Below are 57,015 nucleotides of genomic sequence, written 5' to 3'. Positions count from 1 at the left end.
GTGCTCCTGGAGGTTGTGGCCCTCACCGGGGATGTATGCCGTGACCTCGGTGCCGTTCGAGAGCTTGACACGAGCGACCTTGCGCAGTGCCGAGTTCGGCTTCTTCGGGGTGGTGGTGTAGACGCGGGTGCACACACCACGCTGCTGGGGGTTCGCCTTCAGGGCGGGCGCCTTGGTCTTGGTGACCTTCGGCGTACGACCCTTGCGAACCAGCTGCTGAATAGTAGGCAACTGTTCTCCTGGTTCTTCGCTCGTGTTCTCCGGCCGGCGCGGTCCGCCGACTTCCTCGTCCCACGCTGATCACCGCCTGACGGCGGATGACGAGTGGGGGACGGAGTGTTCCGGCCGACCGTTGGTCGGACCGGACTTTTCGGGCACGCCCGAAGGCGCACACCCGGAAGAGATTACCCGCGTAACCCGGCGAAATCAATCCGGGCGCGTCGCCCTGGAGGCGCGTGACGAGTGCCCTGGGCGAACAGGCGCCGCGTGGGTGGTCGCGCGGGGCGCGGGGCGCTCCGCCCGGCCGGGCGCGGTGGACCGGACCCACGGCCGCTGGACGGACGTGGCGAGCCGGCACCGCGCCTCCTGGACGCACCGGGGCGCCGTCGTGCGCGGCGTCAGGAGCCCGTGTCGGACGAGCCGTTGCCCACCGCCGAGCGGAACGTCGCCCCCGCGTCCGTGAACTCCGTGACGTACCCGCTGGCGTTGACGTTCATCGGTCCGGCGGACGCCGTGCCCACCCCGCCCGGGCCGGAGATGTCCGCCGTGAACGTGGCACGCCCGAAGGACGTCGTCGTGACGAGCCACCCGTTCGACACCCACCCGCCGATCGACACGGTGGGGCGGGTGTCCAGCGTCCACTTCTGGTTCGTGTACGTGTAGGCGGCGTCCTGCCCGTAGGCGTAGAAGCTGCACCCGGCCGGTGCCGCCTCGGTCGAGGCGATGCAGCCGTCGACCCATGCGTCCACCGCCGCCTGGGCGGACCGCTTGCCCGCTGCGGTGAGCTCCGTCGTCATCGAGACGGGGCTCGAGGCGGTGCCCCCGAAGCCGGTGACCGTCGCCGTCGCGGCCTTGGCGGAGTACCACTCGCCACCGTCCACCGCGACGTCGTACGTGCCGGGGAGGGCCGTGAGCGTCGCCGTGCCGTCCTTCGACGTGACCACGGACTGCCCGGCCACCGACACCTTCGTGCCCGTGGGGCCGCGCAGGCTGACGTCCACCGCACCGAGCCGCGGTGCCTCGAGCTGCCAGACCGGGAACACGCCCCAGTCGGTGCCCGTCCTGTCGAGGGTGAAGGTGGACGAGACGTCGCGCCCCGCCTGCCGCAGGTACGCCGTGACCGTGGCGGTGTCGCCGTCCGCACGCGTGGCGGCGATCCGGTAGCCCGTGACGCGGTCCTTCGCCTTCGCGTAGGCGGCCTTGGTGAGGAGCAGGTCGCGTTCGTCGTGCTCGATGCCCGCCACGTCGAGCGCGGCGCCCACCCGACCCGCCGTGAGGTCGTCGAGGAAGGCACGGACCGGACGGTCTGCGGCGTGCGTCGACGTGCCGACCGAGTAGCCGACCACGCCCGCGACCAGGAGCAGCACGACGGCCGCGCCACCCGCGACGATGCTGACGAGCCGACCGCGACCGAGTCGACGACGGGGCCGGGGCTGCGCTCCGGACGCCCCCGCCGGTGGTGCGTCCCGCGTGCCGCGGATCGAGTCCACGGCCGGGACGGATCCCCATCCGTCGGCCTGGTGCTGGTCGGTCATCGGTCCCCCGTCGTCCTCTGGTGCTGCAGGAAGACTACCGGCGGGCACCGTCATCGCCGGGCTCCGGGCGCACCCCCGACGCGCGCGACGGGTGCCGTGCCGCGGCGATCCCGCCGACGACGCACAGGAGTGCGACGACCACCGAACCGACGACGAACGGGCCGAGTGCGTAGCCGGCCGGGAACACGAGCAGCTCGGTGAGGTCGCTGCGGACCAGGCTGTAGCCGACCGCCCCGACGCCGAGCATCACCAGGTAGCAGGTCGCCGCGGCGACGAGGCCGGTGACGCCGGGGTTGCCCTCGCGGGAGCCGACCGCGGTCGCGAGGAACACCACCACGGCACCGCCGAGCACCATCGCGGGGCCGAGGTACGGGGTGGCGTCGGGCTGGGAGATGACCTCGACGTCGGCGAGGAGGGCCTCGAAGCCGGTCACCGCGATGACGAGCGCGATGAACAGGATCGACGTCATCGTCGCGATCAACCACCGGGACATGCGGTGATCGTATCGCTGGCGGGGCTCAGGCGGGGGTGGCGTCTGCGCGCTGCGGCTCGTTCGCGTGCGTCTACTGGTCGGCGTGGGTCGGGTCGGCGTGGGTCGGGTCGGCGTGGGGCGCCTGGTCAGCGTGCTCCTGCGCTGCGAGCTCCTGCTGGTCGGCGTGCTCCTGCGCTGCGGCGACGAGCGCGAGGGCGATCGTGGCCGTGATGACCGGGATGGACTCGGTCATCGGCGCGGCTGCGGTCGGGGCGTCGGTCGTGCTGGTCGCGTCGGGCGTGCTTGTCGCGTGCGTCGCGTCGGTCGCGTGCGTCGCGTCGGGCGTGGTGGTCGCGTCGCCGTCCGCGTCCGGGCCCTGGAGGCGCGGCGCGGGTGCCACGGCGAGCGTCGCCTCCGCCCCGTGGTCGCGCAGCGCCGGTCCGACGATCGGCAGGACCGCCGTGGTCGCCGGGGGCTCGGCGTGGAGCACCGGCGTCTCGGTCGACGGGGCACCCCGCTTCGCCGCACGACGGGCCTTCGCCATCTTGACGAGCACGACGACCGCGACGATCGCCCAGATGCCGTTCACGATCGTCGACGGGACGGCGTGGTGCGCCGCGACGTTGATCGCCACGGCGAGCCCGCCCACGAGGTTGAACAGCTGGTACACCGGGCCGTTCGGGAGCTTGCCCATCGAGAAGAGCAGGTAACCAGCGAGGACGGTTACCGCTCCGAACCAACCGAGGAACTCCACGATTCCAGCCAACACGCGCGACTCCGGGCACGACGAGGAACGGCCGTTTCGAGCGACCGTTCGAGAGAGGGACGAGCAGCCGCGAGCGCGGGCTCAGGAGCATCGTAAGCACAGCGGGAGGCCGTGCGGAAGAGGGTGCGGCGTGGCGCGTCGGACCCCAGTTGGTGGGGGTCGGATCAGCCGTTCGTGGCGGGGTCCGCGAGCACGTAGACGTACCCGGAGAGCGACCACGACTGGTCAGCCATCGGGTCGCCGCCCGAGTCGGAACTCGTCGCCGCGACCCCGTTCACGAGGAACAGCCGCTGACCGTTCTGCACGTTCTTCGTGAAGGCGAGTGCCTGGTCGTACGACCCCTTGACGGCCGCCGTCACGGGCACGACCACGAAGTTCGCGCTCGTGATCTGGGCGTCGCTGTGCGGGGCCGGCGCCTCGGGCGTCGCTGCGGCTGTCGGCGCTGCCGACGCGGACGCCGTCGACGACGGTGACGCACTCGCGGACGGGGCCTGTTCCGCCGCGGCCACTGGGGCGTACGCCTTGGGGTCACCGATGGTGATCGACGTGACCGTGACGCCGCTGGCAGCGCCGGCGCCGTTCAGCTGGTTCAGCAGCGAGGCGGTGTCGGTCGAGGACGGGACCGAGGCCCGCAGGGCAGCCAGCTCGGCCTTCGTCGCGTCGAGCGACGTGTACGCCTCCTCGAGTCGGTGGAGTTCGGCGCGGTTCCGGGCGTTCGTCGCGTCGATGTCAGCCTGCTGGGCGCTGTTGTCGGACGCCTGTGCGAGCTGCGGCTGTGCGCCGAGGAACCACCCGCCCGCGAGGACGGCCAGCGTCGCGGCCAACGCGATGATGAGGGAGAGACGGTTCTTGTTCACTTCGATCCGTCCTTCGTGTACTTGCCGTCGAACGCCTTCGCGCCGAGGTGCGCCTGGATGGTCGCCGAGTACTGCCCCGTGTCCTCCTCGAGCGCGACCGACGTGATCGTCGAGTCGACGTAGCCACGGAGCTGCGAGAGGCGTGCGGTCCAGTCCGGGACCGAGGGGATGCTCGGGCTCTGGATCGTCAGCTGCATCGTCGCTGCGCGTGACCCCTGCAACGGGACGGTCGACTGCGCGAAGGACTCCGTGGAGTCCGCCGAGTCGATCGTCATCGCGGTGATGGAGACGCCGGCGGGGAGCACCGACTTCAGCTGCGCGAGTGTCGAACTCCAGTCGATCTCGGTGGAGCCACCGACGGACTGGGCGGCTTCGAGCAGGGCCGTGTCGTTCTCGGCCGAGCGGACCTCCGAGTAGCGCTGCTGCTGCTGCAGGAGCGAGGTGGTCTCGTTCTGCGCGGACAGGTACGACTGCGCCGTGTCGAGCTGGTGCACGTACGCGCCGCCGGAGCCCAGGGCCGCGACCGCGGCGGCGACGATCACGCCGAGCCAGGCGCGCCGCGCGATGGCCCGTTCGCGGCGCTCCGTGTGGACCTCGGGCGGGAGGAGGTCGACCCGCGGCTCACGCCCCGCGATCGAGGTGGACGCCGTCGTGCGCGGGGCGCGACCCCGTCCGGGTCCGGTGGTGTCCTCGGGCGCTGCGGCCCGGATGTCGGTGGCGGTCATGCTGCTCGACTCCCCACTGCCAGCCCGTAGGCGACGGCGATCGCGTCCTCGTGGTCCGTCACGTCCTGAACCGGGATCGACCGCGCGAGGTCGACCCCCGCGAAGGCCGAGCCGCGCTGCACCGGGAGGTGGGTGTGCGCGGCGAGCGCCTCCGGCAGGCCGACGAGGCGAGCGCCACCGCCCACGAGGACGATGCGCTCGACGTGGTCGCCCGGGCGCGTGTTGACGAAGTAGCTGATCGTGTTCCGGAGGCTCGCGATGAGCTCCGTGACGGCGTCGGCGATGACCGACACGGCGCGCGCGTCGTCCGGCGTGCGAGCGCCCGTACCGATGCCGAGGTGCCGCTTCACGACCTCGGCCTGTCCGAACTCGATGTCGAGCGCTGCCGCGAGCGTCTTGGTGACGTCGTTCCCGCCCGTCGGGATGATGCGGACGAACTGGGGGACGCCGTCGCTCACGAGGACGACGGTCGTCGTGTCGGCGCCGAGCTGGACCAGCGCCGTGGTGCCGTGCAGCCCCGGCCGGCCCACGAGGACGCGGGTCAGGGCGAACGGGATGAGGTCGACGCCGACCGGGTTGAGGCCAGCGAGCTGCGCGGCCTTGACGTTCGCGAGCACCGCGTCCTTGATCGCCGCGACGAGCAGGCCGTGCACGACGGGACCGTTGTCGCTCATCGCCTCGGCGGTCGGGTAGAAGTCGAGGATCGCGTCGCCGACGGGAACGGGGAGCATGTCCTGCACCTGGAACGGCAGGCTCTCGCGGATCTGCGCCAACGGTGCGGCCGGGACGGTCAGGTCGCGGGAGAGCACGCGTTGGTTGCCCATGCCGAGCACGACGTCCTTCGAGCGGAACCGGCCGATGGACCACAGGGAACGCAGTGCCGACGCGACCGTGTTGGGCTCGAGCACCTCGCCACGGCTGACGGCGTCCGGCGGGGTCGGGACCTCGGCGAACCGCAGGACGGTCGGGCGTGCGCGGTCGGCGTTCGCGACCTCGACCGCGCGGATCGAGGATCCCGCGATGTCGATGCCCACGATGCTCTTGCCCATGTTGCTGCTTTCGTCGAGGAGTGGTCGGTGGAGGAGGCGTCAGGCGAGTCCGAGGACCCCGAGGTAGGCGGTCCAGAGAGCGTGTCCGTAGACGATGCCGATCCACGCGCCGATCAGCATCGACGGCCCGAACGGCACGCCACCGCGCCATCGCGCACGTCGTGTGGTGACCAGCGCGATCGCGACGGTACCTCCGACCACGAAGGCGCCGAAAGCACCCACTGCGAGGGGTCCCCATCCGAGGTACGCGAGGACGAGCCCGAGGACGACGGCGAGTTTCACGTCGCCGAGCCCCATCCCGCCCGGGACCGCGACGGCCAGCGCGAGGTAGGCGCCGCCCAGGACCACCGCCCCGATACCCGCCCGGCCGAGGGCCGCGAGGTCTCCGCTCAGCACCGAGACGACGACCAGGAGGACGACGAGGACCACGGCGGACGGGTAGACGATCGCGTTCGGCAGGGTGTGCGTCTCGAGGTCGATCAGCGCGAGGGCGACGGAGACCGCCATGAGGTAGAGCAGAGCCGCGAGGAGGATCGCCTGGGCCGCAGGGACACGAACGGGTCCGATCACCACGGGTCCGGAGACCGCGACGGCCGCGACCGCGACGAACAGCAGTGCGGTGGACAGCTCGACGATCGGGTACCGAGGCGAGATCGGCTCCGCGCAGTCCCGGCACCGTCCGCGCAGGAGCACCCAGGAGAGCACTGGCACGTTGTCCCGACGCCGGATGGCGTGTCCGCACCCGGGGCAGGAGCTCGGCGGCGACACCACCGAGAGGCCGGCGGGGACGCGGTGCACGACGACGTTCAGGAAGGAGCCGACGAGCAGGCCGAGCACGCCGGCGAGGACGACGACGATCGGCAGGACCTCGCCCACGCCGATCACCTGCACGCCCCCGTGCTGGTCGTCGCGCACGAGCCGTCCGCCTTGAAGGCCGCCTGCACCTCCACCTGCGTGGTCACGCCGTAGGAGGTCGACACGGGTTGGAGGAACTTCGGCGGCGCGGTGGTCAGCAGGCGCTGGTCGTAGACGTAGTTCTTCGAGAACCCCGTGCTGCCCGTGGTCGCGACGGGTCCACGCCAGTTCTGCGCGATGGAGCCGATGACCTTGAGCACACCCAGCTTCGACCCGATGTCGTAGTTCTGGTTCCAGAACGTCCCCGCGTTGCTCGCGATCGCCGCGCTGATCGTCAGGGACTCGCCGCCGGTCCGGTTGAGGAGTCGGACGCCGCTCTGGTTGCAGCGTGTGGTGTCGGTGACGTTGCCGACGCCCCACTGGTAGACGGTCGGGTAGGAGGTGCAGCGTGCGGGGTTGTAGACCTCGACGGCGTTCTGCCCGACCAGTCCGAGGATGTCGTTCGTCGCGCTGACGTAGGTGATGTCGTCCGTCACCCAGATCGTGCCGGACGACGCGATGGTCATGGCACCGGCGAACGCGCCGCTGACGAACACGTCCCCCGCCGAGCAGCTGTACGTGTCCGACGCCGACCCGGTCTGTGCGTACGAACCCGACGTGCCGCCGTTGATCCACTCGCCGGCGGCCGGGAAGCCCTGCCCGTTGCTGAAGGGCTGGTTCGTCGTGGTCGTCGTGGTCCCGTTCGATCGCACGGTGACCGTCGTCGTGCAGTACGTGTTCGTGTACTTCGAGGGGAACGTGTTCGCCGCCCAGGAGTTGGCGTTGTTCGAGGCGGTCGGCACATCCTGGACGTACATGAGGTTCGCCGGGAGGGTCGTGATGGTGGCACCGGCAGCGCTCTGCAGGTCCGAGATGGTCCCGCACAGTGCGGCGGACTTCGCGAGGTCGGCTCCCGCCTTGACCTCACCGGTCGACGCGACCACCTGGATCTGCGTCGCCTTGGACCACGGTGACCAGACGGTCATCTTGCCGTTGCCGAGGAACGACACCCGCGTCGGCCCGGTGTAGAGGCAGCCGGGACGAGGGACCGTGGTCGGGGTGTCCGTGCGGGTCTCCTGCGACATGTTCGAGTTCAGCGCGGGGAGCCCGAGGTAGGGCACCGCGGTCGCGGCGCCGCCGTTGAACACGCCGCTGCACGTCCCGCTGGACGGGCGGACGCTCGTGTCGTGCTGCTCGACGGTGCCGTTGAACACCGTCGAGCAGGCCGCGGTGAACACGTCGTTCGTCCGGATGGGACCGTTCAGGACGTCGGTCCCGGCGAACTGCACCGCCTGGCACTTCGTCCCGCTCTGCCACTGGTACATGGTGGTGCAGGAGCTGCCGGAGATCGCCGGGTTCGACGATTCGTAGTTCGTGAAGTAGAGGTAGTTGATGAAGCCGTCGCCCTTGAGGTTGGCGACCAGGGACCGCACGCTGCCGCCCGACTTGCCGGTCACGCGGACCTTCAGGACGCCCTTCGAGGAGTAGTTCGAGTTGTCGACCTCGTACCGGTACCACTGGTCCGTCGACCCGACGACCCCGGCCCACTTCGAGAAGGCGTCGTTGCCGTTCTGTCCGCTGAAGGTCGATCCGCTGTCCTTGCTGAACTGCGCGGCTGCGTTGCCGTAGAGGGCGTACCCGTTGTCGTTCGAGAGCTTCGACTGGTAGTCGGCGAGCCCCGCGTACGCGGCGGCGATCGCGTTCTGGAAGTTGCGGTCGGTCGCCGACTTCACGGCGCCGGACGTCGACACGGCGATCATGGTCGCGACGAGCAGCATCATGACGGTGCCGAAGATGAGCACGTTGGCGAGGATCATGCCCCGCTCGTCGCGCTGGGCCCGGTCCAGGAGTGCGTGGATCCGCCTCACGGGGTCCCTCCGGTGTTCGTCCCGTAGACCACGTTGAAGAGGTACAGGGTGTTCTGGATGTGGGTGTTCCCGGACAGGCCGGCCGTCGACGAGCCGAGCTCGAGGTTCACGCGCACGGCACGGACGTTCCCGAGCTGCGTCGCGGCGAGCGTGCCGTCCGACTGCGTCGGGACGGTGGTGCCGTTGGCCCCGAGGTACTCGAACAGCGGGTCGCCGTCGACCGTGGGGGACGCGACGGGTCCACCCACGACGACGCTGCGCGTCGGGGTCTGCGTGGTCGCGGGGAACGTCCAGAAGCCGTTGTTGGCGGTGCCGTCCCACTGGTCCAGGACGATCCGCTTCGCAGCGTTGACCGAGTACCGGATCTGGACGGGCTTGTCGGTGCTGTTGCCGTCCAGGTTGATGTAGGCGTAGAAGGTCGTCCGCGTCGGCGCGGCTTCCGTCAGCGCCGCGGCGTAGCTGCCGTCCGCCTTCGGCAACAGGCTCGCCGCGTGGACGTACCGGGTCAGCGAGTTCATCACGATCGACGCCGACCGTGCGTTCTGGTCGGACGTCGTGTTCGTCGAACCGGCCCGGAGCGTGGCGGTGAAGAAGCCGCCGACGGCGACGAGGATGACCATCGCCACGCTCACCGCGACCAGCAGCTCGGAGAGCGTGACGCCCGACTGGTCGGCGTGCAGCCGACGGAGGGCCCCGGTCACGACGTCTGCCCTCGTGGGTCGAGCGTGAGCGTGTTGTCGTAGCTGATGACCACGAGCGCGCTCTTCTGGTTCACGCGGCCGCTCGTGACCGCGTTCACGTTCGAGGCGTTCGAGGCGATCTCGTTCTTGGTCGTCGCGCCGAAGGACGTCCCCGAGTAGAGGGTCCAGGTCCCGAAGGGCAGGGCGATCGTCGCCGTGTCCGCTGACGAGAGCGGGAACTTCATCGTCATGCCGGCGGAGCACCCCGGGTCACCGGCAGCGGGGTTCGAGGACGACACCGCGGTCACGTAGCGGCTCTTGACCCCCTTCACCGTCGCGACGCCCATCATCACGGACGCCGAGGACGGCACCCCCGGTGACGTCTCGATCGTCCCCGGTGCCGAGCCGACTGCCCCAGAGGGATTCGGTGTCGACCATGCCGACGGGTTCGGGCTGAGACAGCTCGAGGACGACGCCGAACTGTTCGAGTACGGACCCGCGTAGACGGTGTAGCCCGAGGTGAACGGGAACACCGGCAGGCTCGGCGTCGAGGCGGACGTGACGGCGAGCGACGTGCTGGTGACGTCCCACGGCTTGACCGTGTCGAGGCCGCCGACCGTCGAGGAGAGCACCGTCACCATGTTCGTGGGGAGCGTCGCGTTGTAGCCCTTCGCGTACTGCAGCGTCAGCTGGCTCGCGCGGTCGTACACGAACGGTACCGGTGAGCTCGCACCGGCGGAGACGGTGATCGGCGACTGGGAGGACGGCTGCGCCTGGTTCGTGTCGATGCCACCGGTGGTGTTCGCGGTGACCGTGTAGTCGCCGGGCGCCACGTTGACCGCGTAGGAGCAGCCCTGTGCGTCGGTCGGCTGGACCGCTGTGGTGAGCGCGGAGCCACCGCCGCCGGAGACCGGCGTGACCGTGATGCCGACGCCCGCGTACGGGGCGCCGGCCGCCGTCGCGACCGAGATGATCAGCGTGCCGTACCCGGGGTCGGTCACGGCGTCGCTCGGCGCGATGGCGGAGGTCACCGAGGTGGAACTCGTCCCGCCGCTGCGCGGGCTGGGCCAGCTCACGGTTTCGACGATGCTCTTGTATGCGAGCTTGCCGGTCGACGACCCGCACGCGCCGGTCGCACCGTCGCTCTGCACCCAAGAGACTGCTCGGTCGATCTTGTACTCGACGTTGCCGACCGTCTTCGTGTTGTCGGCCCCCGCCTTGCTGATCACCTTGAAGATCCCGGCGGTCGACGCCGCGGCGGTCTGCCGGAGCGTGTCGATGTCCTGCGAGGCCAGCGCCACCGCGGTCTCACGGCCGCGGGTCGTCTGGGTGAGCTGCAGGGTGTTCGCGATGCCGTAGGCGATGCCCACCGACATCACCGCGAACACCATCATCGCGACCATGACCTCGATGATCGAGAAGCCGGCCTCGGCGTCGCGCTCGTCGCGCGGGCTGAGGGCGTTCCGCAGTCGTTGGATCATGGTCACCTCCTGGTCGGTGTTCGGGTGAGCGAAAGGGCGGTCCGTCCGACGACGGACCGCCCTTCACGCGATCAACTGGATCAGCAGGACCCGGTGGCTGCAGACGTCTTGTCCGTGATGTTGAACGGGTTCTTCGTCGCGCCGGTGCCGTTGATGCAGAAGCCGGCGGTCGTTCCCGAGCCGGTGGTCTTGTAGACCATGGTGTTGTCCGTGCTCTGCGTCCAGCCGTACTGGCCGAGCGTCGACGAGTTGAAGTCGGTCGCGGCCGGCAGCGCGCCGTTCTTGTCGGTCTGGTACGCGATCACCGCGGTCTTCGCGTTGGCGAGGTCCGACTTCACGGAGGCGTCCTTCGCGTTGTTCTGCACGTTGAGGTACACCGGGATGGCGATCGCGGCGAGGATGCCGATGATGATCACGACGACGAGGAGCTCGATGAGCGTGAAGCCCTTCTCGTCCTCTTCGAGGAGTCCCTTGCGGCGAGCCTCGAGCTTGCCCATGAGAGCGAAGTACATGGTGTTTCCATTCTTTCGGGAATGCGATGGGAAGATTGTTCGGGGCGTGCTCGCCGCCGCTGACAAGAGTATTCAGGGCCAATTCCGGGCGGAATCCCGAGAACGGGGGGCAAGTGGGGAACGAAATACCCCCACTCCCGGGGGCAGTGGGGGTACTTCCTCCCCCGCACGAGGGGTAGCGAAAAGCCGCTCCTACTTGACGAGCGACGTGATCTGGAAGATCGGCAGGTAGAGCGCCACGATCATCCCGCCGACCACCACACCCAGGAACGCGATGAGCAACGGCTCGATGAGGGCGGTCAGGGATTCTGTGGTCGCCTCGACCTCGGCATCGTAGAAGATCGCGATCTTCTCGAGCATGACCTCGAGCGAACCCGCGTCCTCACCGACCGCCATCATCTGCGAGACCATGCTCGGGAATACTTTCTCGTTTGCGAGCGGTGCGGAAATCGATTCACCTTTCCGAACGCTTTCCGCAACCCGTTCGAGTGCTTTCTGCACGACGAAGTTGTTCGAGACTTCACCGACGATCTGCAATGCCTGCAGAATGGGGACGCCGGCCCCGATCATGTTCGAGAAATTGCGTGCGAACCGCGCGATGACGATCTTCTTCGTCAGCGGGCCGAACACCGGCAGACGCATCATCAGTGGGTCACGGACGGCGCGGAAGCGATCGGTGTTCTTGTTGGCGCGGAACCAGAGCCACCCGACGACGACCGCGACGGCCAGCACGGGTCCGAGCCACCGCATCGCGTGGGACATCGTCACGAGGATCTGTGTCGGCACCGGCAGCTGCCCGCCGAGGCTCGAGAACATGTCCTGGAAGATCGGCACGATGAAGATGAGCATGATGACGACCGCGAGCAGCGACATCACCAGCACGACCACCGGGTAGGTCATCGCCGACTTGATCGTCGAGCGGAGCTTGTGCTCCTTCTCGAAGTTCGTCGCGATGGAGTCCATCGCCTGGTCGAGGAAGCCGCCGGTCTCACCCGCCCGGATCATGTTGATCATGATCGGCGGGAAGTCGACCGGGTACTTCGCCACGGCGTCGGAGAAGGAGACACCGCGCTCGACGTCGTCCCGGACCTTGCCGAGGATCACCTTGAGCTTCTTGTTCTCCGTCTGGTCGGCGAGGATCGACAGCGCGCGGAGCAGGGAGAGCCCCGACGTCAGCATGGTCGACGCCTGACGCGACATGATCGCCAGGTCCTTGAGCCCCACACCCTTCTCGAACCCCGGGATCTTGATCTCGGTCTGCAGTCCGGTGCCGGGCTTCGCCTCGGTGATGGCGATCGGTGAGACGCCCATGCCCCGCAGACGCTGGACGACCGCTCCTTCGGAGGACGCGTCGAGCCGTCCCTTGACGAGCTTCCCGGCGCCGTCGCGCCCCCGGTAGTCGTAGGCGAGCGACATCAGTGGCCTCCTGAGTACTTGTCGCCGAAGTCGATCTCGGACGCGGCGATCGCGGCGGCCGAGGAGTCGGACGGGGACTCGACGCGCTGCACGAGGCGGTCGAAGCCCTCGTGGTCGTGCACCTTCTCCATCGCGGCAGCCCGCGTGACGGTGCCGACGTTGACGAGCTCGGCAAGGTCCTGGTCCATCGTGTGCATCCCCATGTCACGTCCGGCCTGCATGGCGGAGGTGATCTGGTACGTCTTGCCCTCGCGCACGAGGTTCCCGATGGCCGGGGTGGTCCTCATGATCTCGGTGGCGACGACCCGGCCGGCACCGTTGGCCTTCGGTACGAGCGTCTGGCAGACGACACCCTCGAGCGTCGAGGCGAGCTGCGTCCGGATCTGCCCCTGCTGGTGCGGCGGGAAGACGTCGATGACGCGGTCGATCGTGCCGGGAGCGCTCTGGGTGTGCAGGGTGGCGAACACGAGGTGGCCGGTCTCGGCCGCGGTGAGGGCGACGGAGATCGTCTCGAGGTCGCGGAGCTCGCCGATCAGGATGACGTCCGGATCCTGGCGCAGCACGTGCTTCAGGGCGGCGGCGAACGAGTGCGTGTCGGCCCCGACCTCGCGCTGGTTGATGATCGCCTTCTTGTGGTCGTGCATGAACTCGATCGGGTCCTCGACCGTCACGATGTGGTCGGCCCGGGTCTCGTTGACGAGGTCGATGAGCGCGGCGAGCGTGGTCGACTTGCCGGAACCGGTCGGCCCGGTCACGAGCACGAGTCCGCGCGGCAGCTTGGCGAACTCCCCCACGTGCTCGGGGATGCCGAGCTGCTTGAGGGTCTTGATCTTGGTCGGGATGATGCGGAAGGCCGCGCCCCAGTTCCCGCGCTGCTGGTAGTAGTTCACGCGGAAGCGGTACTCGGGCGACAGCGAGTACGCGAAGTCGAGTTCCTGCTCGTGGTCGAACTGCCCCGCCTGCTCCACCGAGAGCAGGGTCTTGAGGGCGGCGATCACCTTGTTCCGCGCCCACGGCCCACCGGGGACCGCCGGTCGCAGGGATCCGTCGACGCGCACGGTCGGCGCCGCGTCCGCGGTGAGGTGGAGGTCCGACGCACCCTGGTAGACGACCTGGGCGAGCGCGGTGATGAGGTCGGGGTCGGCGACCTCACGCGCGTGGCGGGTGAAGTTGATCTCGTCGTGGCCGGCGGGCGCGGGCACGTGGGTGGCCGCGACGTGGGCGACGGTCGGGAGGATCGTGGTCGGTTCCACAGGCACGACCGGCAGGTGCTGGGTCACCGCGTCGGCGTAGCCGTAGGACGCGGTCGACGGCGGGACGGCTGCGGACGGCGTCGCGGGGCGGGCGTGCGGCTGCGCGACCGGCACGGCGACGGGGTCGCCGGACGGCGCCGGCCAGGACCCGCTCGGGACGGACGCGGAGGGCGCGGCGGCACCGGCGACGGGCGCAGCCGGAGCCGGCCAGGCGGTGTCACCCGACAGGTCGTAGACCGGCGCGGCCGAGGCGGGGGCGATCTGCGCCTCCACGGCCGGCGACGTCGGCTGCTGCGCCGCTGCGGCCGCGAGCCGGGCGGCGCGGCGACCACCGACCTCGTGGCCGGGACGGCCCGGGTGCCACCCCGCGACCGGCTCGTCGCCGGGCACGGAGATGTCGTAGACGGAATCGGTCATCGTTCCACTCCCACGCCTACGCGACCACGCGCAGGATCTCGTCGATGCTCGTCATGCCGAGCTTGACCTTCTCCCACCCGTCCTGGCGGAGGGTGAGCATGCCCTGCTGCTGGGCGACGCGGCCGATCTCGGCGCTCGAGGCACGCGAGACGGCGAGGCGCTCGATCTCCTCGGTCACGGTCATGACCTCGTGCAGGGCGATGCGGCCGCGGTACCCGGTGTTCGAGCAGACGGCGCAGCCGACCGGGCCGAAGAACTCCGGCACGGCGGCGTCCTCGGTGCCCACGAAGCCGAGCGCCACGAGCTGCGCCGGCGTGTACTGCGCCGGGGCCTTGCAGCGGTCGCAGAGCCGTCGTGCCAGACGCTGGGCGACCACGGAGTCGAGTGCGGACCCGACGAGGAACGGCTCGATGTCCATCTCCGTCAGTCGCGTGACGGCCGACGGGGCGTCGTTCGTGTGCAGCGTGGACAGCACGAGGTGGCCGGTGAGCGAGGCCTCGATCGCGATCTGCGCGGTCTCGTGGTCGCGGATCTCGCCGAGGAGCACGACGTCGGGGTCGGACCGGAGGATCGACCGCAGGGCCGACGCGAACGTGAGTCCGGCCTTCGGGTTGACCTGCACCTGGTTGATGCCGGCCATCCGGTACTCGACCGGGTCCTCGACGGTGATGACGTTGATCTCGGGACGAGCGACCGCGTTGAGGGTCGTGTAGAGCGTCGTCGACTTGCCGGACCCGGTGGGACCGGTGACGAGGATCATGCCGTACGGCTTCGAGTAGGAGCGCTGGTACGCCTGGAAGTTCTGCTCGAGCAGGTTGAGGTCCTTGAGGGACATCGACGTGTTCGTGTTGTCGAGGATCCGCATGACGACCTTCTCGCCCCACACGGTGGGGAGCGTCGCGACGCGGAGGTCGATCTGCCGGCCACCGTGGCGCACCGACATGCGGCCGTCCTGCGGCTTCCGACGCTCGGCGATGTCGATGTCGCTCATGATCTTGAGCCGGCTGATGACGCCGTTCTGGATGTTCTTCGGCGCCGGGGCCATCTCGTGGAGCACGCCGTCGATGCGGTAGCGCACCCGGACCTCGTGCTCGCCGGGCTCGATGTGGATGTCCGACGCGTGGTCCTGGATGGCCTGGGACACGAGCAGGTTGACGAACCGGACGATCGGGACGTCGTCGAGCGCGCCGTCGGTGAGGTCGACCTGCTGCTGGGTCTGCGCCGATGCCTCTTCCTCGAGCGAGGAGGTCAGGTCGTTCAGCTCGTCGTCGGCACGCAGGTAGCGGTCGAGTGCTGCGGCGAGGTCGCGCTCGTCGACCTGCAGCGGCTTCACGGGGCGTCCGGAAGCGGTCCGGGCGTCGTCGATCGCCAGCACGTTCGTCGGGTTCACCATCGCGAGGACGAGGACGTCGCCCTCGAACCCGACGCCGAGCACGCCGTGCCGACGGCAGAGGGCCGCCGGCAGCATCGACACCGCGGTGCCGTCGACCGGGTAGTCCGTCAGCGGGACGGTCTTGGAGTTGTTCGACGCAGCGCGCGCGGTGATGTACTGCGCCTCGCTGACGAGGCCCTGGTCGACGAGCGAGCGGATCGAACGGTCGTCGATCTCCTCGTCGCCGGTCATCGAGTCGAGGTGCTCGATCGGCAGGGCTCCGTTGAGGATGAGGATCTCGGACAGCGTGGCCATGAGCTGCGGAGCCTCCTTCGGGTCGCGCGCGGTTCGTGGGGACGAGCGCCGCAGGGGTTCGACGCCCGACCACGCTACGTCCGCACGGAACGGCCACCGCAGTCCCACAACGAGGGGGCGAGGGGGTGTTCGGTGGCCCCAGTGCAGGGGTACCCGCGGGTATCGACACCGCCGACGGCGTGCGCGCCGAGGGCCGCGACGACCCCCGTCAGAGGGTCGTCGACGCGGTGACGTGCACCGGCCCCGGGACGAACCCGAGCCGCTCGTAGATGCGTCCGGCGCCGGTCGGGTTCTCGGCGTCGACGTGCAGGACCGCGGCGGACAGCCCCTCGGCACGCATCCCCTGCAGCGCGGCGTCGAGGACGATCGGCGCGAGTCCCGTCCCTCGTGCCGCCCGCACGACACCGACCCAGTGCACGTACCCGAACGACCGGCCGCGAGCGGCGAAGCCGTCCGGATCCACCTCGACGAGTGCGAACGCCACGATCCGGCCCGAGGGGTCGACGACGACCCGGCCGAGGTCGAGCCGGGCCGTCGCCGCGGTGAGGAACCCGCGCCAGTCGGACTCGACCATCGGTTGCGATCCCCAGTGGTCGCGGAAGGCGTCGTTCTTCGCGATCCGCAGCGGCTCGATGTCGTCGGACCTCGTCGCACGCACGACGTACCCGTCCGGCACCGGCGGGACCACGATCTCGGCGCGGTCGCCGAGCACGACCTGCATGTCGACCCAGTGGCGGACCGGCTCAAACTCGAAGTGGGCCGCCAGACGGAGCGCACCGGTCCCCTGCGCGGCGCCGACCTCGATCGTCGCCGGCAGGTCGAGGTCGAGCGCGGCGAGTCGCTGCCGCGCGCGCCCGATGAGCCACGCGAGCACACGACGGCCGATCCCCCGGCCGCGCAGCGCGGGATGGACCGCCCCCTCGAGCACCACGCGAGCAGCGGTGACGCGAGAGGGGACGTCGATGACGATGCCGTACGCCTGCACATGCCCATCAGCATCGACGCCGACGAGGGTGTCCCGAGCGAGGTCGAGCCCTTCGGTGGAGAACGTCCGCTCCAGGCTCGCTGTGGAGGGACGAGCGTGTGGGTCGTCCACCGCGGCAGCCGCCACGGCGAGGGCGTGCACGGCCGCCAGGTCGTCCCGGGTCGCAGACCGGAAGGTCAGCCCGGCGATCGGGACCGGGAGCTCGAGGTGGGCCGGGGCGGTGATCCGTTCGCGCAGCGTTGCCATCCGCCCAGCCTGCCAGCGGTCACGGGCGCGACGGCGGAAAGTGCTCGACGTGCAGCCCTGCTCCGGGACATGATGAGTCATGGACATCACGAGCGTGACCGTGGGGCTGCCCGTCACCGACATCGAGGCGTCCTGCCTCTGGTACGGCGCCGTGTTCGAACGTGCCGAACCGGACCTCGAGCCCGACGAGGGCATCGCCGAGTACGAGGTCGGCGGCATCTGGATCCAGCTCTACGAGGACGCCGACGCCGAGGAGAACCGCGTGAGCGTCCGCTTCGGCGTCGACGACGTCGCCGCCCAGCACGCACGCATCGGCGCACTCGGGATCGACATCGGCCCGGTCGAGTGCGTCGACGGAGCCGTCGACTGGTTCGACGTCCGCGATCCCGACGGCAACGTCCTGAGCCTGTTCTCCCTCGTCGACGAGACCGGCCGGGGCTCCGGACGCGACAACGGGGCGGACCGCGCGGTCTGAGCCGTCACGCCACCAACGGGAACGGCCCCCGCATCCGAGGATGCGGGGGCCGTTCCGGTGGAGCTCAGGCTCAGTTGTAGGTGCCCGGCGTGAAGTCGTCCGACGAGAAGCTGTCGAAGTCGACGAAGCTCAGGTCGGCGTCCGAGAACGACGAGTCGTCCGCGAAGATGCGGTTCGGGTACCGCTCCGCCTTCGCTTCTTCCGTCGCGTTCACGTCCACGTCGCGGTACCGGCTGAGGCCCGTCCCGGCGGGGATGAGCTTACCGATGATGACGTTCTCCTTGAGGCCGACGAGGTGGTCCTGCTTGCCCTCCATGGCCGCCTGCGTGAGCACGCGGGTGGTCTCCTGGAAGGACGCGGCGGACAGCCACGACTCGGTCGCGAGGGACGCCTTCGTGATGCCCATGACCTCCTGGCGAGCGGAAGCGGTCTTGCGACCCTCCTGCAGCGCCGCACGGTTGAGCTCGTTGTACCGCGAACGGTCCACGAGCTCGCCCGGGAGCAGGTCGGTGTCGCCGTGGTCGACGACGGTGACCTTGCGGAGCATCTGGCGCACGATGACCTCGATGTGCTTGTCGTGGATCGGCACGCCCTGCGAGCCGTACACGTCCTGCACACCGTTGACGAGGTGCTTCTGGACCTCACGGACACCCTTGACGCGGAGGACTTCCTTCGGGTCGACGGTGCCGGCGATGAACTGCTCGCCGAGCTCGACGTGCTGGCCGTCCTCGATGAGGAGCGTCGCACGCTTCAGCACCGGGTAGATGAACGGCTCGTCACCGTTGTCCGGCGTGAGGATGATGCGACGACCCTTGTCGGTGTCCTCGATCGTGGCGCGGCCGGGGGCCTCGGCGATCGGGGACGCGCCCTTCGGGGTACGCGCCTCGAAGAGCTCCGTGACACGCGGCAGACCCTGGGTGATGTCGTCGGCCGAGGCCGAACCACCCGTGTGGAAGGTACGCATCGTCAGCTGGGTACCGGGCTCACCGATGGACTGGGCGGCGATGATGCCGACCGCCTCGCCGATGTCGACGAGGTTGCCCGTGGCGAGCGAACGGCCGTAGCACTTCGCGCAGACACCGACGCTCGACTCGCAGGTCAGGACCGAGCGCACCTTGATGCTCTCGACACCGGCCGCGAGCAGCTTGTCGATGAGGACGTCACCGACGTCCTCGCCGGCCTCGGCGACGACCGTGCCCTTCGCGTCCACGGCCGGGGTGGCCAGGGTGCGGGAGTACACGGTGTTCTCGACGCGCGGGTCGCGCACGAGCTTGCCGTCGGCGCCCACGGTCGCGATCGGGAGCTCGAGGCCCCGAGTCGTGCCGCAGTCGTCCTCGCGGATGATGACGTCCTGCGAGACGTCCACGAGACGACGGGTGAGGTACCCGGAGTCCGCGGTACGGAGCGCGGTGTCGGCAAGACCCTTGCGAGCACCGTGCGTGGCGATGAAGTACTCCGCCACGGTCAGGCCCTCGCGGTACGAGTTGATGATCGGGCGGGCGATGATCTCGCCCTTCGGGTTGTTCACCAGACCGCGCATACCGGCGATGTTGCGGACCTGGAGCCAGTTACCACGAGCACCGGACGACACCATGCGGTTGATGGTGTTGTCGACCGGGAAGTTGTCGCGCATCTCCTGCGCGATCTCGTTCGTGGCCTCGGTCCAGATCTTGATCAGGTCGGCGCGACGCTCGGCGTCGGTGATCAGACCCTTGTCGAACTCGCCCTGCACCTTGGCGGCCTGGACCTCGTAGCCCGCGATGATCTCCTTCTTGCGAGGAGGCGTCACGACGTCGGAGAGCGCCACGGTCACACCGGAGCGCGTGCCCCAGTAGAAGCCCGCGTCCTTGATCCGGTCGAGCGCGGCGGCCGTCTCGGTCTTGGAGTAGCGCTCGGCGAGGTCGTTGACGATCGCGGAGAGCACGCCCTTGTCGGTGACCTTCTGGACGAACGGGTAGTTCGCCGGGAGGGTCTCGTTGAAGAGCGCACGGCCCAGGGTCGTCTCGAGCAGCACGGTGTCGCCCTGCTCGTAGCCCTCGGGAGCTTCACCCTCGGCGAAGTGGACGTCCGCCATGCGGATCTTCACGAGCGCGTTGAGGTGCAGCGTGCCCTGGTCCTTCGCGAGGATGGCCTCGGCGACGGAGGAGAACGCACGGCCTTCACCCACGGCGCCCTCGCGGACGGTCGTGAGGTGGTGCAGACCGATGATCATGTCCTGTGCGGGCAGGGTCACCGGACGGCCGTCGGACGGCTTCAGGATGTTGTTCGAGGCGAGCATCAGGATGCGGGCCTCGGCCTGGGCCTCGACCGACAGCGGCAGGTGCACTGCCATCTGGTCACCGTCGAAGTCCGCGTTGAACGCAGCACACACGAGCGGGTGGAGCTGGATGGCCTTGCCCTCGACGAGCTGCGGCTCGAACGCCTGGATGCCCAGACGGTGCAGCGTCGGCGCACGGTTCAGCAGCACGGGGCGCTCGCGGATGATCTCCTCGAGCACGTCCCACACCTGCGGACGCGAACGCTCGACCATGCGCTTGGCCGACTTGATGTTCTGCGCGTGCGACAGGTCGATCAGGCGCTTGATCACGAACGGCTTGAAGAGCTCGAGCGCCATCTGCTTGGGCAGACCGCACTGGTGGAGCTTCAGCTGCGGGCCGACGATGATGACCGAACGGCCCGAGTAGTCGACGCGCTTGCCGAGCAGGTTCTGGCGGAAACGACCCTGCTTGCCCTTGAGCATGTCGCTCAGGGACTTGAGGGCGCGGTTGCCGGTACCCGTGACCGGACGACCACGACGACCGTTGTCGAACAGCGCGTCGACCGCTTCCTGCAGCATGCGCTTCTCGTTGTTCACGATGATCTCGGGGGCACCGAGGTCGAGCAGGCGGCGGAGACGGTTGTTGCGGTTGATCACACGACGGTAGAGGTCGTTGAGGTCACTCGTGGCGAAGCGGCCACCGTCGAGCTGCACCATCGGGCGCAGCTCCGGCGGGATGACCGGCACGACGTCGAGCACCATCGCGGCCGGCGAGTTGCCGGTGGCGAGGAAGGAGCTGACGACGCGCAGACGCTTGATCGCGCGGATCTTCTTCTGGCCCTTGCCCTCGGCGATCTGCAGGCGCAGCGCCTCGGCCTCGGCGGCCAGGTCGAACGCCTCGAGCCGCAGCTTGATCGCCTCGGCGCCCATGTAGGCGTCGAAGTAGATCCCGAAGCGGTCCTGGAGCTCGTGGAAGACGGCGTCCTCGGGCTTGAGGTCGCCCACCTTGAGGTTGCGGAAGTCCTCCCACACGCGCTCGAGGCGGGTGATGTCCTCGTCGAACGACTTGCGGACCTGGGACATCTCCTTCTCGGCGGTGTCCTTGGTGCGGCGCTTGACGTCGGCCTTGGCGCCCTCTTCCTCGAGCGCTGCGAGGTCGTCCTCGAGCTTCTTGAGGCGGTCGGCGATGATCGAGTCGCGCTGCCCCTCGAGGTTCTTGATCTCGAGGCGCATCTCGTTCTCGAGACCCGGCATGTCGGCGTGACGGCCCTCTTCATCGATGTCGATGATCATGTACGCCGCGAAGTAGATGACCTTCTCGAGGTCCTTCGGCGCCATGTCGAGGAGGTAACCGAGGCGCGACGGGACGCCCTTGAAGTACCAGATGTGCGTGACGGGCGCGGCGAGCTCGATGTGGCCCATGCGCTCACGGCGGACCGAGGACTTGGTGACCTCGACGCCGCAGCGCTCGCAGACGATGCCCTTGAACCGGACACGCTTGTACTTGCCGCAGGCGCACTCCCAGTCGCGGGACGGACCGAAGATCTGCTCGCCGAACAGACCGTCCTTCTCGGGCTTGAGGGTGCGGTAGTTGATGGTCTCCGGCTTCTTGACCTCGCCGTACGACCACTGGCGGATGTCCTCGGCCGTGGCGAGACCGATCCGCAGTGCGTCAAATGAAGTTGCTTCGAGCAATGTTCTTCTCTCTAGCTGGATTCGTTACGAGTACGGGCGGGATCAGATGTCGTCGACGGACGACGACTCGAACCGCGAGGAGATGTTGATGCCGAGCTCTTCAGCGGCACGGAAGACCTCGTCGTCCGTGTCGCGGAGGCTGACCGCCTGGCCGTCGGCCGAGAGGACCTCGACGTTCAGGCAGAGCGACTGCATCTCCTTCATGAGGACCTTGAACGACTCCGGGATACCCGGCTCCTGGATGTTCTCGCCCTTGACGATCGCCTCGTAGACCTTCACGCGGCCGAGGATGTCGTCGGACTTGATCGTCAGGAGCTCCTGGAGGGCGTAGGCGGCGCCGTACGCCTCGAGCGCCCACACCTCCATCTCGCCGAAGCGCTGTCCACCGAACTGCGCCTTACCACCCAGCGGCTGCTGCGTGATCATCGAGTACGGACCGGTCGAACGGGCGTGGATCTTGTCGTCGACCAGGTGGTGCAGCTTGAGGATGTACATGTAGCCGACCGACACGGGCTCCGGGAACGGCTCGCCGGAGCGGCCGTCGAAGAGCTGCGCCTTGCCGGACGAACCGATCAGGCGCTCGCCGTCGCGGTTCGGGAGGGTCGAGTCGAGGAGCCCCTCGATCTCGCGCTCGTAGGCACCGTCGAACACCGGGGTGGCGACCTTCGTGCCGGGCTCCGCGCTGCGGGCTGCCTCGGGGAGGGCAGAAGCCCACTCCTGGATGCCCTCGACGTTCCAGCCCTGCTTCGCGAGCCACCCGAGGTGGATCTCGAGGACCTGGCCGAAGTTCATGCGGCCGGGGACGCCGAGCGGGTTGAGCACGATGTCGACGGGGGTGCCGTCGGCGAGGAACGGCATGTCCTCGACCGGGAGGATGGTCGAGATGACGCCCTTGTTGCCGTGACGACCGGCGAGCTTGTCACCCGCGGTGATCTTGCGCTTCTGGGCGATGTACACGACCACGCGCTGGTTGACGCCCGAGCCGAGCTCGTCGTCACCGTCCTGCGAGTCGAACACCTTGACGCCGATGATCGTGCCCTCTTCACCGTGGGGCACCTTGAGCGAGGTGTCGCGGACTTCGCGCGACTTCTCGTTGAAGATGGCGCGGAGGAGGCGCTCTTCGGCGCTGAGCTCGGTCTCGCCCTTCGGCGTGACCTTGCCGACCAGGATGTCGCCGGGGCGGACCTCGGCACCGATGCGGATGATGCCGCGCTCGTCGAGGTCGGCCAGGAGGTCCGGGCTGACGTTCGGGAGGTCGCGGGTGATCTCTTCCTTGCCGAGCTTCGTGTCGCGGGCGTCGACCTCGTACTCCTCGATGTGGATCGAGGAGAGCGTGTCGTCCTTCACGAGGTTCTGCGACAGGATCATCGCGTCCTCGTAGTTGTAGCCCTCCCACGGCATGAACGCGACGAGGAGGTTCTTGCCGAGCGCGAGCTCGCCGTTCTCCGTCGCGGGACCGTCGGCGATGACCTCGCCCTGCTCCACACGCTCACCGGCCGAGACGACCACGCGGTGGTTGTAGCTCGTGCCCTGGTTCGAGCGGTCGAACTTGCGCAGGTAGTAGGTCTGCGTGCCGCCCTCGTCGAGCTGCAGGGTCACGGCGTCGGCCGAGACCTCGGAGACGACACCGGCCTTGTCGGCGGTGACGACGTCGCCGGCGTCGATGGCGGTGTAGCCCTCCATGCCGGTGCCGACGAGCGGCGACTCGGAGCGGAGCAGCGGGACTGCCTGACGCTGCATGTTCGCACCCATGAGGGCGCGGTTCGCGTCGTCGTGCTCGAGGAACGGGATGAGCGACGTCGCGACCGACACCATCTGGCGCGGGGAGACGTCCATGTAGTCGACCTCGTCCTTGCCGACGAGCTCGACCTCGCCGCCCTTCTTCCGGACGAGCACCTTGTCGTCCTGGAAGTGGAAGGAGTCGGTGAGCGGGGCGTTCGCCTGCGCGACGACGAAGTCGTCCTCTTCCGAGGCCGTGAGGTAGTCGATGGTCGTGGTGACCTGACCGTTCACGACGCGGCGGTACGGCGTCTCGATGAAGCCGAAGGAGTTGATCCGACCGAACGACGCGAGCGAGCCGATCAGGCCGATGTTCGGGCCTTCCGGGGTCTCGATCGGGCACATGCGGCCGTAGTGCGACGGGTGGACGTCACGGACCTCGACGCCGGCACGCTCACGGGACAGACCACCCGGGCCGAGGGCCGAGAGGCGACGCTTGTGCGTCAGGCCCGCGAGCGGGTTGTTCTGGTCCATGAACTGCGACAGCTGGGACGTCCCGAAGAACTCCTTGATCGCGGCGACGACGGGGCGCACGTTGATCAGGGTCTGCGGCGTGATCGCTTCGATGTCCTGCGTGGTCATGCGCTCGCGGACGACGCGCTCCATGCGGGACAGACCGGTGCGGACCTGGTTCTGGATGAGCTCGCCGACGGCGCGGATGCGACGGTTGCCGAAGTGGTCGATGTCGTCCACGTCGAGGCGCAGCTGCACCGGCTCGCCGTCACGGACACCGTCGAGCGTGGTCTTCTCGGCGTGCAGCGAGACCAGGTACTTGATCGTGCGGACGATGTCCTGCACGGTCAGGACCGAGTCGCTGAGCGGCGCGTCGATGCCGAGCTTGCGGTTGACCTTGTAGCGGCCGACCTTCGCGAGGTCGTAGCGCTTCGGGTTGAAGTAGAAGTTGTCGAGGAGCGCACGCGCGGCCTCGGCGGCGACCTGCTCGCCCGGACGCAGCTTGCGGTAGATGTCCTTGAGCGCCTCTTCCTTGGTGAGGATGGCGTCCTTCTCGAGGGTCGACTCGATCGAGGCGAAGCCCTGGAACTCGTCCATGATCTCTTCGCTCGTCATGCCGAGCGCCTTGAGGAACACGGTGACCGACTGCTTGCGCTTGCGGTCGATGCGCACGCCCACCTGGTCGCGCTTGTCGATCTCGAACTCAAGCCAGGCACCACGCGACGGGATCACGCGGGCGGAGTAGATGTCCTTGTCGGAGGTCTTCTCCTGCTGACGCTCGAAGTACACGCCCGGCGAGCGGACGAGCTGCGAGACCACGACACGCTCGGTGCCGTTGATGATGAACGTGCCGCGCTCGGTCATGAGCGGGAAGTCGCCCATGAAGACGGTCTGCGTCTTGATCTCACCGGTCATGTGGTTCATGAACTCGGCGTTGACGTAGAGCGGGGCAGCGTAGGTCTTGCCACGCTCCTTGCACTCGTCGATCGAGTACTTCGGGTCCTCGAGCTCGGGCGACGTGAAGCCGAGCTGCATGGTCTCGCCGAGGTCCTCGATCGGAGAGATCTCCTCGAAGATCTCCTCGAGCCCGGAGTGCAGTGCGAGGTCGGTGCGACCCTGCTCCTGGCCTTCGGCGAGGCGGGCCTTCCAGACGTCGTTGCCGACGAGCCAGTCGAAGCTCTCCGTCTGGAGTGCGAGCAGATCAGGAACCGTGAGGGTGTCCGTGATCTTGGCGAACGAGAGTCGCGAGTGGTTGCGACCGTTCTTGGGGTTGGTGGATGCGTTGGGCGCAGCAGCCAAGGGTTTGACCTCCGGTAGGCCCCGTCGGGCCGGTACTGACGAGCAGCACGTAGGTGAGTGGATTGACGCTTCAGCGCACCCCTCGAAGACACGCGATCACGCGACGGCCGGTGAGCTGTGCACGTGTGCGATGATCTGGGTGGACGGGACCCGCCGACATATACGGGACCGGCACCACCAGGGCACGTTCTGGAAGAACGCTGCGTCGACCGCAATATGACGACACGGATGCCAGGGAGCGCGAACTGCCATCATAGGTCGGGCTCGTCGCGGATGTCCAGTCCTGGCTTGACCGAATTCGGCAGTGCCGTGTATAAGCCGGTGGACAGCGTGGGTATTCCCTGCTCCGCAGCCCGGCCACGCCCGCCAGCGCAGGACGCGCAACGCCCGTCAGCGCAGGGCGCGGAACGCCGCCTCGGGCTGCCGCGTCCGCACGAACGTGACACGCCCGCGGTCGTCGGTGAACTCGATCCCGAGCCCCGGCGTGAGGATGAGCGCGCGGACACCGCGTCCGATCCGGAGCCCGATGCCGCCGTACGTCGACGCGTCCGCCTCGACGAGTCGCACGTCGGTGATCCGGTCGCGGGCGATCCGTCGCGCGGGCAGCGGCCGGAAGTGCAGGACGACGTGGGTGTCCGTCACCGTCCACCCCGAGCGGGCGACGAGGAGCAGGAACCCGACCGCGACGCCGACGAGCGCCGGCACCAGCAGCGCCGTCTCCGGAGCGTCGCCCGGCCATCCGAGCACCGCCGCGGTCAGCCCGAGCCCGCCCACCAGCAGGACCGCACCCACCGCACGCATCCAGGTCGGCGCGTGCTCGCGCTCGGTGTGGGTGGACGGACGGGAGGCGCGGGTGGCGACCGCGGGACGGCTCGCGGTGGCGCGGCGGTACGTGGGCACGCTCATGGTGTCGGTCATGCGGGTCGACTCCTCGTGGGATCGGGTCCGTTCGTGCTCATATTTTACATAGCGCACGCAATGTGTTCAATGGTCACGGCGGGCGGACCACGGGCGGCGCGCAGGAGAGCGGGGAGCCCGGCGCACGCCGACGGCGCGCACACGAGGGGCAGTGGGGGTGCCGGACGGTCGCGCCGCGGTCACGAGCGGGGTGCGGAAGCGCGCGAGGTGTGGGGCACTGCGCGGATCGACGCACCGAGGTGACGACCCAGTGAACGGTAGGTGACGACCCTTGGCGTCCGCTGGTGGTGCATGTGCACGCATTCACCTGCGCCGGGTGGACCGGCCGGTCGGGACCGCGGACCGGGGTCAGCGCAGGACGAGGGCGACGGCCTCCGCGCGGGTGCGGACGCCGAGCTTCGTGAACACCTGGTTCACGTAGGACTTCACGGTGGGCACGGTGAGGAAGAGCTCGGCGGCGATCTGCGGGTTCGACCGACCCTCGGCGATGCGCCCGAGCACGTCCGCCTCGCGCGGGGTGAGCGTCGGGAAGCGCGCACGGAGCGACTCGATCGGGTCCGGCGTCGCGACGGACGCGGGCACGGTGCCGCCGGCCAGCTGGGCGACGAGCCGGGCGCCCACGGTGGCGTCGAACGTCGACTGCCCGGACGCCACCGCACGGATCGCCGTCGCGATCTCGCCGCGACCGGCGTCCTTGGTGAGGTACCCGCGCGCGCCGGCCCGCAGCGCGGTCAGGATCGACTCGTCGTCGGCGAACGTGGTGAGGACGAGCACGGCGACCCCGGGGTGCCCCTCGGTGATGCGTGCCGTCGCCGTCGGGCCGTCGACGCCGGGCATCCGGAGGTCCATGAGCACGACGTCCGGGGACTCCCGCTCGACCGCGGCGACCGCCTCGGCGCCGTCCGACGCCTCACCGACGACCTCGAGGTCGTCCACGAGGGAGAGCACCGTCACCAGCCCGTCGCGCACGATGGCCTGGTCGTCGACGACGAGGACGCGGATGGTCACGGACGGTCCCCCTCGGCGGCCAGCTCGTCGACCGGCAGGTGCATCGCCACGACGAACTCGTCGTCCGACCGGTCCGCCTCGACCGCGGCGCCGCTGCCGAGTTCCGCGAAGCGTTCGCGCATCCCGAGCAGACCGTGGCCGCCGCCGGACAGCGGGTTCGCGACCACGACGTCCACGGCGTCGCCGTCCCGGATGACGGACAGGGACACGGGACGGCCGGGGGCGTGCCTGCGGGCGTTGCTGAGCGCCTCCCGGACCACCTGGACCACGGCGGCGCGGTGGGCCGCATCGAGGTCGGTGAGCGCCGTGTCGCCCTGCGTCACGATCTCGCCGCCGAACGACCGGTGCGCGTCGACGAGGGCCGCCAGGCCCGTCGCGCGGTCGGTGGTCGGACGGGAGGCACGGTGCGGGACCGCGGACCGGCCCGCGTCCGCCTCGGCGTCGGTCTCGGTCTCGGCGTCGTCCCGCAGGGCGTGCACCGCACGTCGCGCCTCGGCCAGGCCGTCCGCGGCGAGCGCGCGGGCCTCGGCGGCGCGCTTCGTGGCGTCGTCGACCCGGCCGGCCTCGAGCAGGGCCTCGACCGCGTCGAGCTGGAGCACCAGGCCGCCGAGGGAGTGCGCGAGCACGTCGTGGATGTCCCGGGCGGCGCGGGACCGGTCCGCGAGGAGTTCTGCGCGCTGCTGGTCCCGCTCGGCCTCGCGCGCCCGTTCCGCCGCGATGCGGAACTGCCGCCGGCTGAAGCCGATGAGGACGCCCAGGAGCATGCCGCCGCTCGTCCCGAGGACGAACTGGACCGAGGCGTGCTCGATCGAGGCGGACACCGCGACGACCACGATCGCGGCGAGTGCGGCGACGGATGCCGCCCAGACCGGGACGCGGAGGTTCGCGCCGAGCAGGACGATCCCGACGATCACGGGGACGATCATGAGCGAGTCCGTCGGCACCACCGTCAGGGTGCCCGCGGCGATCATCAGGACCCCGGCGACGACGAGGAGCCGGGGTGTGCGACCGAACTCGCGGAGCGCCCACGCGGCGAGCGCCACCGCGCCGAGCACCCACACCCACGCGGGGTGCTGCAGGGCGATGCCGTTCTTCACGAACCAGAACGCGACGATCGCGATGCCGAGGGCGTTGAGCCCCCAGGCGGCGCCCGAACGGGACCGGCCTCCGGGGAGGTCGGTCTCGTCCTGGCCGGTCAGCAGGGTCACCGGACCATCATGCCGCGCGGCTGGCGGTCGCCGCGGGGGATGCGGCCGTCGATGACGACGGCGCGTGCGGCGCGGTTCAGTGCGAGGACGAGCAGGATCGTGCCGGTCGACGTGAGCAGGTGCGCGCCGAGGTGGCCGCCGAGCACGTCGAGGCCGACGCGGACGGCGATGAGGACGATCCACAGCACCGCGCCGAGCGCACCCGTGCGGGACTGAATCGTGCGGCCCTTGGCGTCCGGGGTGCCGACCGTGCGGAAGCGGGTGATGCTGCCCATGGTCAGGCCGACCCCGATCGTGATGAGCGCCTCGATCCCGAGGAACACGACGTCGGTGGTCGTGATCGTCGCCTTCGTCTGGGCGAGGACGACCACGCCGACGATCGCCATGATGAGCGGCGTGCGCCAGATGCGCGCCGGGTCGAGGTACTGCCAGGTCGCCTGGCGGTACCCGAGGAACGCGACCAGGGCGATGCCGACGAGGATGTTCACGAGGAGCTGGACCGACATGGTGTCCGCCTTCCGAGGAGGTCCGGCGGGCGTCTCCCGGCCGGTGGTACCAGCCTCGTTCGACGGCGTCGGCGGGCACACCAACCAGGGGTGGGGACGCGGGTGGTGATCGTGGTGGTGTTCGATTGGTGCCATGGCTGATGCGTTCGACGGGTTCCGGATCGGTGCGGGGTACGCGGTGGTCGAGCCGGACCGGCACCGCCCGGGGTCGTTCACGCTCGTGGTGGACGGCACGCCGCAGTCGCACGTCGACCTCGAGGACCCGACGCACCTGGCGTTCGAGTACATCCGGCGGATCGGGCACGCCATCGACCTGCTCCCGGACGGCCCGGTCACGGCGCTGCACCTCGGCGCCGGGGCCCTGACGCTCCCCCGGTACGTCGCGGTCACGCGGCCGGGCTCCCGGCAGCAGGTCATCGAACTGGAGCGGGACCTCGTCGACCACGTGCGGGACGCGCTGCCCTTCCCCCGCGGGGCCTCGATCCGGGTGCGGTACGGCGACGCCCGCGAGGTCCTCGGCAAGCTCCCCGCCGGACTGCGCGGCACGGTGGACCTGGCCGTGGTGGACGTCTTCGGCGGCTCGCAGATCCCCGCGCACGTGACGAGCATCGAGTTCTACCGCGAGGTCGCGGAGTTCCTGTCGCCCACCGGCATCGTGGCCGTGAACGTGGCGGACGGGGCCGGGCTCGCGTTCGCCCGGGGGCAGGCGTCGACGCTGCAGGCGGTGCTGCCGTCGGTGGCGGCCGTCGCGGACACCGGGATGCTCAAGGGCCGGCGGTTCGGGAACATCGTGCTGCTCGGGTCGCCGACGGACCTGCCCGTGGCGGAGATGCCTCGTCGGTACTCCTCCGACCCGATGCCGGCGAAGGTCGTGCACGGGGCGGAGCTGCGGGCGTTCATCGCCGGGGCGCCGATCGTCACGGACCAGACCGCGGTGGCGTCGCCGGAGCCGAACCGGAGCGTCTTCGGCGGCTGACGCGCGACCGCGGGCCGGGCCGACGGTCGCCGTGCGATCGGGCGGATGCCGCGCACGCGGAGGGTCCGCCTGCCAGGATGGGTCTGAACGACCGCGCAGGTGCGCGACCGAGCAAGGGGATCCCTGATGACGAACGACGACCGGAGCAACGAGGACCGGACGGGCGACGGCCAGGCGCCGAGCTGGGGCGGAGCGCCGCAGCAGCCCGCTCCCTCGGCCGACGAGCCGCGCTACGGCGAGCGGGTCGACCCCGCTCCCGCCTCCACGCCGCAGTACGGTGAGCCGGCCCCGCAGGCCGACGCGCCGCGCTGGGGCGAACAGGCCCAGCAGCACCAGGCTCCGCAGGGCGAGACCCCGCAGTACGGGTCGACGCAGTACGCCGAGCAGCAGGGCCAGTACGGGCAGCCGCAGCACGGGCAGCCCCAGTACGGCCAGCAGCCCTACGCAGCGGCTCCGGCGAGCGCCGGTGCCCCCTCGTGGCAGGGCTACGAGGAGCCGAAGGCCAAGAAGAAGACCGTCGGCGTCATCGCGTTCGTCGTGGCCGTCGCCGCGCTCGTGGTCGGCATCATCGGCGGCGCGCTGTTCGGCGGCGTCTTCGGCGGCTCCGAGGCGTTCCGCGAGTCCGTGCAGAACGGCGGGGCGACCCCGAGCGACTCCGACATCATGGCGCTCACGACGTCGTCGAGCGCCGTCACCGGGTCGCTGCTGTTCTACCTCGGCTCGGCGCTCGGCCTGTGGGCGATCGTGCAGGGCATCGTCGCCGCGGTCACGAAGCGCGGACGCGGCTGGGGTGTCTTCGCGATCATCCTCGCGGTCGTCGCAGCGATCGCGTTCGTGGTGGCCATCCTCATCTCGGCCGTGTCGGCCAGCGGGATGTCCTGACCCGACCAGATCGTCCCGGACGGCCCGTCGTGCACCCGCACGGCGGGCCGTCCTCGTCCCCGCGGGCGACACGAGCGTGACCCCCGTGCGCGTGGCACCGCTCGCTCTCGGGGCGGCGCGGTTACCCTCGAACCGATGTCCCTCCCGCCCGACGACCGCCAGCAGCCCGACCGCACCGACCGCGCCCGGGAACCGCGTCATGCGGCGCCCGTGACGGCCGGCGTGAGCCCCGGCAGCACCTTCGCTCCGATCAGCCTGCGCCCCGCGGTCGACGCCGACGCCGTCCAGCAGCGGCTGCGCGACCTCGGGCAGAGCCGCAGCACCGACGCGCTCGCGGAGCGTGCCGAGCTCCTCCGCCTGCTCGGTCGGCTCGACGAGTCGCTCGTCATCGCCGAGGAGGTCTTCCGCCTGACGATGTTCACGGGGGAGCGCTCGGACAAGGTCTCCGCACGGATCCGTCGCGCGCACGTCCTGCACGACCTCGGGCGGTACGAGCGTGCCGCGACCGAGTCGGCCCTGGCACGGGACACCGCCCGGACCGAGGAGTGGCCGGAGCTCGAGGGCGCAGCGGCCGAGCTCGAGGGCTGGTCGCTGTTCGAGCTCTCCCGCTTCGACGAGGCCCGTGCCGCGCTGTCCCGGGCGTACCAGGCGTTCCGCCAGGCCGGTGCACCGTCGGAGCGCACCGAGGCGCTCCGCACGGCGGTCGAGGCAGCGCTCCGGGCCTCGGTCGCGCAGCCCCCGGCCGAGGACAAGCCGCGCACCGCCCGCGACGTCGCCGCACGCCGCGCGGACGAGGACGAACCGGCTGCACCCCGCGCTCCGGAGCCCGTGCAGCAGACCCCGACGGTGCGCCGCCGGGTCCTCGGTGCGCCGGACGCCGCCCGGACCGAGGCGGACGAACTCTGGGGCCGCATCGCCGCACGTGCCGCGCAGAAGGGCCAGGCCGGACGCGACGAACCCGGCGACGACGAACGGTGACGACGCTCGAGGCCGTCCGGGCCCGCGCCGAACACCTGATGACGGCACACCTCGGGGCGGGCAGCTGGTCGTTCGGGTTCGACCACGCGAAGACCCGGGCGGGCCAGTGCGACTTCGCCCGCAAGCGCATCACGGTGAGCCGCCACCTCGCCGTGCGGTTCTCCGAGGACGACGTCGACCAGGTGCTCCTGCACGAGATCGCGCATGCGGTGGCCGGGGCCCGCGCCGGCCACGGACCCACGTGGCGCCGGACGGCGAAGGCACTCGGCTACACGGGCTCGCGCCTGTACGACGGCCCCGTGGCGAGCGAACTCGCACCGTGGATCGGCACGTGTCCGGCCGGGCACGAGCACTTCCGCTACCGCACCCCGACCCGACCGCTGGCGTGCGCGAAGTGCTCCCGCCGGTTCGACGCCCGGAACGTCATCGCGTGGGAGCGCCGAGCGGCGGAGGCCAGCCGAGCTACCGCATGATGCCGATCGCATGCGGAGGCGCGCCGGTAACCCGTTAGCCTGGGCGGATGCACACGGGGCAGCACATCCGCACGGACACCGGTTCCACGTGGTTCTTCGACGCCGGACGGATCGCCCTCGACTTCGCGCACACCGGCGGGTTCGCCGACGACCCGGACGGTCGACGTCCGCGGGCGCAGCTCGGCGAACTGCTCGCGACACCGGCCGACCTCGACGAGTGGCTGAGCGACCACACCGAGCCGATCGACGTCGGCGCGACCGCTCGCGAGCTGCAGGACGCCCGTGCCCTCCGCGCAGCGATCGCCCGGCTGGCCGTCGCCGCGGCTCCGGGCCCGGCCTCGACCGCGGCGGAACGAACCGCGGTGGCTGCCGGCCTCCGCGCCGGGACGGGTCGCACGCGTCCGGCACCGGACGACATCGACACGGTCAACCTGTTCGCCGCGCTGCCGGACGTGCCGCCGAGCCTCCCCGGTGGCCGTCGTCGTGCGGGCGCGAACCGGGTGCGGCTCGCCCAGGCGCTGTCGAGCGTCGCACGGGACGCCGTGGCCCTGTTCACCGAGGTCGGCTTCGACGACGTCGCCGCGGACGGACAGCCGACGCGGTTGAGCCGCTGTTCGGCAGACGACTGCGGCCTCGTCTTCTACGACTCGTCGCGCGGGGGCACACGCCGGTGGTGCTCGATGCAGCGGTGCGGCAACCGGGCGAAGGTGCGGGCGCACCGGGCCCGACGCGCTGCGGTCTGAGCCGACCCGCGCCTCCTGGCCTGCTCGTGGCTCCGGCCCGGGCCGATTCGCGTGCGTCACGAAAACAAGGATTCGGCGCGCCGAATCCTCTGGCATGCTGTCTGCATGATCGACACCGCTGCCCGTCCCGCCGAGACGACCACGCCCCGGAAGCGCGCGGCCGGCCTGACCCTGCTCGGCCCCGCGTTCGTGGCGGCCATCGCCTACGTCGACCCCGGCAACGTCGCCGCGAACCTCACCGCGGGCGCGAAGTACGGCTACCTGCTGCTCTGGGTCCTCGTCGCCGCGAACGCCAGCGCGGTCGTCGTGCAGTACCTCTCCGCCAAGCTCGGCGTCGTCACCGGCAAGTCCCTGCCGGAGCACCTCGGCCTGCGGATGAAGCGCACGCCCCGGCTGCTGTTCTGGGCGCAGGCCGAGGTCGTGGCCGCCGCGACCGACATCGCCGAGGTCATCGGCGGCGCACTCGCGCTGCACCTGCTGTTCGGGCTGCCGCTGGTCGCCGGCGGGGTGATCACCGGCGTGGTCTCGATGGCGATCCTCACCCTGCAGAGCCACCGCGGCACCCGGACGTTCGAGGCCGTGGTGACGGCGATGCTCGCGATCCTCACGGTGGGGTTCTGCGCCGGGCTGCTGTTCGCGCAGGTGTCACCGGGCGAGCTCGTCTCCGGGCTCGTCCCGCGGTTCGAGGGGTCCGAGTCGGTGATGCTCGCCGCCTCGATGCTCGGCGCGACGGTGATGCCGCACGCGGTCTACCTGCACTCCGCCCTGGCGCGTGACCGGCACGGCGACGTCCCGGCAGGCCCGGAGCGTCGTCGGGTGCTCGTCGCGACGCGCTGGGACGTCGGACTGGCGCTCCTGGTGGCCGGCGGGGTGAACATCTGCATGCTCGTCCTCGCGGCGGCGACGCTGCCCGGGGTCGCCGACACGGACTCGATCCCCGGAGCGCAGCGGGCGATCGCCGAGCACGTCGGCCCGGTCGTGGGCGTGCTGTTCGCGGTGGGGCTGCTGGCGTCGGGGCTCGCCTCGACCTCGGTGGGCTGCATGGCCGGTGCCGAGATCATGAAGGGACTGCTGCACGTGCGGATCCCGCTGCTGGCCCGACGGCTGGTCACGCTCGTGCCGGCCATCGTCCTGCTCGCCGTGAACGCCGACGCGACGATGCTGCTCGTGGTGAGCCAAGTCGTGCTGAGCTTCGGGATCGCCTTCGCGATCGTGCCGCTGGTCGTCTACACGTCCCGTCGAAGCGTGATGGGTGCAGACGTCAACGCGATGACCACCCGCGTCGTCGCGGGGGTCATCGCGTTGGTGATCGTCGCGCTCAACGTGGCGCTCATCGTGCTGACGCTGGCCGGTTGAGCGGGTCGGCGCCGGTTAGTCGACGACGCGGACGCCCTTCCAGAACGCCACGTATCCCGAGTAGTCCTTGCCGACACGGTCGAACGACGACGGGATGGGCGTCGGGTACGACCAGGCGTTGTCCTGCAGCGCCTGCCCGTCGACGTTCACCGTGTAGTACTGCGTGTCGCCCTTCCACGGGCAGTGGTACTGGGTGGGGCTCTCGGTGAACAGCTCGCTCTTCACGCTCGACGGCGGGAAGTACCAGTTGCCCTCGATCTGGATGAGGTCCTCCTGCGGGGCCTCGGCGATCACGGTGTCTCCGACGACTGCCTTCACGGCACGCTCCTTCGCTCTGCGGTCCGGCGGGGTACCGGATGTGGAGGTCGAACGCTACGCGCGCGAACTCGATTCCCGCAGGGTCTCCAGCTGGCCGTCCACCGCGAGCGCCGCGTGCACTTCGGCGGGCTCGAGCGCCGCGGCCGCCTCGGACGCGCTGACCAGGTGCTTCACCGCCCGCCGTAGTCCCGTGTACGCCGCACAGGCGGCCGCCGCCTCGGGCGAGGTGTGGTCGATCCCGACCTCGGCGAGCGCGTCGACCACGGCGCCGGCCGCGAGCAGGTCCTCGACCGCGAAGTCCGGTGCGTCCGGCACGTCCGCGGCCTCGCCCGCCGCTTCCGCGGCGTCGTCACCGGGTGCGTGGTGGCGTCCGGCGGCGACGATCGCGACGACGCAGCGGTCACCGCGTTCGGCCTGGAGGCGCGTCACGCGTTCCGCGACCGCCGTCGCGTTGCCGAGGTGGCCGAGCACGACCTCCGGACCGTCCGGCACCTGCGCGGCGACCGCGCGGAGCGCCCGTCGTCGGGCGGGTCCGTCGTGCGCCGCGGACGCCGGGAGGACGTCGACCCAGACGACCAGGTGCGTCCCCGGGGCGATCCGCGCGGCGCCGCCGGTCCCCCATGCGAAGCGGACCTGGTACTTCTCCTGCGTGCGTGCTGCCACCTGCGACACGATAGCCGTCGGCGGGTCCCTGATCCTTTCCACAGGTGCTCCGCCGTCCGGGGTTCGTCAGGGTCGGCGACCGTAGGATCTGTTGCCATGGAGATCGCCCCCGCACCCACCCTGACCGGCGACCGCGTGACGCTCGAGCCCCTCGGCTCCGAGCATGCGGACGACCTGCGGGCGGCGGTCGCGGACGGCGATCTGTGGCGCACCTGGTACACCTCGATCCCCGCTCCGGCACAGGTCGACGACGAGATCGACCGGCGGCTCGCCGAGCAGGCAGCGGGACGGATGGTGCCGTTCGCGGTGCGCGACCGCCCGACCGGCCGGGTCGTGGGGTCGACGACGTTCCTCAACCCCGACACGGGCAACCGCCGGGTCGAGATCGGTGCGACGTTCCTGTCGCGGTCGACGCAGCGCACGGGCATCAACACCGAGGCGAAGCTGCTCATGCTCTCGCACGCGTTCGACGTCTGGCAGTGCATCGCGGTCGAGTTCCGGACCCACTGGCACAACCTCCAGTCCCGCACGGCCATCGCGGCACTCGGTGCGAAGCAGGACGGCGTGCTCCGGAACCACTCGATCGGCCGTGACGGCACGCTGCGGGACACCGTGGTGTTCTCCGTGATCGCGTCGGAGTGGCCGACCGTGCGGTTGTCCCTCGCCGAACGGCTCCGTCGGCACGACCGCGCCGAGGGTGCTCGACGCCGATCCGCTCGACACGCCTGACCCGGTTCCGTCCGGCACGCCTGCCGCCGGGCCCGCCGGTCGTCCACCGCGCACGAGTAGCGTTCGCGGCATGCACGTGGGCATCCGGATCACCCTCGACGCACCGGTCGAGGCCGTGCGTGACGCCCTGCTGTCCCCGGCGGTGATGGTCGCCGTGACGAAGCCGTTCCTGGTCTACCGGTCGCGCGACCCGCAGGGGTTCCCGGTGCGCTGGGTCCCCGGCGAGCCGCACCCGATCACCGCGAGCGCCTTCGGCGTGGTCCCGAGCGGCGACACGCACGTCGACCTCGACCTGTACGAGGTGCGCGGTGTGCCCGTGCAACGCGACAACGGCGGTGGCACGAGCGGGCTGTTCGGACGGATGTCGATGCAGCACCGGATGGCGACCGTCGACCTCGGGGACGGTCGGACGCTCCTCGTCGACCGGCTCTCGTACCGGATGCGGCCCGCGGTGCTCGGAGTCCTGCTCTGGCCGGGGATGTGGCTGATCTGGCAGTGGCGCGCGCTGCGGATGCGCGCCCTCGCGCCCGGTTGGCGGCGCGCCCGACGAGCCGCGGCCTGACCGCCGGACCCGCGCCGTTCCTCCAGGCAGGGCGTACGCTCGTACCGTGAGCCAGACGCATGAGCCGGCAACCGACGACCGCGTGCACAGCACGCTCGCCACCGTGGACTGGCGGCGGATGACCTTCGACCTGTACCGACGGGTGCGGGCGACGAACGACCCGGAGACCGCCCACGCGCTGTGGCGCGAGACCCGTGACGCGATGTTCGGCGAGCACCCGGCCAGCCCGCTCCTCGACGAGGACGCCCGCGACTTCGAGTCCCTGCCCGTCCCGGACTACGACCCGTCGTGGCGCTTCCGTGCCCGGATCGAGCCGGCGGAGCCCCTGGCGATGGACGTCGAGACGGGCACCGACGGCATCGTGCACTTCGACCGGCTCGGTGTCGTGACCCTGGCCGGCATCGGTTCGCTCGACGTGTGGTCGCACGGCGGCTACGCGGGCGGCGTGTTCATCCCGGTCAAGGACTCGAGCGCCGGCAAGGCCCGCGGGACCTACGGCGGCGGACGCTACCTCGTCGACACGATCAAGGGCGCGGACCTCGGGGGCGACGACGGCGAGCTCGTCCTCGACTTCAACTTCGCCTACAACCCGTCGTGCGCGTACGACCCGGCGTGGGCGTGCCCGCTCGCGCCTCCGGGCAACACCGTCGCGGTCCCGATCCCCGTCGGCGAGCAGTACGACTTCTAGGGTGGAGCACATGTCGGGTCTCGTCGCGATCGACGCCGGAGGGCGCATCCCGCCGTTCGAGCAGGTCCGGTCCCAGATCGCCGCGCAGATCAGCGCCGGGTACCTCGTGGACGGTGAACGGCTGCCGAGCGTCCGCGGACTCGCGGACGAGCTCGGGCTCGCCGCCGGGACGGTGGCGCGGGCGTACCAGTTGCTGGAAGAAGCCGGGCTCGTGCAGACCGCACGCGGCGCCGGAACCCGGGTGATCCGACCGGCCGAGGTGCCGTCGACGGTGACCGATGCCGCCCGTGCCCTCGCTGCCGCCGCACGGGCCGCGGGGCTGTCCGCCGACCAGGCCGCTGCCGCCCTGCGGGACGCCTGGCCCGCCTGACGCGGGCGCGGGCTGCGCCGGGGCGCGCCGCGCCGCAGTGTGCGAGGTTCCGCGCGGCGTGCGATGCCGCGCGCGTCCCACAGCGCGCGGAACCTCGCACAGTGCCGCGGCCTTCCGCGTCCGGCGCGCTGCGTCAGCAGCGCTCGAACACGTAGTCGTCGCTCGACGGCGTCACGAGGTCCCGGTCGCGCAGGATCGTCATCGCCGGCCGCTTCGCCGAGGCACACACCGATGGCCACGGCTGCTCGCTGTTGTCCGAGTACTCGACGTCGATGACCCGCTTGCCGTACGCCTTCGTGTACTCGCCGCACTCCTGGTAGACGAAGCACTCCTCGGCGACCACGAAGTCGAAGCCGGTCTGCTTCCGCCCGGACGCCCCGAGCTGCGGCGTGTTCTTCTGCCCGACCGCGAGCCCCTCGCCGTGCCCGAGACGGACGAGCGCGGCGGCGAGGGCGAGGTTCCCGGACCGCGTCAGCTTCCCCTTCGAGCGCGTCCACGAGTCGAGGTTGTCGAACTCGACGGCGGCGAACCCGCGATCGGCGCACCGGGCGACGGACTTCGTCAGGACCCGCACGATCGTCGCGCGCTTCGCAGCGGTCGTCGTGTCGAGCAACATCTCGTCCGGCCAGCCCGGGTCGGACACCGGCTTGCCCGATCGGTCGCGGAGGATCGCCGTCGGGTGGTCCCGCTTCCACATCGCGGCGTCCTCCGGCTGGGTCTGGAAGCCGTTGACGTAGCAGATCGAGTACTTCCCCGCCGCCGGGCGTGCGGTGCTGTCGCGCTCGACGATCGTGACACCTGCCGGCGGCGCGTACGAGCCGCCCAGCTGGTAGTCGGGCACACCCGAGGTGGGCAGGTTCCGGTACGACGCGGCGGGCACCGCGGCGGCGCAGGACGCCGTCCCCAGGACGGCGACGAGGGCCGTCGCGACGGTCAGCAGGACGGTTCTGGTGCGCACCGGTGCATCCTCGCACGAGCCGACGGACACCTCGGCCTGGGGGATCCGACCCGGGCACGCTATGCTGGACGTACTCGAGGCGCCGATCGCCTCGTGCGTCGTACGGACGCCCCCGAACTCCCGGTCCACGGACCGATGATCGAGCACCTCCCGAAGGTGCCAGGCTTCTCTGCTGCGGCGACTGCGCCAGCCACACCCGTTGGCGCGCATCCCGCCCGCGCGCTGCCTCGCAAGCGCGACCACAGCCGGAGCACTCCGGTTGGAAAGGTCACCATGACCAACGAAGACATCCGTTTCTCCGACCTCGGCGTCCCCGCGCCGATGGTCGCCGTCCTCGCCGACCAGGGCAAGGAGACCGCGTTCCCCATCCAGGAGGACACGCTCCCCGACTCCCTGCAGGGCAAGGACGTGCTCGGCCGTGGCCGCACCGGCTCCGGCAAGACGATCGCGTTCGCGATCCCGCTCGTCGCCCGCCTCGCCGCCAGTGGCCGCAAGCGTCGCGCCGGCCGGCCCCGTGCCCTGGTGCTCGCCCCAACCCGTGAGCTCGCGACCCAGATCGACGTCGCCCTCGCCCCGCTCGCCAAGGCCATGGGCCTGAACACCACGACCGTCTTCGGCGGCGTCGGGCAGGGTCGTCAGGTCGACGCCCTGCGCGGCGGCGTGGACGTCGTCGTGGCGTGCCCCGGCCGTCTCGCCGACCTCATGCAGCAGGGCCACGTCAACCTCGGCGACATCGAGGTGACCGTCCTCGACGAGGCCGACCACATGGCCGACATGGGCTTCCTCCCCGGTGTGACCAAGATCATGCAGGCCACGCCCGAGCAGGGGCAGCGTCTGCTGTTCTCCGCCACGCTCGACAACGGCGTGGACAAGCTCGTCAAGAAGTTCCTGCACAACCCGGTCATGCACTCGGTCGACGAGGCGAACAGCCCCGTCGAGGCGATGACCCACCACCTGTTCGAGGTCGCCGACGCCGACGCGAAGAAGGACCTCGTCCGGACGCTCGCGAGCGGCACCGGTCGTCGCATCCTCTTCATGCGCACGAAGCACCACGCCAAGCGCCTCGCCAAGCAGCTCAGCAGCCAGGGCATCCCGGCCGTCGACCTGCAGGGCAACCTGTCGCAGGGTGCCCGTGAGCGGAACCTCGCGAAGTTCTCCTCCGGCGAGGCCCTCGTGCTCGTCGCCACCGACGTCGCCGCCCGCGGTGTGCACGTCGACCACGTCGAGCTCGTCGTCCACGTCGACCCGCCGACCGAGCACAAGGCGTACCTGCACCGCTCGGGCCGCACCGCCCGCGCCGGTTCGTCCGGCGACGTCGTCACCGTGACGATGCCCGCCGAGCGTCGCGACGTCGCGCAGATGATGCGTGCGGCCGCGATCAAGGTCACGCCGCAGCAGGTCACGGCGAACTCCCCCGCCGTCACGGAGCTCGTCGGCGAGGTCGCTCCGGTCCGCCACGTCGCCCCGGAGCAGCCGGCACAGCAGCAGCGCCAGCCCAAGCAGCGCACCACCGAGTCCGACAACGCGGGCGGCGGCCGTCGCCGTGGTCGCGGCGGTCGTCCCGGAGGCGCGGCGCAGCCCGCGCGCACCGGCTCGGCTTCCGGGTCGTCCGGTGCAGGGCGTCGCGGCGGTCGTCCCGCCGAGGCCGGCGCCGGCGCGTCGACCGGCTCCGCCGGTGGGCAGCGCTCGGGTGCCGCGTCCGGCGGTCGCCGCAGTGGTGGCAGCCGTCGTGCGTCGAGCGACACCGTCCGTGGCGGGTCCGCTCCGGTCTGGTCCTCGGAGGGCGGCTACGCCGCCGGTCGTGGATCCGGCACCGAGTCGGGCGGCAACCGTCGTGGTGGCTCGCGCCGCGCCTCCCGTCCGGCGGGTTCCGCGCGCTGATCCTGTCGGCGTGGGGAACCTCCACGCCGCCTGAGCACGGACGCACTCCACGGGCGTAGGTTCTCCTTCACCGGATGCCGCGCGAGCGGCTGACGGGGAACTGTCCGCTGTCGGAAGGAGAGCCTATGGCTGGGATCGAAGACGTCAAGAACGCCGCTGCGAAGGCAGCTGGCAAGGCCAAGGAAGCCGTCGGGAACGTGACGGACAACGACCGCCTCAAGGCTGAAGGCAAGACCGATCAGGTCAAGGCCGACACCAAGCAGGCAGGTACGAACGTCAAGGACGCCGCTTCAGGCGTGGCCGACAGCCTCAAGAACGACAACAAGTAAGCCGGTCCAGTACCGCGCTGCGAAGCCCCCGGGTCCGATTCGGATCCGGGGGCTTCGTCGTGTGCGGGTGGTGTCGGCTGCTACATGAGGGCGCCGACCGATGCGAGTCCGGCGCGGAGGAGCGCTCCGCGACCGCCCTCCATCTCGTCGGCAACGGCGTCGGAAGCTGCCTCCATCGGGCTCATCCAGGTCAGCTCGAGGGCGTCCTGCCGGGGCTCGCACGTGCCGGTCACGGGGACGACGTACGCGAGGGAGATCGCGTGCTGCCGTTCGTCCGTGTAGACGGACGCGCCGGGCAGCGGGAAGTACTCGGCCACGGTGAACGGGGTGGGGCTCGACGGCAGCTGCGGGAACGCCATCGGCCCGAGGTCCTTCTCGAGGTGCCGGAACAGCGCGGTCCGGATCGACTCGCCGAACATCACGCGCCCGGACACGAGGGTGCGGGCGATGGAACCGCTCGGGGCGACGCGCAGCAGCACGCCCACCTCGGTGACGACGCCGAGGCCGTCGGTGCGGACGGGCACCGCCTCGACGTAGCAGATCGGCAGTCGACGGCGGACGTTCGCGAGCTCCTCGTCGGACAGCCAGCCGGAGTCGGGGTCGGGGGTGCGCAGCGAGGCCATGCACCGTGTCTACCAGTCACCGCGGCGAGTTCGGCGGAAGGCGCGGGGGTTGGGGATGGTTGATGCGTCAACTACTGTCGTCCACATGATCGATCGCGATGCCGTGCAGTGGACCCGGAGCCCCTCCGAGCGTGCGGGGACCCCGCTGCTCGTGACGATGCACGGGGTGGGGTCGAACGAGCGCGACCTGCTCGGACTCGCCCCGGCGCTGCCGTCGTCGTGGACCATGGCGTCGCTGCGTGCGCCGATGCCGTTCGGGCAGGGGTACAGCTGGTACCCGCTCGGGACGCCGGGCTCCCCGGCACTCGGGCCCGTCGACGAGTCCGTCGCCGGTGTCCTCGAGTGGATCGACTCGGTCGCGGCCGATCACCCGCGGATCGGGCTGCTCGGATTCTCGCAGGGCGGGTCGATGGCGCTGCAACTGCTCCGGGCACGGCCCGCTGCGTTCGTGTTCGCGGTGTCGCTGTCCGGGTTCGTCGTGCCGGGCGTGACGGACTCCCGTGACGAGGCCGTCGCCGCCGTCCGGCCCCGGGTGTTCCTCGGGCACGGCGACCTCGACCCGGTGATCCCCGGCGAGGCCACCGCCCGGACGCAGGCGTGGGCGGCGACGAACACCACCGTGACGGATCGCACGTACGAGGGCCTGCCCCACGCGGTGTCCGCAGCGGAGCTGGCGGACGTGGCCGCGTTCATCGGCGCGTAGGCGCGCTCGGCGGGCGGCGGGCTCGGCGGGCTCGCCCCGCTTGGTGAGCAGAAATGGTCGGGTCCGACGTGCGGACTCGACCATTGCTGCTCACGATGCGGACGGGAGGCGCGGTGCCAGCTGGCACCGCGCCTCCCGTCACGGGTTCCGACGTCAGTCGGCGAGGATCTGCAGGAGGTCCTTGCGGAGCTGGTCGATCTTGGCGGTCGCCGCCTTCGCCTGCTCCTCCGTCGCGCTGGTGCGGTACATGTGCAGGACGCCCATGGTCTTCCGGAGCGCCTCGATGAACTCGCGGGACGAGTCCGGGAGGCCCGGCGCGTCGAAGGCCGCGGCGATCTCGTCCGCCTTCGCCTCTGCCTCGGCCTTGCCGGCGTCGGTGAGCTCGAAGAGCGTCTTCCGGCCGTCACCCGTGGAGACGACGAGGTCCTCGTCCACGAGCTGCTGGAGCGTCGGGTAGACCGAACCGGGGCTCGGCTTCCAGGCGCCGCCGGTGCGTTCGGCGATGGTCTTGATGACGGCGTAGCCGTTCTGCGGGCCCTCGGCCAGCAGGCCGAGGATCGCGAGGCGGACGTCGCCGCGGCGACGGCGTTCGCGGCCGAAGCCGGGACCGCCGAACCCCGGACCGCCGAAGCCGGGTCCGAAACCGCGACCGAAGCCGGGGCCGAAACCGCCGCGTCCGCCGTGGTCGTGGTCACCGCGGTCGCGGCCGGGGAAGCCGGCGCCGTGGTGCTGCCGCGCGCCGCCGAAACGGGGGCCGCGCGGGTGCTGGGTGGTGTCGAAGTCGTTGTGCATGGGTCGCATGATGCGTCCTTCCGTTGTGCTGAGTCGGCTCGCGAACGGTCTGACCGGAATCGTCTTCGTCGTATCGCGATGTGTTAACGATAGATCGGTAACTATCGCTCTGTCAAGGGGTACGCCCGCACGGGCTGCTGTCGGTGGTGGCGGGCAGGATGGGACGGACCATGACGGACGTCCTCGAGCGCTTCTCCCCCGCCACCGCGGAGTGGTTCCGCGGCGCCTTCGCCGCACCGACCCCGGCGCAGGCCGGTGCGTGGGACGCCGTCTCCACCGGGCAGCACGCGCTCGTGATCGCCCCGACGGGGTCCGGCAAGACGCTGGCATCGTTCCTGTGGTCGATCGACCGACTCATCAGCTCGACCGACCGTCCGCCCGCGAAGCAGCGCACCCGGGTGCTCTACGTGTCCCCGCTGAAGGCCCTCGGCGTCGACGTCGAACGGAACCTGCGCAGCCCGCTCGTCGGCATCACCCAGACCGCACGGCGCCTCGGGCTCGAACCACCCGACGTCACGGTCGGGGTCCGCAGCGGTGACACCCCGTCGTCCGATCGGCAGAAGCTGCTGCGGCAGCCGCCGGACATCCTCATCACGACGCCGGAGTCGCTGTACCTCATGCTCACCTCGCAGGCGCGCGAGACCCTGGTGAACGTCGACACCGTCATCGTGGACGAGGTGCACGCCGTCGCGTCCACCAAGCGCGGCGCCCACCTGGCGGTCTCGCTCGAACGGCTCGACGACCTGCTCGAGAAGCCCGTGCAGCGGATCGGGCTGTCGGCGACGGTGCGCCCCCCGGAAGAGGTGGCGCGGTTCCTCGGCGGACGCGCACCGGTGTCGATCATCGCCCCGCCGGCGCAGAAGACGTTCGACCTGCGGGTCGTCGTGCCGGTCGACGACATGGCCGAGCTCGGTGCACCGCCCGTCGGTGCGGACGCGACCGAGTCACCGACGAACGGGTCGATCTGGCCCCACGTCGAGGAACGCGTGGTCGACCTGGTCGAGGAACACCGGTCGACCATCGTGTTCGCGAACTCCCGCCGCCTGGCCGAGCGGTTGACGGCACGGCTGAACGAGATCCACGAAGAACGCGTGCTCGCGGCGGCGGGCTCGGTCGGTGACGGGGCGCTGGTGCCGGCCGGTGCCACCCCCGCCGACGACGGCCTGCCGGTCGCGCGCGGGCGTCCGCAGTCGCCGGCACGGACCTCGGCGCACGCCGTCGCCCCGCAGGGCACGAAGCGGCCCCCGGCGCAGGTGATCGGCGCGTCCGGGCAGACCGGTGGCGGGGGCTCCGACGCCGCCGTGCCGGTGCTCGCCCGCGCCCACCACGGTTCCGTCTCGAAGGACCAGCGCGCCATCATCGAGGACGACCTGAAGTCCGGTCGACTGCGCTGCGTCGTCGCGACGAGTTCGCTCGAGCTCGGCATCGACATGGGCGAGGTCGACCTCGTCGTGCAGGTCGAGGCGCCGCCCTCGGTCGCGAGCGGTCTCCAGCGCGTCGGTCGCGCCGGGCACCAGGTCGGCGAGATCTCCCGCGGCGTGCTGTTCCCGAAGCACCGCGCCGACCTGGTGAACAGCGCCGTGACGGTCGAGCGGATGGTGGCCGGGCAGATCGAGTCGATCTCGGTGCCGGCGAACCCGCTCGACGTCCTCGCGCAGCACACCGTGGCAGCGGGGGCGATCGACACGGTCGACGTCGAGCACTGGTTCGAGCTCGTGCGGCGGAGCGCCCCGTTCAGCGGTCTGCCCCGCTCCGCGTTCGAGGCCACGCTCGACCTCGTGACCGGGCGCTACCCGAGCGACGAGTTCGCCGAGCTCCGCCCGCGCCTGGTGTGGGACCGCGTGCACGGCACCCTGACCGGGCGTCCGGGTGCCCAGCGGCTCGCGGTCACCAGCGGCGGGACGATCCCCGACCGCGGCATGTTCGGCGTGTTCATGGTCGGCGAGAAGGCCTCACGCGTCGGCGAGCTCGACGAGGAGATGGTCTACGAGTCCCGCGTCGGCGACGTCTTCGCGCTGGGTGCGACGAGCTGGCGCATCGAGGAGATCACCCACGACCGGGTGATCGTCAGCCCCGCGTTCGGGCAGCCGGGCCGCGTGCCGTTCTGGAAGGGCGACGGCATCGGTCGCCCCGCGGAACTCGGCCGTGCCACCGGGGCCTTCGTGCGCGAGGTCGAGGGGGCTTCCGACGACGACGCACGCGCCCGGGTGGCCGCCGGCGGGCTCGACGAACGGGCCGTGACGAACCTGCTCACCTTCCTCCGCGACCAGCGCGCCGCGACCGGACACGTGCCGAACGACACGACCCTCGTGATCGAGCGCTTCCGTGACGAGCTCGGCGACTGGCGGCTCATCCTGCACTCGCCGTACGGCATGCAGGTGCACGCGCCGTGGGCCCTGGCGGTCGCCGCACGACTCCGTGAGCGCCACGGGATCGACGGCGACGCCATGGCCGCCGACGACGGGATCGTCGTGCGCATCCCCGAGACCGATGCCGAGCCTCCCGGCGCCGACCTGTTCGTGTTCGAGCGGGACGACCTCGAAGCGCTCGTGACGGACGAGGTCGGGGCGTCGGCGCTGTTCGCCGCGCGCTTCCGTGAGTGCGCCGCGCGGGCGCTCCTGCTGCCCCGCCGGAACCCCGGGCAGCGGTCCCCGCTCTGGCAGCAGCGGCAGCGGGCCTCGCAGCTGCTCGAGGTCGCCCAGAAGTACCCGTCCTTCCCGATCGTGCTCGAGACCGTGCGCGAGGTCCTCCAGGACGTGTACGACGTGCCCGCCCTGCTGGGGATCGCCGACGACATTGCGGGCCGGCGCATCCGGTTGGTCGAGACCGAGACGGAGACGCCGTCGCCGTTCGCGCGCTCGCTGCTCTTCGGGTACGTCGCCGCGTTCATGTACGAGGGGGACTCCCCGCTCGCCGAGCGTCGGGCGGCCGCACTGTCCCTCGACTCGACGCTGCTCGGCGAGCTGCTCGGTCGTGCCGAGCTCCGCGAGCTGCTCGACCCGGCGGTGATCGCCTCGGTCGAGCGTGACCTGCAGCGGCTCTCGCCGGACCGCCGGGCGCGCGACGCCGAGGGGATCGTCGACGTCCTGCGGCTCGTGGGCGCGCTCGACCTCGACGAGATCGTGGACCGGAGCTGGCTGGCGGAGGCGGACGACCGCGCCGCAGCGACGACCGAGGTGCAGACCGTGCTCGCCGCGCTCGAGCGGGACCGCCGCGTGCTCGCGTTCTCGCACGCCGGCGCGACCCGCTGGGCCGTGATCGAGGACGCCTCCCGACTGCGCGACGCCCTCGGGGTGCCCCTGCCGATCGGCGTGCCGACGGCGTTCGTCGAACCGGTGGCCGACCCGCTCGGCGACCTGGTCGGCCGGTACGCCCGGTCGCACGGGCCGTTCTCCGCGCAGGACGCCGCCGGACGGCTGGGGCTCGGGATCGCCGTCGTGCAGGACACCCTGCGCCGCCTCGTCGCCGACCGTCGCGTGGTCGAGGGCGAGTTCCGTCCCGATCGCCAGGGTGCGGAGTGGTGCGACGCCGAGGTGCTCCGCCGCATCCGCACGAAGTCGCTCGCGGCGCTCCGGCACGAAGTCGAGCCCGTCGCGCCGGACGCCCTCGCGCGGTTCCTGCCCGCGTGGCAGCACGTCCGGACCGCCGGCACCCGCGGTGGGCTGCGCGGCGTCGACGGGGTGCTCCAGGTCGTCGACCAGCTCGCCGGGGTGGCACTGCCCGCGAGCGCGTGGGAGACCCTCGTGCTGCCGGCACGCGTCGGCGACTACGCGCCGAGCATGCTCGACGAGCTCACCGCCACGGGCGAGGTCCTCTGGTCCGGCGGCGGCACCCTGCCGGGCAACGACGGCTGGATCCGCCTGCACCTCGCCGACACCGCGGCCACGACCCTGGCGGAGCCCTCCGGTGACGAGACGACCGAGCTCCAGCGGGACGTGCTCGGTGCGCTCGCGGGCGGCGGCGCGTACTTCTTCCGGCAGCTCGGGCAGGCCGTCGGCAGCACCGACGACACCGCCCTGTCGACCGCGCTGTGGGACCTGGTGTGGGCCGGGCAGATCACGAACGACACCTTCGCGCCGTTGCGCGCGATGCTCGGCGGGAAGGCGAAGAGCTCGAGCGCACCCCGCGCACGGGCGTACCGCGGCCGTCGTCGGCCGACGATGCCGACCCAGTCCGGTCCGCCGTCCGTCGGCGGCCGGTGGTCCCTGCTCCCCCTCGCCGAGTCCGACGCGACCGTCCGGGCCGCCGCGACCGCCGAACAGCTGCTCGAGCGGTACGGCGTCGTCACCCGCGGCGCGGTGCAGGTCGAGGGCGTCCGGGGCGGGTTCGCCGGCGTGTACCGGGTGCTCTCCCGCTTCGAGGAGTCCGGCCGGGCCCGCCGGGGTTACTTCGTCGAGGGCCTCGGCGCCGCGCAGTTCGCGACGGGGCCCACCGTCGACCGGCTCCGCACGTACGCGCGCGACATCGACGACGACGAACGGGCCGATCCGGACCGGTCGCGTGATGCCCTGACCCTCGCGGCGACCGACCCGGCGAACGCGTACGGGGCATCCCTGCCGTGGCCGTCCGACGCCGCCGCCGGGCCCGACGACGACGGTCCGGGCAGCGCCGACGGTCCCGCTGGTCGTCCCGGTGGGGCCGCCGACTCCGCTCCCGCGAAGGGCCGCGGGCACCGACCCGGGCGCAAGGCGGGTGCGCTCGTCACGACGGTCGACGGGCACCTCGCGGTGTACGTCGAACGCGGTGGCAAGTCGGTGCTGACCTTCACCGACGACCCGGCGGACCTCGCCGTGGCGGCGGCGTCGATCGCCGCGACCGTGCGGAGCGGCCTGCGGAAGCTCTCGGTCGAGCGGGTGGACGGCGACTTCGTCCTCGAGACCCCGCTCGGTTCGGCGCTGCGCGAAGCCGGCTTCACCGCCACGCCGCAGGGGCTGCGTCTCCGTGTCTGAGCGCACGACGGGGGTGCCCGGTGCCTGAGGGCGACACCGTCTTCCGGGCCGCCCGTCGGCTCCACGCCGCACTGGCGGGGAAGGTCCTCACCCGCAGCGACTTCCGGGTGCCGGCGTTCGCCACGCTCGACCTCGTCGGCCGCACGGTGGACGAGGTCGTCCCGCGTGGCAAGCACCTGCTGCACCGGATCGGCGACCTGACCGTGCACTCGCACCTCAAGATGGAGGGGCGGTGGGACGTCTACGCGCCCGGGGACCGCTGGCGTCGCCCGGCGCACCAGGCGCGGGTGGTGCTCGACGCGACCGGCGGCGGACCCGGCAGCGCCGCCGACGTCTCGACGGTCGGCTTCGCGCTCGGGGTGCTCGAGGTCGTCCCCCGCGACCAGGAGTCCGAGATCGTCGGGTACCTCGGCCCCGACCTGCTCGGTCCCGACTGGGACGCCGACCTCGCGCTGGCGAACCTGACGCGGGACCCTGATCGTCCGGTCGGCCTCGCGCTGCTCGACCAGCGGGTACTCGCCGGCCTCGGGAACGTCTACCGCAACGAGCTGTGTTTCCTGCGCGGTGTCCTGCCGACCCGTCCGGTGCGCGAGGTGCACGACCCAGCGCGGATGATCGCCCTGGCGAGCCGGCTCATCCTCGCCAACCGTGACCGCAGCGCCCGTGTGACCACCGGGGTCGATCGGCCCGGTCGGCGCTTCTGGGTGTACGGCCGAGCGGGGAAGCCGTGCCTGCGCTGCGGGACGCCGATCCGGTACGGGGAGCTCGGTGAGTCGGAGCTGACCCTGCGGGACACGTACTGGTGTCCGCGCTGCCAGACCTGACGGGGCGCGGCCGCGGCCACCGCGCCGGCGCTCTGTGCGAGGTTCCGACCACTGTGGGACGCGAGCAGGGCCGCACGGTGCGCGGAACCTCGCACGCTGTCGTGGAACGCGCCGGCGCTACGCGCGCGACATGATCCACGCCAGCATGTACGACCGCGAGTTCGCCGAGTCGACCACCGCGTCCGGCAACGCTCGCGCCTCCCGCAGCGCCGTGGCCGCATCGGTCCGTGACGCCAGCGCCCGGTACATGAGCAGGTAGTCGCCGAACTGCACGTCGTACCTGCCGTCCGGCACGGCCTCGGCCAGCACCCGACGGATCTGCGCCGCCCCACCGGCATCGACGTACGAGGCGGCGACGGCCGGCATCGGGATGAGCTCGATCCCCGCGGGCGCGGCCGCCGCTGCGCTGAACCAGGTCGCGTGGTCGCGCTTGCCGCCCCAGGTCAGCGAGACCACCCGGTGCCGGAACTCCGGGAACGCGGAGAGGTCCGGGTCGAGCACGTCCCGCGCGGCCGAGGCCGCCTCGTTCGAGAGCAGCCACGTCCCGACGGACCGGAGCGACGACGACCCCGACGACGACCCCGACGACGACCCCGACGACGAGCCGGACACCGCTCCCCACAGCGCGACGCCGTTCCACGCCGAGACGGCCTCGGACGACGACTCCTGGTTGTTGCCGTCGGCGAACGGCGAGAACCCGGACGCCCACGAGTGCTGCGCGTACGGGTCGTAGACGCGGAGCGCCGGGAACGAGGCGGTGGCCTCCGGCGAGGCGATGTCCGCCGCGACGAGGTCGGCCACGGTCCGCCACCGGCTGACGAGCGCCGGGTCGTCGGCGGCGAGGACGGCGGCTGCGGACAGCACGTAGCCGTAGTGGAAGTGGTGGTCGTTGAACTCGTCGGAGCCGAACGAGGCCTCCTGCCCGACGAGCCCGTGCAGCGTGGGGTCGTAGGCGAAGCACCGCGCCGTGCGGGTCCCGCACCCGGCGGGGTCGAACCACTGGTCGAGCTCGTCGACGACCGAGGTCTTCAGCGCGTCCGCCACCGACGCGAGGTCGAGCTGCGTCGCGAGCCGGTACAGGTTCGCGACGCGGTAGAGGTCCTTCCCGCCGCCGTAGCTGTCCGCGGCGTACGACGAGGCATCCACCGTGGACGCGTCGGCGCGGACCTGGGTGACGAGTGCCCCACGCTCCGCGGACGACAGCCCCGACAGGTCGAGGGTGTCCGAGGGCCGGACCGTGTCGACCGCGAACCGCAGGGCGGTGCCGGTGCAGACCGGGGCCGGTCCCTGGACGGTCTCGTAGTGCAGGCCGGTGCACTCCAGGCCGGTCGTGCCCTGCCCCGGCTGCGGGACGAGCACGCCCCGGTCGCCGGAGCCGAAGTCGTACGTGAGCGTCGTGCGCTGCTTCCCCCGCGAGGCGCTGCGGTCGAGCGCGACCCCCGTGAGCGGACGGGCGGCGGCGACGAGCCGGGCCGTCTGTGCCGCGGTCGCGCCGTCCGGGACCGGCAGGAGCACGATGCTGCCGCCGGACCGCAGGTCGATCGTGTCGCCGTCGATCGTCCCGTCGCGGACGACGAGCTGCCAGGTCCGGCCGCCGCTGGTGACGGTCCCGGTGCCGTCCTCGGTGCCGTCGATCGGCGAGGTCGCGGTGACGGTGCCGGCACGCGCGGCGGTGTACGTCACGAGCGGCGAGCCCTCGGCGACCACCGTGTGCCCGAGGACGGTGGAGCCGTCACGGTGCTCGACGGTCACGGACACCGAGTCGTAGTCGGACACCAGGGTCGAGGTCGCACCGAGGTCGAGTCCGACCTGCTGCGTCGCGCCGCCGGCGATGGTCTTCTCGGTGGCCGTGACGGTGGGGAGCCCGGCCGCGAAGCCGTCGTCGGTCACCTGCCACGAGATCGGGCTGGGGAACACCGGCTGCGGTGCCGCGCCGAAGACGAGTCCCGAGAACCAGCGGTTCGTCGGCGGCAGCAGGCCGTCGGCGAGGCGCATCGCGCCCGCCTTCGACGACGCGACGTCGCCGAGAGCGGCGACCGCGCGCGCCTGTGCCGCACCGTTCGTGGTGGGCGAGGTGGTCTCGCCGGGGTGATCCGTGCCTCCAGGACCGGTGCACGCGGTCACGAGCATCGCGACGGCCGTCACGACGGTGACGCTGGTGGACAGCCTGGAGGCACGGCGCACGCCGACCCGACGGCGCGCGTCCGGCGCCTGGTCGCGACGGGCAGACCGAGGCAGCCGGAGCATGGGGCTACAGTCCGATCTGCCGCGCGAAGTCACGGACGAGGTCCGTGACACCCGCGAGCCGGCCGTCGTCCCGCAGGTGCAGGGTGGCGTCCACCGGCGTCCCGGGGCTCGTGATGCCGCTCGACGGCGACGCGGAGAGCTCGGGGCTCTCGACGTCGACCGTGGTCTTCGCCTGCCCCTGGTCGTTGGTCTCGACGCTGACGCTCTTCACGGTGCCCCGGATCGTCGTGTCGTTCGGGAGCACGAGGTCGACCGCGGCGCCGTTCCGGATCCGCCCGTAGTCCCGGGCCGTCACGATGAAGCTCGAGGTGACGAAGAGGCTGTCCTCCTTGTGGATCGTGCCGAGCTCGGAGCCGGCCTGCACGTATCCGCCGGTCTTCACGTCGACCTTGGCGACGGTGCCGGAGACCTCGGCCTTGAACGTGATGAAGCCGTCGGCGCCGATGTCGTACGCGCTCGTCTGCGTGTTCGCGCCCACGACGCCCTTCCGGATGTCCTGCGCGAGCTGGAGGCTCTGCACCTGCAGGAGCTGGTCGCCCTTCCGGACGGTGTCGCCTTCCTCGACGTACTCCTCGGTGACGGTCCCGCCGTAGTCGGTGCCGACGGCGTACTCCTGCGCGGCGATCGCCGCCGAGGTGCTCGCCACGGCGCTCTGCCGCTGGTTGAAGACGAGCGTGAACGCCGCCACGACGACGAGCACCACGATGAGTCCCGCGAACAGCCGGAGTCGGTTCGTCCAGGTCATGCCGTCACCCCGTCCAGCATCGCGGTCAGCCGGTCCGTCACACGGTTCCGCGCCTGTTCGCGGAACGCGGCGATGATGAACGCGAGGAACACGAGGGTGTTCGTGGTGTTCCAGGCCGTGGCGAGCGTCAGCTGCCCGTTGTCGAGGTCACGCCAGACCGCCACGACGCTCGTCAACGCCAGGAACACGAACACGAGCACCTGCGGGACGATGAAGTTGAACGGGGAGGGCGTCCGACCACGGGAGGCGCCGGTGACGTGCCACGCCTGCTCCTTGCCGCAGACGACGTTCCAGAGCGCGCTCGCGTAGATCGGGAACGAGACCGCGGCGAGCAGGAGCGTCTCGTACCGGAACGACCCGAGGGCGTAGAACGCGAGGAGCACCTGCGCGCCGTAGAAGCCGAGGTAGAACAGCACCCACTCGCCGGCCCCGATCGTCAGGTTCATCGGGCGCAGGTCGAAGTAGATCTCGAGCGGCGGCACGAGCAGGAGGAGCCCGGGGACGATGCCCGTCAGGTAGAAGCTCGCGGTGACGAGGTACTGCAGCCGCTGGTCCATCGTCAGCCGGTGCTTCGGGCGGAACGGGAAGTGCGTGAGCAGGATCTCGAAGCCGCCCGTGGCCCACCGGAGCTGCTGCTTGGTGAAGCCCTCGATGGTCTCCGGGGCGTCCCCGACGGCGAGGGTCATCGGGATGAAGACGGTCTTCCAGCCGCGCTCGTGGAGCATCAGGCTCGTCCAGACGTCCTCGGACTTCGAGTCGGTGTACATGCCGCCGATCTCGTCGATGGCCTCGCGGCGGAAGATGACGTTCGTCCCGACGCAGAACGCCGCGTTGAACCGGTTCCGGCCGGGCTGGATGAACCGGTAGAACACCGTCTGCATGTACCCGGCACCCCGCGAGACGAGGTTGTGGAGGTTGCCGTACGACTGCGGGGTCTGCACGAAGGCGATCCCGTCGTCGGCGAAGAACGGCACGGTCTCGAACAGGAAGTCCGGCTTCGGCACGAAGTCCGCGTCGAAGACCGCGAAGTAGTCGCCCTTGGCGAGCGTCAGCGCGTGGTTGATGTTGCCCGCCTTCGCGCCGTGCGACGACAGCCGACGGACGTACCGGGCGCCGAGCTCCTCGGCGAGCGCCCGCACCTCGTCGCTCCGCCCGTCGTCGAGCACCCACGTGCGGTGCTCGCCGCGCATGGCCACCGCGGCCTGCACCGTCGCGGCCACCTTGGTGAGCTCCTCGCCGTAGACGGTGATGAAGACGTCGACGTCCACCCGGCGTCCGCGCACGTGCATCGGCCAGCGGTGGGGCTGGTCGGCGGCGCCGCTGCGGGCGATGGTGTCGCGGTCGAACAGGGTGTCCTGGGTGTGGTGGAACGCGAAGTCCCGGGGGTCGGAGCCGCCGGACAGGATCGTCCACATGGACAGGAGCGCCTGCCCCACGAGCACGCTCTCGGCGACGATCACGAGTCCGTACGGCAGGAAGTCGCCCCGGTTCGCCGGGTCGAGGAGGAACACCGCGTACGCCATCACGCCGAGCGTGGCAACGAGCACGATGAGGACCATCACGGGGCTGTGCGCCCGGCTCTCGGCACGCGGTCGGACGTAGGGCACCGGCTCGGTCTGCCGGCGGCGTCGGGCGCGCTCGCGGTCGCGCGGCGTGAGCGGGGCCGGGAGCTGGAAGTCGAAGGACTGCAGCTCGTCGGTCGCCTCTGGTGCTCGGAGTGGCGTCTGGGTACGACGGACGTCGGGTGGTGCGGACATGGCGTGGTCTCCTGTCGGGTTCGGAGAGGACTCACGCGGGGTCGAGCGCAGGCGCCGACGCATCGTGAGACGGGCGTCGGCGGCTGCGGCGACATGGATCCGGACCCTCGGGAGGTCCGGCCGGCGAGGGACTAGGGATCCTGCGCCGGCGGTGCTCGCGACCGTGGGTGCGGTCGCGGTGTTCGGTGTGTCGTGTCGTGGTGCGGTCGTGCTGTCGACGGCCCGTCGCCGTCGGTGTTGCGAGCGTAGGTCCGACGGTGGTGCTGGTTCGTGACGAACGTGTGAACAAGTCTCGGGGGCGGCGATCGTGCGGTTTCCCGCAAGCGGCCGCCCCCGACGCGACGTCAGGCCGCGGAACGTCCCGCGGCGGGGCGTCGGCGCAGGGTGGCGTCGAGCACGGCCGGCGGCTGGTACTGCTGGTCGAGCCGTCCGACGTCGGTGCCCGGCGGGACGATCGCGTCGATGCGGTCGAGGACCTCGTCGGAGAGCACCACGTCGGCGCCGGCGAGCAGGTCGTCGAGCTGCTCCACGGAGCGCGGGCCGATCAGGGCGCTCGTGACGCCGGGGTGCGCGATCGCGAAGGCCATCGCGAGGTGGGTCATCCGGATGCCGGTCTCCTCGGACAGTGCGACCACCTGTTCCACGGCGTCGATCCGTCGCTCGTCGCGGTTGTGCCGGAACATCGTCGCGCGGGCGAGGTCGGTGTCCTGCCCCTTCCGGAAGCGGCCGGTCAGCATGCCGCCGGCGAGGGGACTCCACACGAGGGACCCCATGCCGTACCGCTGGACGACCGGGAGGACCTCGCGCTCGATGCCGCGGTTGAGGATCGAGTACGTGGGCTGCTCCGTCCGGAAGCGCTCGAGTCCGCGCCGCTCCGACGTCCACTGCGCCTCGACCTGCATCGACGCGGGGAAGTCCGAGCTGCCGATCGCCCGGACCTTGCCGCTGCGGATCAGGTCGGTCAAGGCGGACAGGGTCTCCTCGAGGTCGACCGTGTCGTCGGGTCGGTGCGCCTGGTACAGGTCGATGTGGTCGGTCCGGAGGCGCCGCAGCGACCCCTCGACGGCCTGCGTGATCCACCGCCGGGAGTTGCCGCGCCGGTTCGGGTCGTCGCCCATCGGGCCGTTGAACTTGGTGGCGATGACGACGTCGTCCCGGCGGCCGGCGAGCGCCTTGCCGAGCAGTTCCTCCGAGCCGCCCTGCGAGTAGCGGTCGGCGGTGTCGATGAAGTTGATGCCCGCGCCGAGTGCGCGGTGGACGATGCGGATCGAGTCCTGCTCGTCGCCGTTGCCGATGCTGCCGTCGGTGCCGAGCATCATGGCGCCGAGGGCGAAGGGGCTGACCTGGATGCCGGTGCGGCCGAGGGTGCGGTACTGCATGTGCGGTTCCTCCTGTCGATGGCGTTCCGGGTGTCGGTGCCGTATCGTGGCCCGAAGTGGAACGCTCTTCCGGAACTATACGGAACGGCTTTCCGTTTACGCAAGAGGAGGACTCCGTGCGCGCCGACGCCCGACGCAATGCCGACGCCCTGACCGACGCCGCCAAGGCCGTCTTCGCGACCGACGGGGTGGACGCCCCCGCGAAGCTGATCGCGGACCGGGCCGGGGTCGGCGTCGGCACGCTGTACCGGCGGTTCCCGCAGCGCTCGGACCTCGTCGTCGCGGTGTTCCAGCGGGCGGTCGAGTCGACGGCGGCCGCCGCGGACGAGCTCGCCGCCGCGCACGCCCCCGACGAGGCGCTCGCCCTGTGGCTGCAGCGGTTCACCGAGTTCGTCGCGACGAAGCGCGGGCTCGCCGCCGCCCTGCACTCGGGCGACCCGGCGTTCGAGGCACTGCCGGACTACTTCCTCGCGCGGCTCGGTGGCGCCCTCGGGGGGCTCCTCGACGCCGCGGCGGACGCGGGGACGATCCGCCCCGACGTCGACGCGCAGCAGCTCCTGCACGCGGTGGCCGACCTGTGCCACGGGGCTCCGACGATCGAGCAGAGCCAGCTGCTCGTCGGGCTGCTCGTGGACGGGCTCCGCTACCGCGCGACGGCCTGACCGGCGGGGTGGAGCCGCTCGGCCGCGGTCGCCCGGACGGCCTCGGTCACGCGCTCGAGCAGCGGTGAGGCCAGGTTCCAGCGCTGCCACCAGAGCGCCACGTCCGCCCGACGCCCGGGAGTGAGCTCGACGAGGTCACCCCGGTCGAGGGCATCGAGGCACTGGGCCTCCGGCAGCATCCCCCAGCCGAAGCCGAGCGACACCGCACGGGCGAAGTCCGCCGAGGTCGGGACGAAGTGCCGCGGCCCGGACGGCGCGTGGCCGAGAACCCGCCGCAGGTACCCCTGCTGCAGGTCGTCGTCGCGGTCGTAGTCCACGAGGGGCACCCGGTCGAGGAGCCGTGTCATCCGCTGCTCGCTGTCGACACCCGGCAGGTACCGGGCGACGAACGACGGGGAGGCGACTGCCCGGTACCGGTCGATCCCCAGCGGCACCGAGGAGCACCCCTGCACCGGCTCGGCCTCGGCCGTGACCGCCGCCATCACCGTGCCCGCGCGGAGGAGTTCGGCGGTGCGGTCCTGGTCCTCGCGGTGGAGGTCGAACACGACCTCGGTGTCGGCACGCACGCGGGCGAGCGCGTCGAGGAACCAGGTGCCCAGCGAGTCGGCGTTCACCGCGAGCGGGATCGACGGGACGACCGACTCGCCGCCGCCGAGCGCCCGGGTGGTCTCCTCGTCGAGCAACCGGGCCTGTCGTGCGTGACGGAGGACGACCTCGCCGTCGGGGGTCGGGCGTACCGGCGTCGTCCGCTGCAGGAGCACCCGGCCCACCTGCTGCTCCATCGACTTGATGCGCTGCGACACCGCCGACGGCGTGATCGACAGCGCTCTGGCCGCGGCGTCGAGCGTCCCGTGGTCGACCGCGGCGAGCAGGGTCTCGAGGTGTTCGCGCTGCAGTCGTGGCATGCAGCTGAGCTTACGCAGCATCAGGAACGTGAGCTGTCCTGCACGTGGCCGCGGCCGTACGGTCGGACCGTGACCACACTCCTCCCCCTGCTCGCGGGCCTCGGTACCGGGCTCGCGCTCATCGTGGCGATCGGTGTGCAGAACACCTACCTGCTCCGGCTCGCGGTGACCTCGTCGGTACGGGTCGTCGCAGCGGCGGTGGTGGTCTGCGCGCTCTCGGATGCCGTGCTGATCCTCGCGGGGGTGCTCGGCGTCGGGGTCGTGGTGGAGCGGTTCCCGGTGGCGCTCGTGGTGATCCGCTTCGTCGGTGCGGCGTTCCTGGTGACCTACGGGGTGCTCGCGGCTCGTCGGGCGCTGTGGCCGTCCGGCGCGGCGATGCGGGTGGAGTCGGCGGCGGCGGACGACGGCGTGCCGGTGGCGACCGCGGCGGTGGGACCGGCCACCTCGGCGACGGTGGGTGCGGGGCGGACGCGCACCGCGCCTCCAGGACCCCGACGAACCGACCGCGCCGTCACCATCCGGACGGCCGTCGTGACGATGCTCCTGTTCACGTGGGCCAACCCGCACGTCTACCTGGACACGCTCGTGTTCCTCGGGTCCGTCGCGAACCAGCAGGGGCCGGCGGAGCGGTGGTGGTGGACGGTGGGGGCGGTCCTCGCGAGTTGCCTGTGGTTCGGCGCGCTCGGGTTCGGCGGACGGCTGCTGCGACCGTTGTTCGCGAAGCCGCTGACGTGGCGCGTGTTCGACGGGCTCGTCGCGCTCGTCATGCTCGGGTTCGGCGCGGCGCTCGCACTGGGCGCCTGACGCGGCGCACGGCGGGTGGCCGCGCCCACGACCGCGTGGAACCACGTTTCCGACACCGA

50 protein-coding genes (1 of these 50 only partly in view) are annotated in these 57,015 nt (G+C 71.1%); 18 read left to right on the top strand and 32 right to left on the bottom strand.

The window, feature by feature from the left end; translation table 11 throughout:
- From rpsL to BIV01_RS07965, 16 genes are all read right to left on the bottom strand, one after another.
- A protein-coding gene (rpsL, locus tag BIV01_RS08040) for a 30S ribosomal protein S12 (RefSeq protein WP_017885540.1) crosses the window boundary here: on the bottom strand, positions 1-231 show its 5' portion. 138 nt of this gene lie to the left of the window's left edge; 231 of the gene's 369 nt are visible here — the first part of the coding sequence; the start codon lies at positions 229-231; its stop codon lies beyond the left edge, outside the window.
- Between the two features lie 386 nt (positions 232-617).
- Entirely contained in the window at positions 618-1,754 is a 1,137-nt protein-coding gene (locus BIV01_RS08035; RefSeq protein WP_071302486.1) for a hypothetical protein, read from the bottom strand.
- Between the two features lie 34 nt (positions 1,755-1,788).
- The gene (locus BIV01_RS08030) at positions 1,789-2,247 is read right to left on the bottom strand and encodes a DUF6121 family protein (protein ID WP_071302485.1); all 459 of its coding nucleotides are present in this window, start codon (positions 2,245-2,247) and stop codon (positions 1,789-1,791) included.
- A 70-nt stretch (positions 2,248-2,317) separates the two neighbouring features.
- Positions 2,318-2,980 (bottom strand): CBU_0592 family membrane protein, encoded by a 663-nt coding sequence (locus tag BIV01_RS08025; RefSeq protein WP_071302484.1) that lies wholly within the window; start codon positions 2,978-2,980, stop codon positions 2,318-2,320.
- Positions 2,981-3,156: 176 nt separating this feature from the next.
- Complete coding sequence (pilO, locus tag BIV01_RS08020; protein WP_071302483.1) at positions 3,157-3,849, bottom strand: type 4a pilus biogenesis protein PilO; 693 nt, start codon at positions 3,847-3,849, stop codon at positions 3,157-3,159.
- Entirely contained in the window at positions 3,846-4,574 is a 729-nt protein-coding gene (locus BIV01_RS08015; protein WP_071302482.1) for a hypothetical protein, read from the bottom strand. The genes pilO and BIV01_RS08015 overlap by 4 nt, the downstream gene beginning before the upstream one ends.
- Entirely contained in the window at positions 4,571-5,623 is a 1,053-nt protein-coding gene (pilM, locus tag BIV01_RS08010) for a type IV pilus assembly protein PilM (protein ID WP_070417672.1), read from the bottom strand. Before pilM ends, BIV01_RS08015 begins: the two co-directional genes overlap by 4 nt.
- Positions 5,624-5,662: 39 nt before the next feature.
- Positions 5,663-6,538, bottom strand: a complete 876-nt coding sequence (locus BIV01_RS08005; protein ID WP_254791801.1) for a prepilin peptidase — start codon at positions 6,536-6,538, stop codon at positions 5,663-5,665.
- Entirely contained in the window at positions 6,505-8,334 is a 1,830-nt protein-coding gene (locus tag BIV01_RS08000; protein WP_139199264.1) for a hypothetical protein, read from the bottom strand. Before BIV01_RS08000 ends, BIV01_RS08005 begins: the two co-directional genes overlap by 34 nt.
- A gap of 47 nt (positions 8,335-8,381) precedes the next feature.
- Positions 8,382-9,086: a PulJ/GspJ family protein gene (locus BIV01_RS07995; RefSeq protein ID WP_071302480.1), complete on the bottom strand. Its 705-nt coding sequence runs from the start codon at positions 9,084-9,086 to the stop codon at positions 8,382-8,384.
- The gene (locus tag BIV01_RS07990; protein ID WP_139199263.1) at positions 9,083-10,546 is read right to left on the bottom strand and encodes a prepilin-type N-terminal cleavage/methylation domain-containing protein; all 1,464 of its coding nucleotides are present in this window, start codon (positions 10,544-10,546) and stop codon (positions 9,083-9,085) included. The genes BIV01_RS07995 and BIV01_RS07990 overlap by 4 nt, the downstream gene beginning before the upstream one ends.
- A gap of 80 nt (positions 10,547-10,626) precedes the next feature.
- Positions 10,627-11,058: a type II secretion system protein gene (locus BIV01_RS20345; RefSeq protein WP_071302478.1), complete on the bottom strand. Its 432-nt coding sequence runs from the start codon at positions 11,056-11,058 to the stop codon at positions 10,627-10,629.
- A gap of 192 nt (positions 11,059-11,250) precedes the next feature.
- Positions 11,251-12,474 (bottom strand): type II secretion system F family protein, encoded by a 1,224-nt coding sequence (locus BIV01_RS07980; RefSeq protein ID WP_083295163.1) that lies wholly within the window; start codon positions 12,472-12,474, stop codon positions 11,251-11,253.
- Positions 12,474-14,144 (bottom strand): PilT/PilU family type 4a pilus ATPase, encoded by a 1,671-nt coding sequence (locus BIV01_RS18940; RefSeq protein ID WP_083413866.1) that lies wholly within the window; start codon positions 14,142-14,144, stop codon positions 12,474-12,476. The genes BIV01_RS07980 and BIV01_RS18940 overlap by 1 nt, the downstream gene beginning before the upstream one ends.
- A 16-nt stretch (positions 14,145-14,160) precedes the next feature.
- Entirely contained in the window at positions 14,161-15,831 is a 1,671-nt protein-coding gene (locus tag BIV01_RS07970; RefSeq protein ID WP_070417667.1) for a GspE/PulE family protein, read from the bottom strand.
- A 208-nt stretch (positions 15,832-16,039) separates the two neighbouring features.
- Positions 16,040-17,062, bottom strand: coding sequence for a GNAT family N-acetyltransferase (locus tag BIV01_RS07965; RefSeq protein WP_071295201.1), 1,023 nt, complete (start codon positions 17,060-17,062; stop codon positions 16,040-16,042).
- 79 nt (positions 17,063-17,141) lie between these two features.
- On the opposite strand from BIV01_RS07965, the gene BIV01_RS07960 reads away from it, so the two are divergent.
- Positions 17,142-17,537 (top strand): VOC family protein, encoded by a 396-nt coding sequence (locus BIV01_RS07960; RefSeq protein ID WP_071302477.1) that lies wholly within the window; start codon positions 17,142-17,144, stop codon positions 17,535-17,537.
- A 70-nt stretch (positions 17,538-17,607) separates the two neighbouring features.
- Here the strand turns inward: BIV01_RS07960 and rpoC are convergent, their stop codons facing one another.
- The 6 genes from rpoC to BIV01_RS07930 form a co-directional block, all read right to left on the bottom strand.
- A complete protein-coding gene (gene rpoC / locus BIV01_RS07955) occupies positions 17,608-21,489 on the bottom strand; it encodes a DNA-directed RNA polymerase subunit beta' (RefSeq protein ID WP_070417663.1) in 3,882 nt (1,293 codons plus the stop codon).
- 42 nt (positions 21,490-21,531) lie between these two features.
- Entirely contained in the window at positions 21,532-25,020 is a 3,489-nt protein-coding gene (gene rpoB / locus BIV01_RS07950) for a DNA-directed RNA polymerase subunit beta (protein ID WP_070417662.1), read from the bottom strand.
- A gap of 390 nt (positions 25,021-25,410) precedes the next feature.
- Positions 25,411-25,938 (bottom strand): hypothetical protein, encoded by a 528-nt coding sequence (locus BIV01_RS07945; RefSeq protein ID WP_071302476.1) that lies wholly within the window; start codon positions 25,936-25,938, stop codon positions 25,411-25,413.
- A gap of 348 nt (positions 25,939-26,286) precedes the next feature.
- Complete coding sequence (locus BIV01_RS07940; protein ID WP_071302475.1) at positions 26,287-26,946, bottom strand: response regulator transcription factor; 660 nt, start codon at positions 26,944-26,946, stop codon at positions 26,287-26,289.
- Complete coding sequence (locus BIV01_RS07935) at positions 26,943-28,154, bottom strand: sensor histidine kinase (protein WP_071302474.1); 1,212 nt, start codon at positions 28,152-28,154, stop codon at positions 26,943-26,945. Before BIV01_RS07935 ends, BIV01_RS07940 begins: the two co-directional genes overlap by 4 nt.
- Complete coding sequence (locus BIV01_RS07930; RefSeq protein WP_071302473.1) at positions 28,151-28,660, bottom strand: hypothetical protein; 510 nt, start codon at positions 28,658-28,660, stop codon at positions 28,151-28,153. The genes BIV01_RS07935 and BIV01_RS07930 overlap by 4 nt, the downstream gene beginning before the upstream one ends.
- A gap of 133 nt (positions 28,661-28,793) precedes the next feature.
- On the opposite strand from BIV01_RS07930, the gene BIV01_RS07925 reads away from it, so the two are divergent.
- The 6 genes from BIV01_RS07925 to BIV01_RS07900 all read left to right on the top strand — a co-directional run bounded on the left by BIV01_RS07925 (position 28,794) and on the right by BIV01_RS07900 (position 34,068).
- Positions 28,794-29,636: a spermidine synthase gene (locus BIV01_RS07925; RefSeq protein WP_070417657.1), complete on the top strand. Its 843-nt coding sequence runs from the start codon at positions 28,794-28,796 to the stop codon at positions 29,634-29,636.
- A gap of 126 nt (positions 29,637-29,762) precedes the next feature.
- Entirely contained in the window at positions 29,763-30,518 is a 756-nt protein-coding gene (locus BIV01_RS07920; RefSeq protein ID WP_071295195.1) for a hypothetical protein, read from the top strand.
- A 135-nt stretch (positions 30,519-30,653) separates the two neighbouring features.
- Positions 30,654-31,496: a hypothetical protein gene (locus tag BIV01_RS07915; protein ID WP_070417655.1), complete on the top strand. Its 843-nt coding sequence runs from the start codon at positions 30,654-30,656 to the stop codon at positions 31,494-31,496.
- A complete protein-coding gene (locus BIV01_RS07910; RefSeq protein ID WP_139199261.1) occupies positions 31,493-31,969 on the top strand; it encodes a SprT-like domain-containing protein in 477 nt (158 codons plus the stop codon). The genes BIV01_RS07915 and BIV01_RS07910 overlap by 4 nt, the downstream gene beginning before the upstream one ends.
- A gap of 47 nt (positions 31,970-32,016) precedes the next feature.
- Positions 32,017-32,712, top strand: coding sequence for a CGNR zinc finger domain-containing protein (locus tag BIV01_RS07905; RefSeq protein WP_070417654.1), 696 nt, complete (start codon positions 32,017-32,019; stop codon positions 32,710-32,712).
- Between the two features lie 105 nt (positions 32,713-32,817).
- Positions 32,818-34,068: an Nramp family divalent metal transporter gene (locus BIV01_RS07900; protein ID WP_071302472.1), complete on the top strand. Its 1,251-nt coding sequence runs from the start codon at positions 32,818-32,820 to the stop codon at positions 34,066-34,068.
- 15 nt (positions 34,069-34,083) lie between these two features.
- Here the strand turns inward: BIV01_RS07900 and BIV01_RS07895 are convergent, their stop codons facing one another.
- Positions 34,084-34,386: a DUF427 domain-containing protein gene (locus tag BIV01_RS07895; RefSeq protein ID WP_070417652.1), complete on the bottom strand. Its 303-nt coding sequence runs from the start codon at positions 34,384-34,386 to the stop codon at positions 34,084-34,086.
- Positions 34,387-34,440: 54 nt separating this feature from the next.
- Positions 34,441-35,049 (bottom strand): 2-phosphosulfolactate phosphatase, encoded by a 609-nt coding sequence (locus BIV01_RS07890; RefSeq protein ID WP_175473668.1) that lies wholly within the window; start codon positions 35,047-35,049, stop codon positions 34,441-34,443.
- 96 nt (positions 35,050-35,145) lie between these two features.
- On the opposite strand from BIV01_RS07890, the gene BIV01_RS07885 reads away from it, so the two are divergent.
- The 4 genes from BIV01_RS07885 to BIV01_RS20340 all read left to right on the top strand — a co-directional run bounded on the left by BIV01_RS07885 (position 35,146) and on the right by BIV01_RS20340 (position 37,398).
- On the top strand, positions 35,146-35,778 hold the full coding sequence (locus BIV01_RS07885) for a GNAT family N-acetyltransferase (protein ID WP_071295193.1): 633 nt from the start codon (positions 35,146-35,148) through the stop codon (positions 35,776-35,778).
- Between the two features lie 70 nt (positions 35,779-35,848).
- A complete protein-coding gene (locus BIV01_RS07880) occupies positions 35,849-36,340 on the top strand; it encodes a hypothetical protein (RefSeq protein WP_071302470.1) in 492 nt (163 codons plus the stop codon).
- A gap of 118 nt (positions 36,341-36,458) precedes the next feature.
- Positions 36,459-37,028: a DUF1684 domain-containing protein gene (locus tag BIV01_RS07875; protein WP_071295230.1), complete on the top strand. Its 570-nt coding sequence runs from the start codon at positions 36,459-36,461 to the stop codon at positions 37,026-37,028.
- Between the two features lie 10 nt (positions 37,029-37,038).
- A complete protein-coding gene (locus BIV01_RS20340; RefSeq protein WP_071302511.1) occupies positions 37,039-37,398 on the top strand; it encodes a GntR family transcriptional regulator in 360 nt (119 codons plus the stop codon).
- A 133-nt stretch (positions 37,399-37,531) separates the two neighbouring features.
- Here BIV01_RS20340 and BIV01_RS07865 read toward each other — a convergent pair whose 3' ends face one another.
- Positions 37,532-38,356, bottom strand: a complete 825-nt coding sequence (locus BIV01_RS07865; protein WP_071302510.1) for an endo alpha-1,4 polygalactosaminidase — start codon at positions 38,354-38,356, stop codon at positions 37,532-37,534.
- A 273-nt stretch (positions 38,357-38,629) separates the two neighbouring features.
- Between BIV01_RS07865 and BIV01_RS07860 the strand changes: the two genes are divergently transcribed.
- Entirely contained in the window at positions 38,630-40,237 is a 1,608-nt protein-coding gene (locus BIV01_RS07860) for a DEAD/DEAH box helicase (protein WP_071302469.1), read from the top strand.
- 125 nt (positions 40,238-40,362) lie between these two features.
- Complete coding sequence (locus BIV01_RS07855; RefSeq protein WP_070417647.1) at positions 40,363-40,566, top strand: CsbD family protein; 204 nt, start codon at positions 40,363-40,365, stop codon at positions 40,564-40,566.
- A gap of 80 nt (positions 40,567-40,646) precedes the next feature.
- Here BIV01_RS07855 and BIV01_RS07850 read toward each other — a convergent pair whose 3' ends face one another.
- Entirely contained in the window at positions 40,647-41,189 is a 543-nt protein-coding gene (locus tag BIV01_RS07850; RefSeq protein ID WP_070417646.1) for an NUDIX hydrolase family protein, read from the bottom strand.
- An 85-nt stretch (positions 41,190-41,274) separates the two neighbouring features.
- On the opposite strand from BIV01_RS07850, the gene BIV01_RS07845 reads away from it, so the two are divergent.
- A complete protein-coding gene (locus tag BIV01_RS07845) occupies positions 41,275-41,892 on the top strand; it encodes an alpha/beta hydrolase (protein ID WP_071302468.1) in 618 nt (205 codons plus the stop codon).
- Between the two features lie 153 nt (positions 41,893-42,045).
- Here the strand turns inward: BIV01_RS07845 and BIV01_RS07840 are convergent, their stop codons facing one another.
- Positions 42,046-42,684 (bottom strand): PadR family transcriptional regulator, encoded by a 639-nt coding sequence (locus BIV01_RS07840; RefSeq protein WP_071295190.1) that lies wholly within the window; start codon positions 42,682-42,684, stop codon positions 42,046-42,048.
- A 170-nt stretch (positions 42,685-42,854) separates the two neighbouring features.
- Between BIV01_RS07840 and BIV01_RS07835 the strand changes: the two genes are divergently transcribed.
- Positions 42,855-47,633: an Lhr family ATP-dependent helicase gene (locus BIV01_RS07835; protein ID WP_071302467.1), complete on the top strand. Its 4,779-nt coding sequence runs from the start codon at positions 42,855-42,857 to the stop codon at positions 47,631-47,633.
- Positions 47,634-47,653: 20 nt separating this feature from the next.
- Complete coding sequence (locus BIV01_RS07830) at positions 47,654-48,457, top strand: DNA-formamidopyrimidine glycosylase family protein (protein ID WP_071302466.1); 804 nt, start codon at positions 47,654-47,656, stop codon at positions 48,455-48,457.
- 117 nt (positions 48,458-48,574) lie between these two features.
- On the opposite strand, the gene BIV01_RS07825 is transcribed toward BIV01_RS07830, so the two are convergent.
- From BIV01_RS07825 to BIV01_RS07810, 4 genes are all read right to left on the bottom strand, one after another.
- Complete coding sequence (locus BIV01_RS07825; protein WP_071302465.1) at positions 48,575-50,704, bottom strand: glycosyl hydrolase; 2,130 nt, start codon at positions 50,702-50,704, stop codon at positions 48,575-48,577.
- Between the two features lie 4 nt (positions 50,705-50,708).
- Positions 50,709-51,449 carry an HlyD family efflux transporter periplasmic adaptor subunit gene (locus BIV01_RS07820; protein WP_070417640.1) on the bottom strand — a complete coding sequence of 247 codons (741 nt, stop codon included), beginning with the start codon at positions 51,447-51,449 and terminating at the stop codon, positions 50,709-50,711.
- Positions 51,446-53,206 (bottom strand): glycosyltransferase family 2 protein, encoded by a 1,761-nt coding sequence (locus BIV01_RS07815; RefSeq protein ID WP_071302464.1) that lies wholly within the window; start codon positions 53,204-53,206, stop codon positions 51,446-51,448. The genes BIV01_RS07820 and BIV01_RS07815 overlap by 4 nt, the downstream gene beginning before the upstream one ends.
- Positions 53,207-53,550: 344 nt before the next feature.
- On the bottom strand, positions 53,551-54,585 hold the full coding sequence (locus tag BIV01_RS07810) for an aldo/keto reductase (protein ID WP_071302463.1): 1,035 nt from the start codon (positions 54,583-54,585) through the stop codon (positions 53,551-53,553).
- 116 nt (positions 54,586-54,701) lie between these two features.
- Here BIV01_RS07810 and BIV01_RS07805 point away from each other — a divergent pair, with 116 nt between their 5' ends.
- On the top strand, positions 54,702-55,247 hold the full coding sequence (locus BIV01_RS07805) for a TetR/AcrR family transcriptional regulator (protein WP_083413862.1): 546 nt from the start codon (positions 54,702-54,704) through the stop codon (positions 55,245-55,247).
- Here BIV01_RS07805 and BIV01_RS07800 read toward each other — a convergent pair.
- Entirely contained in the window at positions 55,229-56,152 is a 924-nt protein-coding gene (locus BIV01_RS07800; RefSeq protein ID WP_071302461.1) for a LysR family transcriptional regulator ArgP, read from the bottom strand. The two genes, BIV01_RS07805 and BIV01_RS07800, sit on opposite strands and share 19 nt — an antisense overlap.
- 69 nt (positions 56,153-56,221) lie before the next feature.
- Here BIV01_RS07800 and BIV01_RS07795 point away from each other — a divergent pair, with 69 nt between their 5' ends.
- Positions 56,222-56,956, top strand: coding sequence for a LysE/ArgO family amino acid transporter (locus BIV01_RS07795; protein WP_071302460.1), 735 nt, complete (start codon positions 56,222-56,224; stop codon positions 56,954-56,956).
- Positions 56,957-57,015: the final 59 nt, after the last annotated feature.

Source organism: Curtobacterium sp. MCBA15_013, from assembly GCF_001865095.1.
Taxonomy (GTDB): Bacteria; Actinomycetota; Actinomycetes; order Actinomycetales; family Microbacteriaceae; genus Curtobacterium.
Note: the sequence above shows the minus strand (reverse complement) of the source record. Positions and strands in the feature narration are given on the sequence as shown.

What these genes read in the sequence shown, in the direction of transcription:
- BIV01_RS08035 (WP_071302486.1), bottom strand. Translation starts at nt 1,754, where the DNA reads ATGACCGACCAGCACCAGGCCGACGGATGGGGATCCGTCCCGGCCGTG.
- BIV01_RS08030 (WP_071302485.1), bottom strand. Translation starts at nt 2,247, where the DNA reads ATGTCCCGGTGGTTGATCGCGACGATGACGTCGATCCTGTTCATCGCG.
- BIV01_RS08015 (WP_071302482.1), bottom strand. Translation starts at nt 4,574, where the DNA reads ATGACCGCCACCGACATCCGGGCCGCAGCGCCCGAGGACACCACCGGA.
- pilM (WP_070417672.1), bottom strand. Translation starts at nt 5,623, where the DNA reads ATGGGCAAGAGCATCGTGGGCATCGACATCGCGGGATCCTCGATCCGC.
- BIV01_RS08000 (WP_139199264.1), bottom strand. Translation starts at nt 8,334, where the DNA reads ATGATCCTCGCCAACGTGCTCATCTTCGGCACCGTCATGATGCTGCTC.
- BIV01_RS07990 (WP_139199263.1), bottom strand. Translation starts at nt 10,546, where the DNA reads ATGATCCAACGACTGCGGAACGCCCTCAGCCCGCGCGACGAGCGCGAC.
- BIV01_RS20345 (WP_071302478.1), bottom strand. Translation starts at nt 11,058, where the DNA reads ATGTACTTCGCTCTCATGGGCAAGCTCGAGGCTCGCCGCAAGGGACTC.
- BIV01_RS07980 (WP_083295163.1), bottom strand. Translation starts at nt 12,474, where the DNA reads ATGTCGCTCGCCTACGACTACCGGGGGCGCGACGGCGCCGGGAAGCTC.
- BIV01_RS18940 (WP_083413866.1), bottom strand. Translation starts at nt 14,144, where the DNA reads ATGACCGATTCCGTCTACGACATCTCCGTGCCCGGCGACGAGCCGGTC.
- BIV01_RS07970 (WP_070417667.1), bottom strand. Translation starts at nt 15,831, where the DNA reads ATGGCCACGCTGTCCGAGATCCTCATCCTCAACGGAGCCCTGCCGATC.
- BIV01_RS07965 (WP_071295201.1), bottom strand. Translation starts at nt 17,062, where the DNA reads ATGGCAACGCTGCGCGAACGGATCACCGCCCCGGCCCACCTCGAGCTC.
- BIV01_RS07960 (WP_071302477.1), top strand. Translation starts at nt 17,142, where the DNA reads ATGGACATCACGAGCGTGACCGTGGGGCTGCCCGTCACCGACATCGAG.
- BIV01_RS07945 (WP_071302476.1), bottom strand. Translation starts at nt 25,938, where the DNA reads ATGACCGACACCATGAGCGTGCCCACGTACCGCCGCGCCACCGCGAGC.
- BIV01_RS07930 (WP_071302473.1), bottom strand. Translation starts at nt 28,660, where the DNA reads ATGTCGGTCCAGCTCCTCGTGAACATCCTCGTCGGCATCGCCCTGGTC.
- BIV01_RS07925 (WP_070417657.1), top strand. Translation starts at nt 28,794, where the DNA reads ATGGCTGATGCGTTCGACGGGTTCCGGATCGGTGCGGGGTACGCGGTG.
- BIV01_RS07920 (WP_071295195.1), top strand. Translation starts at nt 29,763, where the DNA reads ATGACGAACGACGACCGGAGCAACGAGGACCGGACGGGCGACGGCCAG.
- BIV01_RS07915 (WP_070417655.1), top strand. Translation starts at nt 30,654, where the DNA reads ATGTCCCTCCCGCCCGACGACCGCCAGCAGCCCGACCGCACCGACCGC.
- BIV01_RS07905 (WP_070417654.1), top strand. Translation starts at nt 32,017, where the DNA reads ATGCACACGGGGCAGCACATCCGCACGGACACCGGTTCCACGTGGTTC.
- BIV01_RS07900 (WP_071302472.1), top strand. Translation starts at nt 32,818, where the DNA reads ATGATCGACACCGCTGCCCGTCCCGCCGAGACGACCACGCCCCGGAAG.
- BIV01_RS07885 (WP_071295193.1), top strand. Translation starts at nt 35,146, where the DNA reads ATGGAGATCGCCCCCGCACCCACCCTGACCGGCGACCGCGTGACGCTC.
- BIV01_RS07880 (WP_071302470.1), top strand. Translation starts at nt 35,849, where the DNA reads ATGCACGTGGGCATCCGGATCACCCTCGACGCACCGGTCGAGGCCGTG.
- BIV01_RS07875 (WP_071295230.1), top strand. Translation starts at nt 36,459, where the DNA reads ATGACCTTCGACCTGTACCGACGGGTGCGGGCGACGAACGACCCGGAG.
- BIV01_RS20340 (WP_071302511.1), top strand. Translation starts at nt 37,039, where the DNA reads ATGTCGGGTCTCGTCGCGATCGACGCCGGAGGGCGCATCCCGCCGTTC.
- BIV01_RS07860 (WP_071302469.1), top strand. Translation starts at nt 38,630, where the DNA reads ATGACCAACGAAGACATCCGTTTCTCCGACCTCGGCGTCCCCGCGCCG.
- BIV01_RS07855 (WP_070417647.1), top strand. Translation starts at nt 40,363, where the DNA reads ATGGCTGGGATCGAAGACGTCAAGAACGCCGCTGCGAAGGCAGCTGGC.
- BIV01_RS07850 (WP_070417646.1), bottom strand. Translation starts at nt 41,189, where the DNA reads ATGGCCTCGCTGCGCACCCCCGACCCCGACTCCGGCTGGCTGTCCGAC.
- BIV01_RS07845 (WP_071302468.1), top strand. Translation starts at nt 41,275, where the DNA reads ATGATCGATCGCGATGCCGTGCAGTGGACCCGGAGCCCCTCCGAGCGT.
- BIV01_RS07840 (WP_071295190.1), bottom strand. Translation starts at nt 42,684, where the DNA reads ATGCACAACGACTTCGACACCACCCAGCACCCGCGCGGCCCCCGTTTC.
- BIV01_RS07835 (WP_071302467.1), top strand. Translation starts at nt 42,855, where the DNA reads ATGACGGACGTCCTCGAGCGCTTCTCCCCCGCCACCGCGGAGTGGTTC.
- BIV01_RS07825 (WP_071302465.1), bottom strand. Translation starts at nt 50,704, where the DNA reads ATGCTCCGGCTGCCTCGGTCTGCCCGTCGCGACCAGGCGCCGGACGCG.
- BIV01_RS07820 (WP_070417640.1), bottom strand. Translation starts at nt 51,449, where the DNA reads ATGACCTGGACGAACCGACTCCGGCTGTTCGCGGGACTCATCGTGGTG.
- BIV01_RS07815 (WP_071302464.1), bottom strand. Translation starts at nt 53,206, where the DNA reads ATGTCCGCACCACCCGACGTCCGTCGTACCCAGACGCCACTCCGAGCA.
- BIV01_RS07810 (WP_071302463.1), bottom strand. Translation starts at nt 54,585, where the DNA reads ATGCAGTACCGCACCCTCGGCCGCACCGGCATCCAGGTCAGCCCCTTC.
- BIV01_RS07800 (WP_071302461.1), bottom strand. Translation starts at nt 56,152, where the DNA reads ATGCCACGACTGCAGCGCGAACACCTCGAGACCCTGCTCGCCGCGGTC.